Below are 57,671 nucleotides of genomic sequence, written 5' to 3' on the forward strand. Positions count from 1 at the left end.
TCCCAGCCTATTGTACTGCGCCAGGGCTCGCAATCCTCTCGGGGCTGCCCCGAACGGAAGCGCAGCGCATCCTCGAGCAATCCAATCGCATCGCCTACACGCCCCATACAACGACGGAGCTACCAGTGCTCATCGCCAAGCTGGAAGAGAGCACGCACCAAGGCTTCGCGCTCGTGCAGGACCAGATTTATCTGAACGACGTTTCGATTGCCGTACCGATCTTCGGACCCCGTCAGCGCGCAGTCGCCGCGATCAATATCGCCGTCAACAAGCTGACCTATTCAGCTGCCGAGGCGGTGGAGAAATTCGTCCCTCTCCTCGTCTCGGTTGCCAAGACCCTATCCCATTCCAATCCGATGCCGCTGGCTAGCCGATGACGTGAAGGATTGCGCCGGACATGACCGAACGCTTGCAAAGCCAAGACACTGATCTCATCGTATTCGGGACCGGCCAGTTCGCCGCCCGTATCGTCTTCGATCTTGCGGCGACCACGCGAGAGCCTGTTCGCACCCTCATTGTTGGACGCAACGGCGACCGTCTCGACTGGCTGGTCACGGCAGCGAATGCACGCGCGTCCATGTTCGGCAGCCCGTCACGCTTCGCGGGCGCGAAGCGCGACGTCACAGACAGCACAGAAGTCACCAGGCTTCTCGCGCAGTGTCAGCCTCGGCTTGCCGTTCAGACGGCCTCCTCGCAGCCCTCGGCCGTGATCGGCGAGCAGGGTAACGCCTGGTCTGCGTTGGTTGCCGCAGGCGGGCTGAGTGTCACCGCGGTCGCCCAATCCATGCTCTCGCTGAAGGTCGGCGAGGCCATCCAGGCCGCCGGCGTCGCCTGCGCATTGATCAACTGCTGCTTTCCGGATGTCGTGAACGCGATGCTCGAGGCACGCGGCATCGAGGTCCTCTGCGGAACCGGTAATGTGGCCATCCTCTCCAATGCCTTCAACGGCACATTGGCGGATCCGCGGCAGACTGTACGCGTGCTTGCGCATTACCAGCAGCTCTCGGCGTGGCGGCAGCCCGCGACGGAGCGTGGAGGCGTGCCGCCACGGGTCTGGATCGACGGAGAGGAACTGCCCGACGTATACGCGCGGTTCGCGGCGCTGAAGCTCACCCGCGAACCGGCAATCGAGATATCCGGCGCAAGCGGCGTCACCTTGATGCAGGCCTATCTCGCCGACCGCGAATGGCACGGCCACGCGCCGGGGCCGAACGGGCTTCCCGGCGGCTATCCGGTTCGCCTGTCCGGCCGCCGGTTGTCCCTCGACCTTCCGGAAGGCCTTCGTGCAGCGGAGGCCATCGCCTGGAATGCAGCCTTCGAGCAGAAAAGCGGCCTCGTCGTGGAGGGGACGCGCGCGCATTGTACGGGCCGGCTACAGGCGTTGCTTGCAGCAGAGGGCTTCGCCCATGCTGACGGTTTCGACGTCATGGACCTCGAACGCGTCGGTGCCGACCTCGACGCGCTGCGCGCGCGGCTTGAGGCCCAACCCGCACCGTCAGTTCGCTGACACGGGAGCGGCCGTGCGGTCACGCTTCGTCATCGTCACGGAGAAAGGCCGCACGGATAAAAGCCGTTCGGGCGCACATGCGGATCGGTCGCGGCGTCTGGCGACCGCCGCGGCGATGCCGTCGCCGGGGATCACCGCGATCTGCAACCTGTTGCCCGCCATCCCCGGTTCCTCCCGAAGGCCACGCCGCGTGAAGGCAAGTCCAGCGGTCGTGGAACCTGCCCACGTCAAGGTTTGACGAAAATATCCGCAGACTTCGCCCGTATCAGGCCAATCCGTGCAAACCGGATCGAGTCTGGTCGGATCTGCTCTCGTCGGATCAACCTCCGTCGGAGACGACGCCGGTCGCGAGGACCTCGGTGGCGCGCCCGCGCGCGATGGCGACACAATCCGGTGGAAAGGCCTGTTCGAAGGCAAAGCCGCGATCCTTCAGCGTGCCGAGGAAGCGGTCGAGATGGCGCATGGCGGCGGCGTGGACATCATGCAGGACGACCAGCGGCCAGGCGAGCGGTTCGACCTGCGCGAGTGCGGTGGCGGGCCAGCCGTCGTAATCCTTGAAGTCGCCGGGCACTGCATTCCAGAGGACGCAGGTGAAGCCGCCCTTCTCGAGATGCGCAGCCGCATTTGTGGTGAGCGCACCGTCGAGACGCCCCTGCCCGCCGTAGGGCCGGAAGAGCCGGTCCGGATGGGCGAGATCACCGATGACCGCCTGCGTATCGTCGATCTCCGCGCGCACGAAGGCGTCGTCGCTCCTCTCGCGGAAGGGCAGGGAATGGCTCCAGGTGTGGTTGCCGATCCAGTGCCCCTCATCATGAGCGCGCGCGCTGACGGCGCGCGCGCTGGCCAGGCGATTGCCGACGACGAAGAATGTCGTCCGGATGCCGTGCCGGCCGAGCGTATCCAGCACGCCTGGGGTTACCTCGGGATCGGGACCGTTGTCGAACGTCAGTGTTATCGGGCGCATGATCCCAGCCTAATCATCGGCGTTGCTGAAGACGACCTTGCGGGTGCTCAGGAGCGAGGGCACGAAGGTGAGCAGGGCGAGCACGACGACCGACAGCATGAGCACCGCGCTGATCGGCCGTTCGAAGAATACGCCGAGGTTTCCCTCGGAAATGAGCATCGCCCGCCGGAAATGCTCCTCAACCATAGGGCCCAAGACGAAGCCGAGAAGAAACGGCGCAGCATCGCAGCCGATGCGCGTGAAGATATAGCCGGCGAGACCCGCAGCGGCGAGAATATAGAGCTCCATTGTGCTGCCGTTGGCGCTGAAGGTGCCGATGCAGGAAAAAGCCAGGATCCCGGGGAAGAGGATGCCGTAGGGGATGCGGAGCATGCTCACCCAGGCTCCGACGAGCGGCAGGTTCAGCACTACCAGCATGGCATTGCCGATCCACATGGAAGCGACCAGCCCCCAGAACAGCTCGGGCTGGGTGACGATGACGCGCGGCCCCGGCTGGATGCCCTGCACGACCATCGCACCGATCATCAGCGCCATCACGGCGTTGGAGGGTACGCCAAGGGTCAGCATGGGGATGAACGAGGTCTGCGCACCGGCGTTGTTCGCACTCTCGGGCCCCGCGACGCCTTCGATCGCGCCCTTGCCGAACTCTTCGGGATGCCGCGAGAACCGCTTTTCCACCGCATAGGACGCGAATGACGACAGGAAAGCCCCGCCGCCCGGCAGGACGCCGAGCAGTGAGCCGAGAAACGTGCCGCGCAGGATCGGCCCGACACTGCGGCGGAAGTCCTCGCGCGTCGGCATGAGACGATTGATCTTGTGCAGTGCGCGCGGGATGGTGGAATCCTGTTCCAGGTTACGCAGGATCTCGGCGATGCCGAAGACGCCCACGGACACGGCGATGAAGCTGACGCCGCTGCGCAAGTCGTCGAGCCCGAAGGTGAAGCGCGTATCGGAGGTGAAGACGTCCGTGCCGACCTGGCCGAGCAGCAGGCCGAAGGTAGCCATCGCCAGCCCCTTGAGGAGAGAGCCGCGCGACAGCACCACGACGAGGACGATGCCGAGCAGGGTCAGCGCGAAATACTCGGGAGCTCCGAATTTGAGCGCCACCTGGCTCAGCGCGGGCGATGCAACCGCCAGGACAACGGTGGCGATCGTGCCGGCGACGAAAGAGCCTATCGCAGAGATGGCGAGGGCTGAGCCGGCACGACCCTGGCGCGCCATCTGATAGCCGTCGATGGCGGTGACCGCCGTCGAGGGCTCCCCCGGCAGGTTGACGAGGATCGCCGTGATCGACCCGCCATACTGGGCACCGTAATAGATGCCGGCGAGCATGATGAGCGCGGTCAGCGGGTCGAGCCCGAGGGTGATCGGCAGGAGCATGGCGATGGTCGCGCTCGGTCCGATACCGGGCAGCACGCCAATCAGCGTGCCGAGGAGGACGCCGATGAGGCAGAACAGGAGCGCCGTTGGGGTCGCGGCTTGGGAGAAGCCAAGCAGAATACCGTCCAGGATACCCATATCGCCTGCCTTTCAGGAGAAGAGGCCGGAATTCACGAGCTCCACCGGCACGCGCAATCCGTAATAGAAGACGGCCACGCAGAAGGCCGTCATGCCGGCGACGATCGCAGCGCCTTTCAACAAGCCGATGGTGCGGCTCGCCGTGACAGCGAGCGTCATGGCGATGACGAGCGAGGGCACGAGGCCGAGGCTGCGCAGCGTCATCCCGAAAGCGATCGGCGCCGCCATGACGAAGATCACCGCGCGCCAGTTGACCGGCGCGGCCGGCTCGGCCTCGTCATTGCGGGCACCGAAGAGGATGCCGGCCCCCAGCACGACGAGGATGACGCAAAGCGCGAGCGGAAAGAACCCCGGCCCCATCGCGGCGGCCGAGCCGATCTCCAGCGTCGCCAGCGCATAGGCGGCCAGAACACTTCCGATGCCCAGAAAGATCAGCCCCGCGGCGACGTCCGCCCTGTTCCACGTCATGATCTCCTCCGTACCCGGCACTTGCCGTTTTTTTAATGATCGCGCTCACGCAATCTGCGCCCATGCCATGAACGGTATTTCGCACGGATCACTCAAGGCCTGTTTCGCTGCATGTCATCGCGCGGAACGGGCCCCATTTCGCATCGAAAGATGCTTTAGCCGGCGGCCTTTATGCCGCCCGGCCCGTAGAGTTCTTCAAGCACTTCGCGGGTGTGCTGGCCGAGACCGGGCGGGTCCCGCTGGATTCGGGGGGCTGCGACATCCCGCCATGGCATGCCCGGAATGACGACGCGTGTCCCGGAACCCGGCGGATATTCGATCTCCATGAGCGAGCCGCGTTCCTTGATATGCGGGTGCGACACGACCTCCGGCAAGGTCAGGATGGGCTCTGACGGAATGCCGCGCTTGTCGAGTTCCGCAAGCCAGTATTCAGCCGGCTTTGCCCTGAAGACGCGATAGATCTCTTCAAGCATCTTCACCCGGTTGATATTGCGGTCGACCTGCGCCTTGAACTCCGGGACTTCGTCGAGATGCGCGAATTCCGGAATGGAGATGAAGGCCTTCCAGGCCTTCTCGTTGGTCACGGCCATGACGAATTCGCGGTCGGACGCCGGGAAGCTCTCGTAAGGCGCCATCAGCGGATGGGCGTTGCCGACGCGGGCATAGGGTTTGCCGGTCGCCGTATAGGTCACGATCTGCTGATTGAGCACCATCATCAAGGCATCCAGCATCGCGATGTCGATATAGCGCCCGCGTCCCGTCTCGCGGCGCTCCATCAGCGACGCCATGATCGAGACCACGGCCGAAAATCCGCCGACAATATCGGCGATCGGACCGCCCGCCTTCATGGCGCGGCCGTCCGGCTCGCCCGTCTGCGACATCAGTCCGCTGACGGCCTGGACCATCAGGTCGATGCCCGGGCGGTGCGACATGGGGCCCGTCTGCCCGTAGGCGCTGATCGAGCAATAGATCAGGTCGGGCTTGATCTTCGCAACCGTCTCGTAGTCGAGCTTGAAACGCCTCATCGTCCCCGGGCGGAAGTTCTCGACAAGCACATCGGCATTGCGAATGAGGTCGAGGCAGATGTTTCGGCCCTCGTCGGTATGCAGGTCGACTTCCGCCGAACGCTTGTTGCGGTTCGACGACATGTAGGTGGCGAAGGGAGGCCCCCAATAGCGCGATTCGTCACCCGTGCCGGGCATTTCAAGCTTGATGACGTCGGCACCCAGATCGCCCATCAGCATCGTGGTGAAGGGTCCGGCGAGCGCACGCGAGACATCGACCACGCGGATGCCGTTGAGCGCACCTTTCTTCAGCGCGCCCGAACCGTCGATCGTATTGGAAGAGACCATACTCACGTTTCCTGTGCTGTGGCAGGCAGCCGAGCGGCGCTTGCGCCCCAGACGGCTCGAACCCTGTTTGTGATATGCCCGATCCCGTCGATGCCGGCCTCGATGACGTCGCCGTCCTTCAGCCAGATCTGCGGGTCGAGCCCGAGGCCGACACCGGACGGCGTGCCCGTCGTGATGATGTCGCCGGCCTCGACGGTCATCCCGGCCGAGAGACTTTCGAGGATGCGTGCGCAGTCGAAGATCATGTCGGACGTGACAGAGTCCTGGCGCAGCTCGCCGTTGACGGTCAGCCAGAGGCGATGGCCCGCCCGAAGGTCGAACTCGTCCGTGGTGACGATCCACGGTCCGATCGGACAGGACGTATCAAGCCCCTTGCCCTTGAACCATTGGCCGTGGCTGCGCTGCAGATCACGCGCCGTCACGTCGTTGAGAACGGTGACGCCGAAGATATGATCGAGCGCGTCCTCGGCGCGGATGTTGCGGGCCGTGCGCCCGACGACAAAGGCGAGTTCGACCTCGTAGTCGAGCTTGGCCGTTATGCCGGGCAGCTCGATGTCGGCTCCGGTGCCGATCACAGCCGTCGGCGGCTTGGTGAAAAACTCGGGAACCTTGGGGTAGTCGACAGGCACGCCGCGGGCGCGCGCGCCCTCCTCCACATGGAGCTTGTAGTTGCGTCCGACGCAGACCACGTTCTTCGCGGGGCGGGGAATGGGTGCCAGCAGGCGGACATTGTCGAGCGGCTGCCAGGCGCCCGCGTCCGCCCTCTCGATCTGTTGCTGCAGAAGCGCCAAAGCGGGCTGTCCGCGAGCGATGACGTCCAGCACGGAGTGCGGAGGCGGGCTATCAGCGTGCCAATCCGCCGCGATGTCGAGCACGCGCTCGCCGACGACGGCGGCCGGTCGCGGGCCGGCCTCGGTTGCAATGGTTGCCAGTCTCATCTTTTTTGGATCCTTGCGGGGCGCCGGTTGCCCGGAGCTGCGCCAATTCATGCGGGCGCGAATTCATGAGGGCTCGAACAACGGCAAGGTGATGTCGTCCGACGCCTTCTCGTATCGAACGCGCACGGGCATCCCGATATGCACGCTCTCCGGCGCATTGGTGATGATATTGCTGACCATCATCGCGCCTTCGTCGAGCTCGACGAGGGCGACCACCAGCGGCCCCGCGATGTCGAAGCTCGAACGGGCCGCGACCGTGAATGTGTGGATGGTCCCCGCGCCACTGACCTTCGTCCAGGTCAGGGCGCGCGAGGCGCATTCAGGGCAGACGTAAACGGGGTAGTAAGCGTAGGTGCCGCAATCGTCGCACCGCTGGAGCTGCATGCGCTCGGCTTTGCAGGAATCCCAGAAGGGCTGCGAGATCTTGGAGGGAACAGGCAGTGAGCGAGACATGGCAAACCCCTCAGTCGCGGCCGAGAATGGCGATGGAATGGTTGGACGCGACCGCGCTGACATTGGTCGCCAAAGCGAGCTGCGCATTGGGTACCTGGCGCTCGCCACCTTCTCCGCGCATCTGTCGCGCCGCCTCGATGATATGATTGATGCCGCCGCTCGAGCCGAAGGAGAGCAGTCCGCCGTGCGTATTCACCGGCAGCTCCCCGCCGAGTTCGAGCCGCCCGCCGGCCGCGAAGGCGCCGCCCTCGCCCTTGGCGCAATAGCCGAGGTCCTCGAGCTGCAGCAGCACTGTAATCGTGAAGGAATCGTAGAGCTCGGCGACGTCGATGTCGCTCGGCTTGACGCCGGCGCGGCCGAAAGCCTGTTCGGCCGCCACCGACTGAACGGTCCGCGTCAGGCCGAAGCGCGCCTTGTCCTCGGCGCGTGCGCCGGTCGCCCGCGCGAGATGGGCGAGGTGGTAGTAGGATTGCGCCTGGCCGGTGCCCAGGATACGCACCGGCTTCGTCTTGAGGTCGCGCGCCCGCTCGAGCGAGGTGATCAGGAGCGCACCTGCGCCGTCGCAGATCGGGCTGCAATCGAGAAGGCGCAGCGGCGTACTGACCATGGGCGATTCCAGCACATCCGCAATGGTGATCGGCTCGCGCTTGAACGCCTTGGGGTTCATGGACGCGTGCTTGCGGCAGGCGACCGCGATGGCGGCGAGTTGCTCGGAGGTCGTGCCGAATTCATGCATATGGCGCTGCGCCACCATGGCGTAGACGCCCGGTACGGTGATACCGAAGGGGACTTCGAACTCCAGGGGATGCGCGCCATAGTCGATATAAGCCTTGAGCCCGGTACCCTTCGGAACGCCGGTCAGAATATTGTCGCCGCGCAGGAGCAGAACAGCCTTGCATTGGCCAGTCTCAACGGCCCATTTCGCGATCTGCACGCCGTTGAGATAGGACTGCCCGCCGGTCCGCAAGGTATCGCAAAAGGTCTTGCAGTGCAGTCCAAGATGTTCACCGATGATCATGTGATGACGAATATTGTCGTTCAGGAAGGTTCCTGACGTCATCAATCCATCGATATCGTGCTTGTCGATGCCGGAATCCTCGATTGCAAGCATCGCTGCTTCCACATGCAGCTCCGTCGGATTGGAGCCGGTGAGGCGTCCGACAGGCGGCTCGCCGAGGCCGGCAATCACGGCTTCTGCGCCGGGGTGGGGCATTGAAACGCTCCGGAAGGTGAGAGTGGCTTCTCTGCCGGGGCAAGCCCGCGGCAAGACGGGTAGCGCCTGGAGGCGCGCGCCGCAGCATCTGCGGAAGTCGGGAGATGCGCGCGGCGGTTGTTGTCGAATTATTTCTTCGGAATGCCCGCCGCGGCGATGAGCTCGCCATAGCGCTTACGCTCGGCATCGGTGAACTTCTGAAATTCGGCCGGCGACGCGCTCGCATAGACCTCAGTGCCGGTCTTTTCGAGCGCCTCGATCACGGCCGGCTCGGTGAGCGCCTTGTTGACGGCGGCGGCCATCTTTTCAATCGCTTCCGAGGGCGTACCCGTCGGCGCGTAGAGGCCGTACCAGGAATTGATCACGACGTCGTAGCCAAGCTCGCGCAAAGTCGGCAGGTCGGACTTGAACTTGGTGCGCGTCTCGCCGGCGTTGCCGAGCAGGATCAGTTCTCCCGACTGCAGGCCGGGCTGGAACTGGGCGAGCGAGTAGAACATGGCGTCCGTTTCGCCCCGCATCAGATCGAGGACCGATTGCGAACCGCCCTGATAGGGGATGTGGCGCAGCGGAATCCCCGTGCGAAGTTTGAGCAACTCCGCGGAAAGATGAGCCGAGGTGCCGATGCCGGCCGATGCGTAGCTCATGTTCCCGGACTTCTTCGCCTTGGCAACGAATTCATCGATTGTTTTGACGCCGCTCACTTTCGGCACCGCCATCACGAGGCTCTGGCCGGCGACCCGCGCGACAGCCGTGAAGTCCTTGGACGGATCGTAGGGCAACTTGTTGAAAATGTTCGGGTTCGAAGCCTGTGTCGCGACCGTGCCGAACAGAAAGGTGTAGCCATCGGGCTTCGCCTTGGCGGCGCGTGCCGTGCCGGGTATGGAGGCCGCCCCTCCCTCGTTCTCGATGATGATCGGCTGGCCCAGCAATTTCTCGGCCGCGGGCATGACGATCCGGGCCACGCCATCGGCCGCCGAGCCTGCGGGCAGCGGCACGATCACATGGATCGCCCTGTTGGGATAGGCCTCCTGGGCCTGGGCAGCCTCTTGGACCTGGGCAGCAGATCCCATCCCGATGGCCAGCGACAGGCCAACCAGTCTCATGAACATTTGGCGCTCCTCCCGTGTTTCCGTATAGCGAAAATCTTTCCGTTATTCGAAGACTGCGCCGGTTGAGGGGGAGTGTCAAGCTTCCCGCCTGAGTTTTTTGGGCGGTTGCGCGAGCCGGATTGACAGGTCGCTCCGACACCAGCTACGCATTATTTCGGATAGAGGATAATTATCCGCATAGCGGAGGATGACTTTGGCCATGCAAACTTTGGCGCGCGACGTGCTGGCCCAATTGCTGGAGCGCCTTGATCTTCCCTTGGGCGATGCCGAAGGAGCCGTGGCGATCCACGGTGCCGATCCCGTCCTGCCGAGCCGCTATCGGCCGGGGCTCGCCAGCGCCGTGGCGCTCGCCGCCCATGCGATCGGCGTTCGCGGGATCTGGATGGCGCGGGGCGGAGATCACCAATCGATCAGTATCGATCTGCGACGTGCCGCCGTGCCCGGGCTGAGAACGCTCTCCTATGTCAAGCGCGACGGCCACAAGCTGCAGCTGATGCGCCCGGCCTCGGAGGACAAGGTCTTCTTCGAGACCGCCGATGGGCGTCTCATGTATGTGCTGCGGCATGCCTTCTACCACGAGCATTTCAGCCGCCTGCTCGCCTTTCTCGATTGCTCCCCCGCCACGGCATCCCTGGAGAAGGCGATCGGCCGCTGGAAGGCCGAGGAGCTCGAAGATGCAATGGCCGACGCCAAGGTGATCGGCGCGATGGTCCGCACGCGCGACGAATGGCTCGCAAGCCCCCAGGGCCGGCACCTCGCGCCCCGCGTCCCCGTCGAGATCGAACGGATCGGCGATGGGCCGCCTGTGCCGCTCCCGCCGGCCGAGCGCCCGCTCTCGGGCATCCGGGTGGTCGACATGGGCCATGTACTCGCGGGGCCCGTCACCTCGCGGCAGCTCGCCGAGCAGGGCGCGGAGGTGCTGCACGTCTCGGCACCCTACCAGCCCGATCCCCCGCATATCCAGATCGACACCGGCTTCGGCAAGCGGTCGGCCTTCGTCGATCTCAACCGCGCGGGCGATACCGAAAGCCTCCGCAGTCTCATTGCCGGCGCGGACGTCTTCGCCCATTCGTGGCGGCCCGGCTCGCTCGACGCGCGGGGGCTGTCGCCGGAGGCGCTTGCGGACCTGCAGCCGGGCCTCATCTACGTCTCCGTCAGTTGCTACGGCTATGATGGGCCTTGGGCGACGCGGGCCGGCTACGACCCCCTCGGCCAGGTCGTCAGCGGGCTTGTCGCCGGTGAAGGCTCGCTCACAGCACCGCTTATGGCGCCGACCTTCACGCTCAACGACTATCTCGCCGGCTATCTCGCCGCCGCAGGCGTGACCAGCGCACTGCTGAAGCGCGCGCGCGTCGGAGGCAGCTACCACGTCAAGGTGTCGCTCACCGCCTGCTCGATGTGGCTGCAGGATCTCGGCCGCCTGCCCGCAGCGCAGTGGCCGGATGGCCCGCAAGGCGTCAGCGAGCTGCCCGTGCCGCGCCCGGACGAACTGACCGTCACCGCAACGCCGTTCGGCGCCGTCGAACATCCTCTGCCGATCGTGTGCTATTCAGGCACCCCAAGCCGCTGGGACTTGCCACCCGAGCCGGCCGGGACCTCGCCTTTGCGCTGGAGAACGGCGCTCGATAATGACAGTCTCGACGTTGCGAGGCCTTCACTTGTATCTTGACGGGCGTTCCATGCTTTCGGATGAAAATCGCTGTCGCGACTGAATGAGGTTGGGTGTGTCGAAGCATATGTCCGAAGGCGAAGATCCCGATTTCATCAAGTCCTTGGCGAAGGGCCTAGCCGTCATAGAAGCGTTCGGACCGGATGCGCCGTCCATGACCTTGAGCGCCGTGGCCCAGAAAGTGGGGCTCAGTCCCGGTTCCACGCGGCGCGTGCTGGTGACGCTCTCGAAGCTCGGCTATATGACCTACGACGAGAGAGACCGACGCTTTCACCTTTCGGCCCGCACGCTCCAGCTCGGCTATTCCTATCTTGCCTCGCTACCGGCCTTCAGCCTGATCCAGCCGCGTCTTGCCGAACTGTCGGACCGGCTCGACGAGAGCTGCTCGGTAATGACGCGCGACGGGCGCGAGGTCGTCTGCATTGCACGCGCGACGGCAAAGCGTCTGCAGCGCGACTACATGTCGGTCGGAACGCGCTTTCCCGCGCATGCCTCCTCCTCCGGGAAACTTCTCCTCGGCGATCTCCCGCCGGAGGAGTTCGAGGCGCTTTATGACGGGACGAAGCCGCTTGCGGCGGTCACCCCGTTCACGGTCGCCGATCGGCCTCGGCTCAAGACCCAGATGGAGGAGGCGCGCCGGCAGGGTTGGATCTACACCTGTCAGGAGACCGCGCTCGGCATGGCCTCGCTCGCGGTTCCGATCCGTGTCGGCGGGCGCGTGCGCTACGGGCTCTCGACCAGCGCCACCCTGACCTACGACGGCCCGACGATCATCGATCGCTATCTGCCCGATCTCCTGAAAGCGGCCGAGGCGATGGAGCGCTTCCTGGAGACACGGAACTAGGGCAGCCCGCAACCGACAGCCTCGCCCTAGAGCATTTTCGAGCGAAGTGGACACCGGTTCGCGTGAAGAAAATGCGCTAAAACAAAAACATGGAGCATTTTCGCGATTCGGAGAAACGCGAAAATGCCCTAGAAGGTTTGCCGGATCTGCAGGGCGAACCCGACATCGACAATCTTGCTGGTAGGCGGCTCGCCTGCCAGCGTCTGCTCGATCAGCCGGCCGGCCTCTCGCCCCATGAGAAGCCGCGGAATGCGCACCGTGCTGAGCGGTGGGACGCATTGGGACGAAGCCTCATGATCGTCGAAACCGGCGATCGCGATGGTATCCGGAACCGCGATGCCGCGACGCTGCAGCTCATAGAGCGCACCGAGCGCGATGATATCGTTCGAGCAGCACAAGGCATCGATCGGACGCCCCTGCGCCAGAAGCTGCCCCAAGCCCACAGCGCCCCCGCGATAGCTGAATTCCACTTCTGTCGTCAGCCGGTCATCACAGGCGATGCCACGCTCCGTGAGCGCAGCGCGATAGCCGTTGTAACGGTCGCGGCTGCGCTCGTTCTGGGCGGAGCCGTCGTGCAGGAGATAGCCGATATGGCGGCGGCCGGCGTCGATCATCGCCGTTGTAAGTTGCTTCTGCGCTTCCCTGTTGGAGAAACCGACAACCATATCTATGGGCTGATCGCTGAGATTGCCGACCTCGACGACGGGAATGCCGGCCGCACCCAGCATGGCCCGCGTCCGGTCGGTATGCGTCAGCCCGGTCAGTATGATCGCGTCCGGCCGGCGCGACAGAAAGGCGTGGACGACATCCTCCTCCTCCTCCGGCCGGAAATCGCTCGTCGCCAGCATCAGCTGGAAGCCCTGCGGGCGCAGCACCTCGGACGCGCCGCGCACGACATCCGCGATGAAGGAGTGCTCGACGCTCGGGACAACGCAGGCGACAAGGCGCGACCGTTCGGATTTGAGGCTGGACGCGACGAGATTCGGCACATAGCCGGTCGAAGCAATCGCCGTCTCGACCTTGAGACGCGTCGGCTCGGCCACGCGATGGGGCTCGCGGATCACCCGCGAGACCGTCGACAGCGATACGCCCGTCAGCCGTGCGACATCCTCCATCTTGCGCCGGCCCTCGGCGTTCGTCCTTACTCGTTTACCCATCCCGGTCGTGTATCCCCCACCCCTGCGGCTCAAGATATTCTTATCGTCTGAAGTCCGTTGACCCTGCATGATGACAACGTTAGCATTCAAACAAAAATATGGATCTCTGGCGATTCATAGACAGGGAGGTTTTCATGATCTTCAAGCATCTTACAGCCTGCCTTGGCATCGGCGCGCGCGGTGTCATAGGAGCGTTAATGGTCGGCGCCGCCTTGCTGCCCGGCGTGGCGCAGGCCGCAGACCCCGTCACGCTCACCTTCCGCTTCAACGATCCCGAGCAGAAGGAGATGCGCGCAGCGCTCGATGCCTTCGAGAAGGCCAACCCCGGCATCAAGGTCAATCTCGAGCGCATGGCCTGGAAGGACGCCCGCGACCAGTTCCTGCGCGAAGCGGCGGTCGGCGAAACGCCCGACGTCGTCCATATCGCCTTTGTGTGGGCCAAGGAGATGGGCGAGGCCGGCGCGCTGGCCCCGCTCGATGCGCTGATCAAGGCCAAGCCGCCCGGCAAGGGCCTCAGTGATTTCATCGCCATGGACCTGGCGACGGGCAAGAATGGCAAGGTCTATGCCCTGCCCTGGACCACCGACACCTGGGCCATGGTCTACCGCACGGATCTTCTCGATCAGGCCGGCGTCAAGACCCTGCCCACGACCTGGGACGACCTGCGCCAGGCCAGCCGCGACGTCCATGCGAAAACGGGCAAGACCGGCTTCGGCTTTCCCGCCGGCAGCGCCTCCTCCGGCAGCCTGTGGTTCCTCGCCAACTACAACTGGTGGTCCAATGGCAAGGCATTGATCGTCGAGAAGGACAAGACGTTCTCGGTCGGCGTCGACAAGGCCGACGTCGTCGGCACCATGAATTACTTCAAGAGCTATCTCGACAACGGCGACACGCCCAAGTCAATGCTCGGCGTGAGCGACTGGGCGGACCCCGTGATCATCCGCGGCCTCGCGGACGGCACCATCGCGATCGGCATCATGCCGCCCGCTTCATTCCGCGAGGCCATCAACGCCTATACCGCGGCGAACCCCGGCAAGGCCGCCCCGTTCAAGTCCGGCCCCGTGCCGAAAGGAACGACCGTGGGGACCTCGCATCTGGGCGGCCGCATGCTGGGGATCAGCGCCACCTCCAAGCATCCCGAAGAAGCCTGGAAGCTCGTTCAGTTCCTGAACGATCCCTCCATCTTCACCGGCGCCTACAAGTCCCAGTTTCCGGCACAGCGCAGCCTGCTGCAAAGCGTCGACTTCGGTCCGGAGCTGAAAGGCTTTGCCGAGCAGCTCACCCATGCCCGCACCTGGGGGCCCTATGCGGAAGGGCCCTACGCCATGGGGTCCATGTGGAACCTGACGGGCCGCGCCTTCGGTGCCGCCTTGTCGGGTCAGACGTCGGTGGATGCCGCGGCAGGCGATCTCCTTACCCAAATCGGCAAGTTGAACGCGGGCCGCTGAGCCTCGAGGCAGGAGCATGACGCCATGCGGGGTGACCGCCTGTTCATCACCGTGATGCTGGGCCCGGCGCTCATCATCCTGGCCTTGTTCTATCTCTGGCCGATGGTGGAGAACCTGCGGGTCAGCTTCACGGACCTGACCTTGCTACGTCTGCGGGTCGGCGGACAGTGGATCGGTCTTGCCAACTACGAGGAATTCATCACGAGCCCCGAAACCGGGCGTCTCATGATGAATACCTTCATCTGGCTCACCGCGATTTCGGTTGCGGTGCGCCTTCTGCTGGGCCTCGCCATCGCCCTCATCGTCAACACGCCGCTCGTGCGCCATCTCCGGCTCGCGACGCTCGCGCGGATCGCGATCCTCGTGCCCTGGGCGACGCCGCCGGTCGTCGCGATCATCATCTGGCGCTGGCTGCTCGAGGCGCCCAACGGGGCCTTGAACTCCGTCCTCCTCGCCCTCGGCCTCATCGACACGCCGATCGCTTTTCTGGCCGACCTCAGGACGGTCTGGCCTTCCGTCATCGCCATCGTTGTCTGGAACACGGTGCCGCTCATCGCCCTGTCGCTGCTCGCCTCGCTGCAGGCCGTTCCGGCTGACCTCTATGAGGCCGCCGAACTTGACGGGGCAACCCGCTCGGCCAAGTTCTGGCATATCACCCTGCCCTTCCTGAAGCCGACGATCGTCGTCCTCGGCCTGACGTCCGTATTCTGGACCTTCAACAACTTCGTCTACGTCTGGCTCGCGACGGGCGCCGGCCCCGGGACCTTCACCAATGTCCTGGCAACGGAGATCTATATCCGCTCCTTCGTAGACTTCCGGCTCGGCTATGGCGCGGCCATCGGCATCGTCATGGCGCTGATCATGGCCGTCTTCGGCTATTTCTATTTCCGCATGATCGGCCGCCGGCAGATCGAGGAGGTTCTATGACGCTGACCTCTGCGCCGCTGAACCGCGATCCGGATGTCACGTCCCACTGGCACCGTCGCATGTTCGGGCGCCCCGGCCGCCTCTTCGAGCCGCTCCTCATCCTCGCCGGCCTCCTGGCGATCCTCTTCGCCCTCGTCTACCCGATGGTCTTTATCCTGCTCGGTTCATTCAAGACGCAGGGCGGATTGCTGGCGAGTGCCACCGCCTTTACCTGGGCCAACTACATCACCTTGTTCACGGGCGGATTTGGCCGCTTCCTCGTGAACAGCCTCGTGATCTGCGTCGCAGCCACAGCCCTGTCGACCCTGGTTTCGGTCAATGCGGCCTATGTGTTCTCGCGCTTCCGCTTCCGCGGCAAGGGGCTGATCTTCGGCAGCGTCCTCTTCGGACAGATGTTCCCGTGGATCGTCCTGGTCAATCCGCTGTTCATCCTGCTGACCCAGGCCGGCTTTACGAACAGCTATACGGGCATGATCTTCTGCTACACGGCGATCAGCATCCCGTTCTCGGTCTATATGTTGACCGGCTATCTCGCGACGGTCCCGCGGGAACTCGACGAAGCGGCACTCATCGACGGCGCATCCCGCTATCAGGTCGTCTGGCGGATCGTCTTTCCGGTTCTCATGCCGGGTATCGTCTCGACGGCGACCTATGCCTTCATGCTGTGCTGGACGGAATATCTCTTCGCGCTCGCCTTTCTGACCAAGCCCGCGGTGCAGACCCTGCCCATCGGGCTCTACCAGCTTTTTGGCGACGATCGCGCCGACTGGGGGGCGGTGATGGCCGCCTCGGTCGTCACCACCATTCCGACGCTCCTGCTCTTTCTGCCGCTGCAGGCACGGCTGAGTTCCGGGCTGACAGCGGGTGCCGTGAAATAGCCGCTGTCCGTCTGATCAAATCCCGATCGCATTGAAGAGATCTTCCAGATGAACCGTCGCGCGCCCAATATCGTCGTCCTCATCGCCGACGACCATCGTTATGAGTCGCTGGGCTGCAACGGCAACAGCGAGGTCGAGACACCCAATCTCGACGCTCTCGCGCGCCGTGGTGTCGCCTTTGACGGAGCCCACTGCCAGGGCGGCATGCATCCGGCCGTCTGCGTGCCGAGCCGGGCCTCGTTCCTGACCGGGCGCAATATCTTTGCATCGGCGGTCGATCCCACCGGTGATGACTATGAGGCATCAGCCTTCGCAATCCCGGCTTCGTTGGAGACCTTCCCCGAGCGCTTGCGTGCGCAGGGCTACGTGACCCATGCGATCGGCAAATGGCATAATGACAAGGAGGCCTTCGCGCGCTCGTTCACATCGGGCGACCGGCTGATGTTCGGCGGCATGAGCGACCATGATCGTGTGCCCCTGCGCCGCCACGACCCCGCAGGACAATTTCCCGATGCGGACATCTATTTCGAGGGGGGGCTGTCAACCGACCTCTTCCGGGACTCGGCCCTGGATTTCCTGCGCAAGCGCTCGCCCGACCAGCCCTACTGTCTCTATGTCGCGTTCACCGCGCCGCATGATCCGCGAACGCCGCCGGACGCCTATGCGCGGACAGGCGACTCCGTCTCACTGCCCGCGAATTTTCTGCCCATCCATCCCTTCGACAACGGCGAAATGCTGGTCAGGGACGAATTGCTTGAGGCCTTTCCCCGCCCGCCCGACGCGGTGCGGCAACATATCGCCGATTACTACGGCATGATCGCTCATCTTGACGCGGCGGTGGGCGACATCCTGAAGGCCCTTGGCGACAACGGCGATGAGGGCAACACCATTGTCGTCTACACGGCGGATCACGGCCTGGCACTTGGCCAACACGGGCTGATGGGCAAGCAGAACCTCTATGAGCACAGCCTCCATATCCCGCTGATCATCGCCGGTCCCGGCCTGCCCCATGGACAACGCCTGCCGCATCTCGTCTGGCATGCCGACACCAGCGCGACGCTCATTGACCTCGCCGGCTGCGCGCCGGATCCGTTGGCTGAGGGATGTAGCCTCCTGCCGATCATGAACGACGCCGAAGCCGGCTGGCGCGACAGCTTCGCAGCCGCCTATCGCTTCAGCCAGCGCATGATACGCGACAGCCGCTACAAACTGGTCCGCTACATCGATCAGGACGCGCTGGGGCGTGGGCCCTATCGGGCGGACAATACACCCTCGCGCGGCTCGCAGACGGAGCAGCTTTTCGACCTCGCAGCGGACCCGGGAGAGACTATCAATCTCGCCGCCCTGCCCGCCTATGCCGCCCATCGGGACCGGCTCTCACGGGCGCTCGACGCATGGCAGCGAAGTGTCGGCGATCCGTTGCTTGCAGCAGAGGAACAGGCTGCGCGTTGACGATGTTCCCGACAACATTCACGCTGCAGATATCATCGATCAGGACCGATCGCCTTTCCTGAAAACAACCTGGACGCCGGTACAGATGTTCCGGTCGAACGACTAGCCGCGTTGGCCAACCTGCTCGACGGCCAAATGCCTCAACGCGAGATCGTCGAGCCCATGCTTATCATTGAGGGAGCGGGTCTCGCGGATGCTTGCCTCGCTGACATCTATGCTAACAACGACCTGTTGACCGGTCGTTTTACACCTATCAAATGATAGATGGCCAGCTGATCGTGCATGAATAGAATACCGCAAGGTCAAGCAGTAAAATTCACCTGCAACCGATAGCAATGGCGTCGCGAGGAGTGCACTACGTGTCGAAGATCGATCTGAGGACGCATAGCTTTGATACCAGGATGCCACCCTTGTCGGCCCGCATAGCGACCTCGACGGAGGTGACACTCCCATCGATTGCGATCAGCGGTCGCTTGTCGCGCTGGAGCAAATCCGGCGTCGATGGAATCGTCTGGCACCATCTAAGCCAGTGAATTTGCTCGTCGCATTTTTAAGCGGAGCAAGTCCGCGACAGACGGACTTGCTCTCGTTCGCCGGGGGGCCATTGTCATTGCTCGGAGAGAGCGGATCGACAATAATGGACGTCCCAATGCATTGAGGTCCAGAATTGTCGGCGCGAACTGCTTTCAGCGATGTCGTAAAGAGTATTTATGACGCAACATTGGATGTTGATCTATGGAACTCGGCTCTTGACGCGGTGGCGGGCCTTTCAGGGTCGACGGGCGCGGTACTCTACGTAAAAGGGCGGGACGGCTGGACCTTCCCGATGCATTCCGCGCAGATCAGCTCGGCATTGCACGACTACGTTGCCGAGGGCTGGTCACTACGGAACCCCTGGCTCGAAGGACGCATGGAAGCGGGATACCGGGTGGGCGACGTCTATCGCGATCTCGATATCGTCACGCCGCGGGAAATGAGGACCAATCCGTTTTACACGGAGTTTCTGCACAAATTTGGTCTTGGCCGGCAGATGGTTGCCATCATCTATTCGGATATAGGGAACCCGACCTGCCTCGTCTCACACAGGGGCATGGCAAAGGGACCTTTCAGAAAGAACGAACTACAGACTCATCTTCTGGTGGCGAGGCATGTGGAACAAGCCCTCCGCATCACCTCAAAATTCGTCAAGAAGGAAGCCGAGAACCGCTCTTACGCCGAGATATTCGATGCCGTCGATTATGCCATGATTGTACTGGACGGCGATCAACGTCTCGTCAAATTGAACCGGGAGGCAGAGGCCCTCATCGGGAATTACTTCAATCATGAGAAGGAGCGTCTGGCACCGGCGTCTCGCGAAGACGCCCATGCCTTTACATCTGCCATCCAGGCCGCTCACAAAATCCAGCCCGGTGTACAGGATGCCCCTCACCCCATCACGATCGGTGACAGGCACGGGGAGGAACGCATTGTGGTCTGGATATCTCCGCTCGTCGGCGCTGCAGCCGACAAGCTGGGATTTATGTCGGGCAAGAACAACGTTCTGGTTTTGGCCCAGCCGCTCAAACGTAATCGCGTGATTGAACCGACCATCATTCGCAGCATATACGGCCTATCCACCGGCGAGGCCCGGTTGGCGTCGCTGCTGGTCAGCGGTCGCACCGTCAAGGACGCAGCAAAAGAGCTTGATTTGACCGAAGGGACGGCCCGCTTCGTCCTAAACCAGGTCTTTAGAAAAGTCGGAGTTCATCGTCAGTCCGAGCTTGTCGCGCAGATGCAAGAACTCGGCCGCTATGTGCGCGCTCGTGGGACATGAAATCCACGCTGTAGGCATAACTCGGGAATATCTTCTTCCCTAGACACTATAATTATGCTTGATATAATATAACATGGCTCACTTCTTTGATCTTCCGCGTCCGTTCAGTGGTCATAAGCGGGTAGATGAACACGCTCACGCGTATAAGAAAAATATCTTCTTTTTCATCTTATTAACCATACCATAATCACCGAGGAATAAGCCGTGCCACGAGAGAAAGCAAGCACAAGAATCCGCAACGAACTTCTCGATGACGTTTATTCGTCTGAAGATTTGTCCTTGCGCCTACCGAAGTCCGGTTTCCCCGCGGTGGAGCGGGAGCCGCAGCACGTCTTCGCAGCAGTGCGCGATGAACTGATGCTCGATGGCAATTCCCGTCAGAATCTCGCCACCTTCTGCCAAACCTGGGTCGACGACGAGATCCGCGACCTGATGGCGCTGTCGATCGACAAGAATATGATCGACAAGGACGAGTATCCGCAGACGGCCGAGATCGAGGCGCGCTGCGTCGCGATGATCGCCGACCTGTGGAACTCACCCGATCCGGTCGGCACGCTCGGCTGTTCGACCGTCGGCTCATCGGAAGCGGCCATGCTCGGCGGCCTGGCGCTCAAATGGCAGTGGCGGAAGAAGCGGCTTGCCGCTGGCAAGCCCGCCGATCAACCAAATCTCATCTGTGGTCCCGTCCAGATCTGCTGGCACAAATTCGCCCGCTACTTCGATGTCGAACTGCGCGAGATCCCGCTCGAGGGCGACCGGCTCATCATGAATGCCGAGGAGGTGCTGAAGCGCGTCGATGAAAACACCATCGGCGTGGTCCCGACCATGGGCGTCACCTTCACCTGCCAGTTCGAGCCAGTGAAGGCGGTCAACGAGGCGCTCGACAAGCTGCAGGCTGAGACCGGGCTGGACATCCCGATCCATGTCGACGGCGCATCGGGCGGTTTCCTGGCGCCCTTCTGCGCCCCGGACATCGCCTGGGACTTCCGGCTGCCGCGTGTGAAGTCCATCAACGCCTCCGGCCACAAGTTCGGCCTCGCCCCCTTGGGTGTGGGTTGGGTCGTCTGGCGTGAGAAGACCGACCTCCCCGAGGATCTGATCTTCAACGTCAACTATCTCGGCGGCAACATGCCCACCTTCGCGCTGAACTTCTCCCGCCCTGGCGGCCAGGTGATTGCGCAGTACTACAACTTCATCCGCCTCGGCCGCGAAGGCTACGCCAAAGTCCAGAACGCGTGTTATGCAACGGCCGGGTACCTTGCCCGCGAGATCGCGGCGATGGGACCGTTCGAGGTGCTCTTCGACGGCGACAAGACCGCTGGCATTCCGGCGCTCTGCTGGAAGCTGAAGGAAACGAACGGTATTGGCGGTTACACGCTGTATGACCTCGCCGATCGCCTGCGCAGCCGCGGCTGGCAGGTTCCTGCCTATTCAATGCCGGCCAACCGTGAGGATCTGGTGATTCAGCGCATCCTCGTGCGTCACGGCGTCAGCCTCGACCTCGGTTCGCTACTGCTCGACGACATGCGCCGCGCCATCGACTTCTTCGCCAAGCATCCGGTCGTCAAGCCGCTGACGAAAGAAGAGGCCAGCGGCTTCAACCACAACTGACCCGAAGATGTCCTCAGCATAATCCCGGCGGCACGGCGCGCGTGCCGCCTGGCCCGGACGTACCGTTGGGCGCTTCCGTTTTCCTTGAGGATCACGGAACCAATTTGGGGGTATCATCTTGGCGCAATCCAATCCCGCCTCACCGACACAGCAATTGACGCTCCTCGGCTTCTTCGCCATCACCGCCTCCATGGTCATGGCGGTCTACGAGTATCCGACCTTTGCAACGTCGGGATTCAGCCTCGTCTTCTTCCTTCTCCTCGGCGGCATTCTTTGGTTCATTCCGGTCGCGCTGTGCGCTGCCGAGATGGCCACGGTGGAAGGCTGGGAAGAGGGCGGCGTCTTCGCATGGGTCACCAACACGCTTGGCGAACGATGGGGCTTCGCCGCCATCTCATTCACCTATCTCGAGATAGCCTTCGGCTTCCTGCCGATGATCTATTTCGTGCTGGGCGCCCTGTCCTATATTTTGAACTGGCCGGCCCTCAACAACGACCCGGTCACAAAAACGATCGGCAGCATCGTCATCCTGTGGGTTCTCGCCTTCACGCAATTCGGCGGCACAAAATACACGGCGCAGATCGCCAAAGTCGGCTTCTTCGCAGGTATTCTTCTGCCGGCGCTGTTGCTGGTGGTGCTGGCGATCTGGCATCTTGCCAGCGGCGACAAGCTCGAGATCGCGATGAACGCATCGACCTTCTTCCCCGATTTCACCAAGATCGGGACTTTGGTGGTCTTCGTGGCTTTCATCCTGAGCTATATGGGCGTCGAAGCTTCCGCGACCCACGTCAACGAGATGAAGAATCCAGGGCGCGACTATCCGATTGCGATGTTCCTGCTGATGGTCGCGGCCATCGCGCTGAGCTCGATTGGCGGTCTGTCGGTCGCCTCGGTCGTGCCGCTCGACCAGATCAACCTGTCCGCGGGCGTGGTGCAGACCTTCCAGGCGCTGATCTCCAGCCACGGACCCGGCTTTGAATGGGCGGTGCGCATTGTCGCCACGCTGCTGGTGCTCGGCGTGCTCGCCGAGATCGCGGCATGGATCGTCGGCCCTTCGCGCGGCATGTACGTGACAGCACAGCACGGCATTCTGCCTGCGATCGCGGCCAAGGTGAACAAGAACGGCGTGCCGGTTCCGCTCGTGATCTTCCAGCTTTGCATCACCACCGTGGCGCTGATCGTCTTTACGAACATGTCGGGCGGAAACTTGTCGTTCCTGATCGCCATGTCGCTCACGGTCGTACTCTATCTGATCACCTACTTCCTGCTGTTCCTCGCCTATATCAACCTGACACTGAAGCATCCGGAAAAGAAGCGCAGCTACCGCGTTCCTGGCAGCCTCGGCTTCAAGCTGACGCTGGCCGGTGTCGGCTTCGCGATCTCGGCACTGGCCTTCGTGATCTCGTTCGTCCCACCGAGCGGCCTGCCGGGCGGCGAGAGCAACGACATCTATGTCGGCTTGCTGGTGGTGAGCTTCCTGATCGTGCTTGTCATACCGTTCATCGTCTATGCCCTGCACGACAAGCGCGGCAAGGCCGTGAATGCCAAACTCACGCATATCAAATGGCACAATGCCCCGGCCGGCCATTTCGTGATCAATCCCCGCGCCCGGCCGACCCATATCATCGTCCCGAACGACAACTGAGCACGGCGCCGCCCCATACGGAACGATTGCCGTCGGACGGATGCCACGCATCCGCCCGGTGGCATTAGCAACCGGAGAACGACACGTGTCACACATCGACATCGAAGCCGCAGTCAACGTCGGGTATCAGGCCGCCAAGGCCACGTCTGGCGGGCAGAATGCGAACTATATTCCATTCCTCGCCTCCGTCCCCTCCGATCTCCTCGGCGTCGCCGTTGTAACGACCTCTGGCGAGGTGTTTAAGGTCGGCGACGCCGACTATCAGTTCGCCATCGAGTCCATCTCGAAGGTGTTCACGCTGGCGCTCGTCATGGAGGCGATCGGCCCCGTGGCGGTGCGCGAGAAGATTGGCGCCGATCCCACCGGCCTCCCGTTTAACTCGGTCATCGCGCTTGAGCTGCACAACGGAAAGCCGCTGTCGCCACTCGTCAATGCCGGAGCGATCGCCACGGCAAGCCTCGTGCCCGGCAATGACGCGGATGCGATCTGGGCAGCCATCAAGGATGCGCAGAGCCGCTTCGCGGGACGCACAATTGCGCTCAGCCCTGACGTCAACAGCTCGGAACAGGCGACGAATTTTCATAATCGCGCCATCGCGTGGCTGCTATATAGCGCCGGCGCCTGCTACAGCGACCCGATGCAGGCGGTCGATGTCTACACCCGCCAGTGCTCGACCCTCGTCTCCACCATCGATCTTGCAATGATGGGCGCGACGCTGGCCTCGGGCGGTGTCAATCCCGTCACCGGCACCAGGGTCATCAAGGCCGCCAATGTGGCGCCGATCCTCGCGGAAATGATGATGGAGGGTCTGTACACCGCGTCCGGCGACTGGGCCTATACGGTCGGCCTTCCCGGCAAGAGCGGTGTCGGCGGCGGCATCCTGGCGGTCGTGCCCGGCAAGCTGGCGATCGCGGCATTCTCCCCTCCGCTCGATCCTGTCGGCAACAGCGTTCGTGGCCAGGTCGCGGTGGCAAAAGTCGCCGAACAGCTCGGGCTCAATCTCTTCCGACCCGCCTGACTCAAAACGCGTGACTTCGCCCCCGCAAATTTCCGCCGATCGTGAGAGCGGCGGACTTCACTCTTATCGATGGGCGCGCCTTTTTGATGCCCGCGGATGGACCGCCGTGACGGCGCTCGCGCTCCCCGAACAATGACGGCGCTCACGCCGCACGCAAAACGACGCGTGGATCAAGCGTGAGGATTGAGGTTAATCAGACTGAGACGCACGCCCGCTCCGGGCTATAAGGTCTATCGGTCGAGGCCCAGTAGGGAAGAAGAGACGAATGTGCACATCGCTGAGTTACCGTGACGCCGCCGGGAACGTCTATTTCGGACGGACTTTGGAACTGACGGTCGACTTGCCCTATCAGATCACTTGGTTCCCGACCGGCTTTTCCACTGTCTCGCAGGTCGACGGCGCAGCTCGGATGAGTTTCGAGGGGCGCCACGGTGTACTTGCCGTCACCATGCCATGCCGCGTGCCCACCCCGGACAAGCCTGCCGGCATCGCCGACCTGAAGGTTCTCGAGGGGATGAACGACGCGGGCCTCACCTTCAGCCTGCTCTCCTACCCGGCCGCCGGCGGCGGGCACCATCCTGCCGCGACGACGATGAGCGTCCTCGGCGCCTCCGATCTCGGCGCCTGGGTGCTTGGCCAGTTCACCAGCGTGGCCGATGTGAAGGCGGCGCTCGCCACGCAGCCGGTCATGGTGCAGCCGCTCGCCATTCTCGGCGGCGTGGAATCGCCCTTCCACTATGTCGTGCACGATACGACGGGGGCGGCGCTTGTGATCGAGTTCAACCGGGGCAAGATGTCGGTCTATGACAATCCGGTCGGGGTGATGACCAACGGGCCAGACTTCCCCTGGCACCTCACCAACCTCAACAACTACAGCTTCCTCACCAATGTGGACAAGCCGACGGGGATTTTCGGCAGCTACAAGGCGATCCAGCCGGATTCCGGAATTGCCACGGCCGGCCTGCCGGCCTCCAACACCTCGGTCGGGCGCTTCGTACGCGCTGCCTACTATGCGCAGTATGCCGAGAAGGCCGCAACGCCCGATGCCGCCGTGGGCGCGCTCGCGCACATCCTCAACACCTTCGACCGCGCGCGCGGCGTGACCATCGACTATCCGGACGAAGGCGGCAGCCATCTCGAAGTCGAAGGCCTCAAAGACGAAACAGCCGCGTCCTATGCAACCGAGTTCACCTGCTGGACGAGCCTGTCGGATCTCGACAGGCAGCTGTTCTTCATCCGCGATTATGCGGGCCTCAACTTCACGCGCTTCGACCTCGCCGCGCTCGCCGGCCTTAAACAGCCGCGTGTGATCCCGCTCAAGGCGCTGAACAGCGCGGTGCCGGACGCCACCGCCGTGTTGACGGGCGCACACGGCTGATCGCAGACTTCCCAACAGTTCATTGGCGCCGGAGCGCAAAAGCAATGAGCCCGGCCGCGATAGGCGCCCACCGCCAATACAAAACCCGCTTGGATAGCATCAGAAGATGCCATCCAAGCCGGCTAGTTTGCTCGTCGATCCTAGAGAAGGCTGTTCAACTGCCTGGTGATCGGCACGACGATCACGCTGGCCCCCTGGGCAGCGACGGCGTTCTTGAAGGCGGCCGTCACGTCGGCGGCCGTTTTCGCCAATGTCGTCCTGGCGCCGTAGCCCTTGGCCAGGGACACGATGTCGAGGCCCGGCAGATCAAGCCCAGGCACGTGCGGAGTCTCTTCCAGCACGGCGAATTCCTTCAGGATGCCGTATTCCTCATTCTGCAGAACGACGTAGATCACGTGCGCCTTTTCCTGGACCGCCGTGTAGAGGCTCTGGACGGAGTATTGAAACGACCCGTCACCCATCAGGCAAAGGACCGGCCGGTTGCGGCCGCTCTCCTTTTCGGCCAGCGCCAACCCCACGGCCGCCGGCATGGTCCAGCCGAGGCCGCCTGAGGCAAAGGTATAAAACGCGTCTGGCTTGTCGATGCGGAAGTGGTCTTGCATCTGCGGCACGTTGGATGGGGATTCCTCGGCCAGGATGAAGTCTTCGGGACAGCACGCGCGCAATGTGGCGAACAGCGCCGCGGGCGTCAGCGGCGAGGCAGCCATGTCCGGCACCGTCACGGGTGGGCGCAGCGGCGCGCCCCCGCGCGGCGGACGCCGGGTCAAGAGCGGCAGGGCGGCTGTGAGGAACAAGCCCGCATCGGCGACGAGACTGTCGCCGACCGGCGCCTTGGCAGTCATGCCAGGGTCATCCGACACCTGGATGAGCGCTGCGCCGTCCGGCAGATAGCGGCCTGGCACATAGGGATAGTAGCGGAACACGGGAGCGCCGACGACCGTCAGCAGATCATGGCCCGCAAGTTTCTCGCTCAGGGGCCCGATCGCCGCCGGAAGAGCGCCCGCGAACAGCGGATGATCTTCCGGGAAGGGTGTGCGCTCGCAGAAGGGCGCCGCCCAGACCGGCGCTTGAAGCTGCTCCGCCAGCGCGATTCCGGCATCCCATGCACCCGCGCGGGCGATGTCGGCTCCGTAAACGAGCACCGGATTGCGGCTGGCATCAAGGCGCGCCGCAAACTCCGCGAGGCGGACGGGATCGGGGCCCTGCCGGGTGGCAATGGTGCGGTAGGGATCGGTCTCCGGCATCTCCTTATCCCAGTCGTCGAGCGGCAGGGAAAGGAAGACCGGGCCCGACGGCTGTTGCATCGCCGTCGCATAGGCGCGCATGAACGCACCGGGTACGTCTTCCGCACGGGCCGGTTCATACGACCACTTCACCCACGGCCGCGGCATGTTGACAGCCTCGATATTGGTGAGGAGCGGTTCGAGCAGCAGCATCTCGCGCGTTTGTTGACCCGCAGTGAGAATGAGCGGAGTCTTGTTCTGATAGGCCGTGAGAATCGTACCCATGGCATTGCCCAACCCGGCGCCCGTGTGCACGTTGACGATGACGGGCTTGCGCAGCCCCTGCGACAGTCCGTCGGCGACGCCGACGACGCTCGCCTCCTGCAGCGCCATCACATAGCGGAAATCGGCGGGAAAATTCTTGAGAAAAGTCTCTTCCGTCGAGCCTGGATTGCCGACAATAGTCGTTAGCCCGAGCTTGCGCAGCAGAGCGAAGGTGACGTCTTTGACTGTCGGCATGACGCGCTGATCCTCTTCGAAGGGCTGTGCATCGACGGGAGTTGGATATTTCGCTCTTTTCATTGTGCCATCGGATAGATCCGGAGCAAACCACCAATGCAACGCGCAAGCCAAGCGCTGCTATTTTCTTCGAAATTAGTTAAAGTTCGAGTATAGACGCCGCTTCGCCATCCCCGATGGATGTTAGACAGCGCGACCTTCCTTCACGAACACAGCGCTTCTGAGGAGATGTTGGCCGGCATGGTTCATCCGTCGAACGGCCTGAAAGGGAGCCGCGCCCGAAACCGTCTGGCTACAAGGAAGAAGCCCATAACGCGCGGCCACTGTCTGCCATCACGGCGATCCATTATGCTGCCTGGCCCACTGACAGACAGCGCGTTATACGATCGCCCAGCGTGGCGGCGACCCGCCACAGGTCAGACGGTGTGACCAGCGGCGCAACCTGCTAGATTGACAATATGGCCTCTTCGACCATACCCGTACTCTGGCTAGCAGTTCTCCGCCATCATGATTTGCGTCTCCTCTGACATAGCGATCAATCCGGGGCATACGCACGCGTGGCCGTGTCTACCGAGAGGATAACTGCGCGTGATCCGCGGCGTTTATCTTGCTCTTGGCCTCTTCTTTATGGTCCTCGGCTTCGTCGGCGCATTCCTGCCGGTGCTCCCGACCACACCCTTTCTCATTCTGGCCGCCTCGTGCTTTGCCCGGTCGTCCCGCCGGCTGGAACGCTGGCTGATCGAGCATCCCTGGTTCGGCCCCATGCTGCAAGAGTGGCGCCTGCGCGGCGCCATACCCCGGAGGGCGAAGTTCATGGCGCTCGCCGGGATGACAGCAGGCTTCCTGCTGTTCTTGACGGGCAGCGAGCCGAGTCCGGTTCTCACCGCCGCGGTGGCGATCCTGATGCTCTGCGGGCTTGCCTACGTCTTCTCCCGTCCCTCCTAGAGCATTTTCGCGTTTCTCCGAATCGCGAAAATGCTCCATGTCTTTGTTTTAGCGCATTTTCTTCACGCGAACCGGTGTCCACTTCGCTCGAAAATGTTCTAGAGCAAGTCCGTGTTTTGCGGACTTGCTCCGCTCAACAATAGACGAGCACATTCACCCACTTGGATGGTATCAGACGATTCCATCCAAGTGGGATTTGCTCTAGAATAAGAGGACCTCGCCTGATCGCCCTCCTCTGATTTGCCAGTCGGGCACGAAAGCCCCGGTCCTCGCGCCCCCGGCACCGCAGCGGCCATGCAATGGCCGCATGGGCCATCCTACGGGTATCCTTTTTGAACGGGCATTTCATGATCAACGGGGATATGGTGCGGCGCCGATTCAGTGCGCGATGACTGTGATGCTCCGCAATTTCTTCTCCTACTACAGGCCTCACAAGGGTCTGTTCGCCCTTGATTTCTCATGCGCGGTCGCATCCGGGCTGCTTGAGCTCGGCTTTCCGCTGGCCGTGAAGGTCTTCGTGGACAGCCTCCTGCCGAGCGGCGACTGGATGCTGATCCTGCTCGCATCGGCCGGGCTTTTCGTGGTCTATCTCGCCAATACCGGCTTGATGGCGGTGGTCGTCTATTTCGGCCACATGCTGGGCATCAACATCGAAACGGAGATGCGCCGGCGCAGTTTCGATCATCTGCAGAAGTTGTCCTTCGGCTTCTTCGACAACCAGAAGACCGGCCATATCGTGGGGCGCCTCACCAAGGATCTCGAGGAGATCGGCGAGATCGCCCATCACGGGCCGGAAGACCTCTTCATCGCCATCATGACGCTGATCGGCGCCTTCGTGCTGATGTTCATGGTCAATCCGCAGCTTGCATTGATCACCGCGACCATCGTGCCGCTGATCGTCTGGGTGACAACCCGCTACGGCGGCCGCATGAGCCGCAACTGGCGGCAGCTCTACGATCGTGTCGGCAGCTTCAATGCCCGCATCGAGGATAATGTGGGCGGCATCCGCGTGGTCCAGGCCTTCGCCAACGAGGACCACGAGCGCAAACTCTTTGCATCCGACAATCAGAACTACCGGCGGACCAAGCTTGCCGCCTACCGTCTCATGGCCGTCACCACCTCTCTGAGCTATTTCAGCATGCGGCTGACGCAGATGGTGGTCATGATCGCCGGCAGCTATTTCGTGCTCCGCGGCGAATTGAGCAACGGCGGCTTCGTCGGCTTTCTCCTGCTCGTGGGTGTGTTCTTCCGCCCGATCGAGAAGATCAACTCGGTCATCGAAACCTACCCGAAGGGCATCGCCGGCTTTCGCCGCTATATGGAGTTCCTGGCGATCGAGCCGGATATCGCCGACAAGCCGGATGCACGGGCCGTCTCGGGCCTTGAGGGCCATATCCGCTACCGCGACGTCACCTTCGGCTATACGCCGAACCGCCCCGTCCTGCGCGGGATCAACCTGGAGATCCGGCCGGGTGAAATGGTTGCTTTCGTCGGCCCTTCCGGCGCTGGGAAGACGACGCTCTGCTCGCTCCTGCCGCGGTTCTACGAAATCGACCGCGGCGCGATCAGCATCGACGGCATCGACATCCGGTCGATGACGCTCGCGTCCCTGCGTGGACAGATCGGCATCGTGCAGCAAGACGTCTTCCTGTTCGCAGGGACGATCCGCGAGAACATCGCCTATGGACGTCTGGATGCCAGTGACGCGGATATCGAGGAGGCCGCGCGCCGCAGCCAGCTCGACAAGGTCATTGCCGACTTGCCGAACGGCTACGACACCATCATCGGCGAGCGCGGCATAAAGCTGTCGGGCGGACAGAAGCAGCGGCTGGCGATCGCCCGCGTCTTCCTGAAGAACCCGCCTATCCTCATTCTCGACGAGGCAACCTCGGCGCTCGACACGGAGACGGAGCGGGCCATACAGCGTTCCCTCGCCGACCTGTCGAAGGGACGCACGACGCTCGTCGTTGCCCACCGCCTGGCCACAATCCAGAACGCCGACCGGATCATCGTGGTTGATGACAGCGGCATTGCTGAGGAAGGTCGTCACGCCGAGCTTCTCAACGTCGGCGGCGCCTATCGGCGATTGTATGAGGCGCAGTACGGGCTCTCGTTCCAACGGGCGGGCGAGTGACCCTCCGGAGGATCAATCGTTAACCGCCGATATGCGCTTTTTTGGCTCGTTACCGGCCGGGCTCGCATGTATAAAACGCAGCTATCTCGTTGCGGCAGTGCGGTTCCCCCAAGCGGCTTTTCATCCGGGGGGTTATTGCCTTAGTCATACCATGCCGTTATTGGCCATTTGCAGGATGGTAGCCGAACCTGTCCGGAGGATTTGTTCATGCCGCATGAGACCACGCTCATCGCGACCGTCGCAGTGGGTTTCGTGCTGGCCTTCATCTTCGGCTTCCTGGCCGATCGCTTCCGATTGCCTCCGCTCGTCGGCTATCTCATCGCGGGCATTTTCCTCGGACCCTTTACCCCCGGCTTCGTCGCCGACCCCAGCCTATCCGGCCAGTTGGCCGAAGTGGGCGTCATCCTGTTGATGTTCGGTGTCGGGCTCCATTTCTCCATTTCCGATCTGATGGCGGTCAAATGGATCGCCATTCCCGGCGCGATCGGCCAGATCGTCCTGGCGACGCTTCTCGGCGTCGGGGTTGGTACGATCTGGGGTTGGAGCCTGGGTGGCAGCCTCGTTTTTGGCCTGTCCCTGTCCGTGGCAAGCACGGTGGTGCTGCTGAAAGCTCTCGAAGAGCGCAACATGCTGCCGACGGCCAACGGCCGCATCGCCGTCGGCTGGCTTATCGTCGAAGACCTCGCCATGGTGGTCGCCCTTGTCCTGTTGCCGGCCTTCGCCGAAACGCTCGGAGGCCATGCCGCGAGCGGCCACGGCGCCGAGGCTGCGGCAGACGGCAGCCTGGCGATAACCCTTGGCATCACGCTCGCGAAGGTCGTCGGCTTCGTCGTTTTGGCCATCGCGCTTGGTCCGCGTGTGGTGCCCTGGATTCTCGGGCAGGTTGCCCGCACCGGCTCGCGCGAGCTGTTCACATTGTCGGTGCTCGCGGTTGCGCTCGGCATCGCCTATGGCTCAGCCGTCATTTTCGGCGTGTCCTTCGCACTTGGTGCGTTCTTCGCCGGCGTCGTGCTGTCTGAATCGCGATTCAGCCATCGTGCCGCCCATGATTCGCTTCCCTTGCAGGATGCCTTCGCGGTTCTCTTTTTCGTCTCGGTCGGCATGCTGTTCGACCCATCGATCCTCGTCCGCGAGCCATTGGCCGTGCTCGCGGTGCTCGCGATCATCATGGTCGGCAAATCGCTGGCCGCAATGCTGATCGTGCTCGTCCTCGGCTATCCCCTGACGACAGCCGTCACGGTCGCGGCCAGCCTTGCGCAGGTCGGCGAGTTCTCCTTCATCCTCGCGGGGCTCGGTGCGGCGCTCGGGCTCCTGCCGAAGGAAGGCAGCGATCTCATTCTTGCGGGCGCCTTGCTGTCAATCACGCTCAATCCGCTTGCCTTCGTGGTGGTGCCAGGTCTGATCCGACGGCTCAGTGCCTGGAGCGCCCTCGCCCGTCACGGGGAACATCGCTACCGCGCGCTCGAGGCGGACCTCGAGGCGGCGCAGGCCCGCGCGCAGGAGCGCGAGCATGCCCATGTCCTCGAAGTGCAGCAGGTGGTGCAGCGCTTCCCGATCTTCGCGGACATCGATCCCGAACAGCGCCAGGAATTCCTGCTGCTGTTCAAGCCGCGAAGCGCCAATCCCGGCGAGCGCATCATCCAAAAGGGCGACAAGCCAGACGGAATGTACTTCATTTCGTCCGGAAAAGCGGCCGTGGACACGGACGCTGGTGAAGTCGCGCTCGGGCCCGGCGACTTTTTCGGCGAGATGGCGCTTTTGTCAGGCAGCCGTCGCACAGCCGATGTGACAGCGCTCGACTACTGCGAGCTTCTGACAATGAGCCGGCGTGACTTCCTGCAATTCCTGGCGCGAAATCCGGGGCTCCGGCAGCGCTTTACCGAGACGGCTTCCCAGCGGAGCGAAGTCAACCGTCGCGGCCACGCCGAACCGTCGCCGACCGGCATGGCCTGATCACCCCGCGGCGGCCGCCGCCGAGAAGCGGCGGGGCCGGATGCGCCGGCGTTCCCCCTCCCCTACCAGCGGTCCGCCCTATGGCACATAGGGGCGGCCGCGATCCGGGCTTGATGCGGGGCAAGACTATAGAGCATTTTCGAGCGAAGTGGACACCGGTTCGCGTGAAGAAAATGCGCTAAAACAAAGACATGGAGCATTTCCGCGATTCGGAGAAACGCGAAAATGCTCTATCAGGCGAGGTCGAAGGGCTGATAGGCGATGCCGTACTGGGTATAGGGTCCCTGCAGGGCGAAGCGCTCCGCGGAACTCGCGAACTCGACCAGCAGTTGCGCCTGACTCATGCCATTGTCGAGCGCATTGACCCAGTAGTCGAGGCCGGCCTGGTCCGGGGCGCGGTTCAGGCCATAGTCATACAGACGCGTCACGAAGTCGGTGTTGCTCTCGCCGGGCGTGTAGTTGGCCTGGAATTCGGACGTGCCCATCATGTTTTCGGCGACGCTGAGAAGGCTCGTGGCCTCCTCCACCGCCATCCAGTAGCCCATGCCGGCCGAATCGGGCTGGCGGTCCACGGCCAGCTGATAAAGCCCGTAGAGCTCGCCGGCCACACCCGTCACGTCGCCGGTCGTCAGCACGCCCGTGCCCTTGGCCTGCACGAAATCGATCTGGTAGACGAGATCGTTGAAATCGCGGTCGCCACCGCCATAGGTCGCTTCGAACCCCCAGGTATTGGCGCCGTAGTTCCAGAGATGGTTGACACTATTCCCGTTCACGCTCTCATTGGCCTGGTCGAAGGCATAGAAGGCATTGCCGTCGGTCGTCAGAACCGCCGCGACGATATCGCCGCTGCCGACACCGGTGATGAGCGCCTCCGCATAGCCGCCATAGCCCGGACCGTCGATGCTCGTCAGGCCGGTGGTCGTCGCATAAAGGCGGGAGGCAACAGCCTCCGCATAGCCGGCGGCCCCGACGGCGATGCCGTTGATGCTGCCGTCGAGGTCGTCAACCCGGTAGAAGGAGATCGACACGTCATCCTGCGTCACCTGACGCAGCCGCACGAGGGCCTGCCCGTCGTCGACGGAAGACTGGGCGATGGCGACGGGCCGGGCGAGCACTGCCTCGGTATCCTCTCCCGTGCCGCCGTAATTCACGAAGCCATACGGCGACGTCAGCGTCGCGCCTGCCGTATCAAGGGAGGTTCCCCCCTCCATGACATCGACTGCCGCGCCTGCAGCCACCGACACGCCGATGCTGCTGCCCTGGCTCTGGCCATCAAAGCCGATGATGATGTCGCTATCGAAGGCGGGCTTCAGGAACGCCTGCGCCAGGTAGCTGTCCCAGGCGAACGCGGCCTGCGCCTCACCCGATGTCGCGGTGACGGTGCCGCCCACGTCGATCGACAGCACCGACGAGGTCTGCGCCTGCAGGATGAGGCGGCCGGTACTGCCGGCCGACCAGTCGCCGCCATCGGCGACGAGCACCTCCGGCAGGGACTTCGACGCGAGCTGGTTGGTCGCGATCATCGCCAGCGCCTGCGTCAGGATCGGCCCGTTTGGCGTACCAAGACCGGTGGTGAGGTCATAGCCGTCGCCGGCGGAATAGCCAACGCCGGTGGCATAGCCGTCGACATATTGCTGCGGGCCGCCCGCGGATTCCTCGCTGAACTCCAGGGGCCCGTTGCGGTCCTCCACGAAGGAGGAGGCGTTGTTGCCGAGCACGACATCGTTGAAGGCAGCAGGCGCAATGAGCGATGCCGTATAAAGGAGATCGTTGTAATAGCCGAGCCGGGGTAGATCGAGCGCAGCAAAGACGCCGTTCAGCTGCGCCGTGAATGCCGCCCACAGCGGCGTCGAGGCGCTTGTGCCGCCGTTGCCGATGGTCGTGCTGTAGTCGCCGGTCGGCACAGTGTAGAAGAGATTGCCGCCCGCATTGGCGCTGACGTCCGGGGAGCCGCGGCCGGAGACGCCGTCGGCCGTGACGATGACCCCGCCGAGCCCGGCATCCGTCTGGTAACCGGGCATCGCCTGTCCGGTGTCGACGCCGCCGGTCGAGATCCCGTTGGTGACGTAGCTCGTCATCGTCGTGCCGGTCAGGGTCGCCTCGTTCCACACGGTCTCCAGCCAGGTGCTGGAGGATAAGCCCTGGTAGCCCGAGCGAATGGCCGTCACCAGTGTGGTAAGGTCGCCGTTGCCGAGCGACTGCACGTAATTGTCGAGCGTCGTATCGTGCGGTGCGCTGTTGGCGTCGCTCGACGAGGTGCCGCCGACGACCGTGAGATAGGGGCTGACGCTGACGTTTTTGATATTGGCGATGCCGTTGCCGGTATGGGCGTTGGTGCCGCGGTCGCCGGAGCTCTGGAAGCCGGAGATGCCGTGCAGTGCCAGATCCTCGAACAGCGACGTATAGGCATTGGCGAAAATCGAGCCGGCCACCGGCGGCGTGCCCAGCTCATAGGACGCGGATATGGCTTCCGGCGAGGCCGTATCGTCCCAGACCGCCGACAGCCAGGCCTGAAACACCGCATTCTGCGCGTAGAGCGCGACCGCGCTGGTCGGCGTGACGGCCGAGACGATGCCGATGTCGAGGTCGCGTTCGCCGTGGCCGGTGCCGTAAGTGCCCTGGTCGGCATAATAGACGGTCGGCGTGGCATTCACGCCGATGGAAGCGAGATAGCTGGCCAATGCCGTCGGCAGATCGCTTGCCCCGGCCGGCATCGCCCCACCGATACCCGGCTCGATCAGGCCGATCGTGCCTGTGGCGGTACCGGGCGGCAAAATGCCACTCTGGGAGGGCGCACCATAGCCGGCCGCGATCACGTTAGGCGTATAGTCGTTATGCGCCGACGAAGCGTTGCCGGGGCTCTGCGGCCCCTGCGCCGGGGTTTCCGCCGTGGTGTTGACCGGCACAACCGGCGGCGTCGCCCCGAGAGTCGCGTCGGCGTTGCTCGTGATCGGGGCGAGATAGAGGCCGGCGATGCTGCCAGCCAGTTCGTCGGCGACCGAAAGTTCGCCGTCCCAATACACCAGCCCCTCGTATTTGCCGGCGTTCGCCAGCATCAGCGTGACATTGAACAGGGCGTTGAACTGGTCGACCGTCAGGGTCAGCCAGACGGTGCGGCTCTCCTGGCCCGTCACATAGTCGGCGCTATTCTCCATCGGCGTGATGCCGGCGCCCGCGAGCACGGCCGTCACGGCCGCCCAGGTCTCGTCGCTGGCACCATAGGTCTTGAACAAGGTACCGTCGGCCAGCCCCTGGAGAATGGCCGTCTGGCGCGTTCCCCAATCGGCACCGAGGAGACCGGAGGCATCGTTGGCGCGGTTGAGTACCAGCGCCAAAGTAATCGTCGTATCGCCGGCCAGGGCCGTCGTGCTCGTCAGGCCGAAGGCGCTCTCGGGCGTACCCGTCGCACCGGTATTGTCGCCGATGAAATCAAGGAAAGTGCTACCTGCCAGGGCCGTCGTCACGGTGCTCTCCACGGGATAGGTCTCTCGACGCAGTTCCCCCAGAGATCCATCCCAGCCCCCAGAGAATCTACAGAGAAACTCTCCGAAGTTTTACGCAACTCAGCAAGGTAGAATCGGTGATCTCGGAAGTTGCGGCGTGCGAAAACATAGGCAGAGTTAATAGGCGTGGCTCGCATCACATTGATTGGCCCGCCCGCGCTCGCATTGCGTGCCCGCTGGCAAACCGTCGCAATTGACGACGACGTCCCGGCGAGATCATGCTCGGCCCCAGAGATCCTGCGGACATGCCGGCGCCCGCAAGCGAACCGCCGGCCCTATCCGTTTCTCAGTATCCCACCGTAAAACGCTGGCGGATATGGGCGGGCTTTTCCAACTCGTCGACAAGCGCGATGGCGTAGTCCTCGAATGAGATCGAGCTTCCCTTGTCGTTCGTGAGCAGATCATCCTTGCCCAGGCGGAACTGGCCCGTGCGCTCGCCGGGTATGAACAGTGCAGAAGGTGACAGGAAGGTCCAGTCGAGATCAACGATGCCGCGGAGCTTCTTGAGAAAATCGAAGCCTTTGGTGGCTTCTTCCTTGTAGATCTGGGGGAAGTCCGGCGTGGTGACCAAGGCCACGCCTGGCGCGACGTCCAGGCTGCCGGCGCCACCGACGACAAGATAGCGTCTGACACCGGATGCGCGAACCGCCGCGATCAGAATGTCGGGGTCGCTCGCCGTAAAGTGGACGGAGCTGATGATCGCGTCATGCCCTTTTAAAAGGTCCGCTAGTCCTTTGCCGTCGAATACGTCCCCTTGTCGGGCCGTGACGTTTGGCCCCGCGGGGATCTTTTCCGGATGACGGGCGATAGCCGTCACATGATGACCGCGGCGGGTGAGTTCCGCCAGAATGCGCGAGCCGGCGTTGCCGCTTGCACCGATGAGAGCGACTTTCATGATCTGCGTCCTTTTTGATGGGGGATGGTGATTGTCAGGCTATATTGACGTGGCGAAGCAGGGTCTCGCGATCACCGTAGAGATATTGGCTCGGAAGGATGCGGTGCTCCTCACCTGCCGTTAGAATCAACGTCGGCACGCCGCGCGCGCCGTGGGCGGCCATCAGTCGCCGGCCATGGGCGATCTGGCACTGGGCGTACGCCAGGACTTCAGGATCGGCGGCACGCATCCTCTTCGCGGGCGCAGATAGTCCCGCACCGTCGAGAACCGCCGCCACCTCCTCCCGGACGGATGTATCGCGTCCATCGACATAACGCGCGTGCTGGATCGCCTTATAGGCGTCGAAGACGCGCTGCGGCGCATCGAGGCCAACGGCAGCCAGCGCAAGCGCTGCAGCGGTGGAATCGAATGCGATCCCCGGCTGGAGGATCCGCTCGCGATAGACGTGTGAGAAGGGCTGTCCGGTCAGGGCCTCGATCCGCCGGTCATTGTCCCAGGCATAGGCGGCAAAACCTGCGTCCATGGTCCGCGCTCCCTCCCCGGCGAACATGCCGGTTGCGAGGAAGGTGATCGTGGTCCTCGCCTGCAAGGTCTCCAAGGCAGGGGTGGCTCCGTAGCACCAACCGCAAAGGGGGTCATAGAGATAGGTCAGAGTTCCGATAGCAGGGTCTCTGGTCGACGGACGCGCGCGGTGGTTCATTTTCAGACCAAGTTCAGATAAGAGAGTTAGTTCGCATGATTGGGCGCTAACATAGGCGGTCCGAAATTCGTGACAAGAAGTCATCGGAAGGATCCTCGGTCAGCGCGGTCTTACCGCCCTGTCCAACGCGGCCATCGGTGACGCGGACCTCCGATGTGAATCGAGGAGAAACTCAGGCGTGGTTGCAAGGCAGACAGAGATCAAGCCGTCGGTTGCGGATGATGAATTTTCATTCTCGCCCTGCCCTATCCGGAATGTTCTGGATCGCATCGGCGATCAGTGGAGCCTTCTGGTGCTGGAGGCGCTGGAGCCCCAAACACTGCGGTTTAACGCGTTGCGGCGCTCAATCGGCGATGTCTCGCAGCACATGCTGGCCCGCACCCTAAAGCGCTTGGAGCAGGACGGCTTCGTCTCGCGGACGCTCTATCCCGTCATCCCGCCACGAGTGGATTATGCGCTTACGCCGCTGGGGCGCTCGCTTATGGTGCCGCTGCGCGATTTGATGACCTGGGCGGACCGGAATCATGACGCCGTATGTGCTGCACGCCGCGCTTATCGCCATACGGCGAGCTGAGATGCAGCTGTTGAAAAGGGGGACAATTCCGGCTCGGTCGATCTCAGCAACGAGCGCGCCTTATTTCAGCACCATGCTGGGATCGTTCGTTTAACGGGAAATAACCTCCCCAGCGTTGAAATGGTGATTGATGACTACTTTCAGGATTACGGTTCGTCCCGGAAACCGTTGGCTCTTCGGCGCGATGGCTGGATTCCTTTCACTCTCTGCAGGTGCTTTCTCGGTACAAGCCGGAACGCTTTGCACAGTGATTGCGGATGCAGCGACAGGAAAGATTATTCGCCAGGAGGGCAATTGCGACAGCCGTGTCACGCCTGCCTCTACCTTCAAGATTCCGCTCAGCCTGATGGGTTTTGATGCAGGCTTTCTCGCAAACGAACATAGTCCGTCGCGGCCTTTCAAAAAGGGCTACGCAGCCTGGATCGAATCCTGGAAACAGACCACAGATCCAACCAGCTGGATGAAGAACTCGGTCGTCTGGTATTCCCGGCTGATCACCGAGGCGCTCGGGGAAGCGCGCTTTCGCGATTATGTCCGGCGTTTCGGCTACGGCAATCAGGACGTTTCGGGGAACCCCGGCAAGAATGACGGCCTGACCAATTCCTGGTTGAGTTCGTCGCTGAAAATATCCCCACTCGAGCAAATTGCCTTTCTGCGTAAGCTCGTTCGGCAGGAGCTCTCAGTCAGCCAGCAGTCTTATGCCATGACGGGTAAGCTCACTGCGCTGCAGGACGTCGCAGGTTGGACCATTCACGGCAAAACAGGCGCTGGTCCGGTCCGGCGCGCGGACGGATCGCCTGAACCAGGCCACAGCTATGGTTGGTTCGTCGGTTGGATGACGAAGGGTGACCGGACGCTGCTCTTCGCCCGTTTGATTGAGGACGAGAAACGTGAGGCGGTGAGCCCGGGGATACGGACGCGTGAAAACTTTTTGCGTGAATTCCCCGAGATTGTCAGGTCTTCAGCACTATAGATAGTCCTATTAACGGGAGAGGAATCCGGGGTTCGAAGGCGGCGCAGGCCGATCTTCAATGACCTTCCGAGGCGTGGGCGCACTCGTTGCGTCCATCCTTCAAGTCTTTGACGTAACAAATCTATTTCGTCCGACGGAAGCCAATCGACGGATTTGTTCCGTGACTGCGACCGGACTATATGAGCGATTCTCCTCATATAGTCTTCAATCATACTATATTGGCGCATTCGGTATAATCGTCCTTTCTAAAGAAATTCTGATGCTTTGCACGAGTCTCCGATTTGATGGGGTTGGACGGTGCAATGGGACTGTTCTGGCCTTTGATGAGTGCGGCCAGCATCGGCCCGACGGAAAACGCGCCGATTGTCGCTCTGGCTGCAAGATTGCGCAGATAACCACCGGGATTGGCAATTACATCTGATCGCTCGAGTATGCAGGCGACGACGATCGCAGCGTCTATCTCTCCCATGGCGCTGCGTGCGCTATCCCACGCACTTGGGCTTATGCCGAGGAAGGGGCGCACGAGGGCGACAGCGTCGAAGAGATCACCCCAGCTGGTGATATCATGCCGGCTATAGCGGCTCAGCTCCCGGCACAGCCCTTTGATGAAGCTGGGCGAATATCGTGTTTCAGCGGCGTGCCCGACGCGGAAGAGGGACATGCCGGTATCCAGGAGCGTGCGCGATTGCGCGCTGGTTTTCCGGTCAAGCTGGCACGCGGCAGGAGGGGCTTTTGGCCGGTGAAATGCTTGTGATGGCAGGGGATCGGAATGCTGTCGATGGTTGATGCTGCCGCGCGAAGGCATTTCCCGGCTGCATGTCGCGGAGACGGCGACCAGCGGGGGTGACGTATGGCATGGCTTCTTCTCGGATGCGGTTTCAGATTCAGAATAGAAGTCTGATTCTGAATTCTGTTTGTGCCGCTCAAAATGGGACTCATTGGCGCTTAAGCATGCTGATTGTGCGTGCTCTTCCAGGATGATAGCCAATTCGTGCGCTAAGGTGCCAAGTTCATCGGCCAGCGGCTTGAGGGTTTGGCTGGTCGCGGTGCGCGGGATCCGGGTGAGAATGCAGCGGAAGAGCGCGTGAACGGCGTTCCAGTCGCAAGCGGGGGCTTGTGACGAAGGGAGTGGAATGCCCTGTTCCTGGCCATGTGCGATCATCTTCGCGATATCGCGGCGAGTGAGGGTGATGCGTTCACGCAGTTGCTTCGTGGCGCGGGCCTCGCCCCGAATTTCATCGGCCCAGGCTGCGAATTGCGGTGCGCGGACGACGAGCGGCGAGAGATCAAAGCCGTATGCGACTTCGATGCCACCGCGCGCGTCCTTGCGAGCGTAGCGTTTGCCGTTGGGGCTATCCCGCCGGGCGATCAGGCCGGCCTCGACCAGAACGGCGAGGTGTCGGCGGAGTGTCGCAGGTGCCATCCCGTGCGCGCGCAGCGAGAGCTGCTGGTTTGATGGAAAGACGACGAGATCATTCCCCGTGAGCGCGGTCTCTGGGTGGAAACTCAGAAGGGCGTCGAGCACCGCCAGCGCCCGTTCCGACACGTGGAGCCGGGGGCGGGCGGCACAAATATCCCGAAAGACCGCCCATTTATGAACGGCGATATCCGGGTTTCGGCTCCGGGCGGTGGCTTGTCCATTGAGTTGGGCATAGGTCAGCGTTCGCCGCCCAAAGGGCGTCGTTGAAACATGCGTCGACATTCTCTTTCACCTGTGAATAGGCAAAAGAAATTGGCGCACCGAAACGGTGTTGAGCCTCAACGGCTCTTGACGATGATTCGGGGAAGTGCGATTCTCACAGTCGCCAAACTAGGAGAAGGGCTTCCGGAATGTGTTTCGGGGGCCTTTTTCTTTTTGCCCGTTGTCTCGATCAGGGCCGAAGCGGCGGAACTGCCGGATTCTCCTTCATCGATCGAACGTCAAAATCTGTCAGTCAGCGCCTCCATCGTGGGTGTCTCGGAATTCGCGATAGAGATCGTCCAGCCGATCGGAGACGAAGCTCGCAAAGTCTGGGACAATCTTCTCGTCAAAAACGAGGGCGGTGCGTCCGGGCTGGCGCTCGATGCGTCCGGCTTTTCTGCCAGTCGGTGTCGTCCATACCTGACGGTCGCGCGATGGCTTCGCTGTCTCCCCGGTCAAGCCTTTCAGAACCTGAACGAAGCGGGCGTCGCTCTGGGCGCTTTGAAAGACGGAGCTGGCGAAAAGCGGTTCCAGCGATTTTTGTGCCCTGCCCGCCTCGATCTTTTCGGCAAGCAAGGCCCAGCGTGCCCGCCCCGCTTTCGGCGCTGGGCCGATCCGCTGAATAAGCGTCTCGGGGACCTTGCGCGCAATGGCGATGTATCGGCTGAGGTCCGCCTTGTCCGTGCCGAGCGCGGCGATGATGGTCGCGCGGTCATACCCTGAATCTTCCAAGCGGCGCGCGAAAAGCGCCTTCTCGATAAAGGAAAGATCTTCCCGGTCGAGGTTCTCGCGACCCTGGGCGACGACGAGTTCGTCGTCGTTCAGCTTGCGTATGATGGCTTTGACCTGCCGCCCCAATTGGGCGGCTGCCCGCAGACGCCGGCGGCCATAGGCGACCTGGAAGCGGCCGGTGATGCTCGGGTGGGGTCTGACGAGAATGGGGATCTGCTGTCCGAACTCGGCAATGCTGGCGACAAGCTGGTCAAAGCCTGGATCGACATCCATCGGGAGCCGATCGGCGATGGGAGACCCGTCGATGCTCGTCGGGTCGATGGATACGACGGCCTCTCCTTCGGCGAGCTGCTGCTGCAGACGCGCCGCGGTTTTGGCGTTCTCAGCCATTTCCTGGAGGGACGAGCCCATGGCTGCGACCGCGCCGCTGCGCACGCGCTCAGGCTTGACCGGCGCGGCAGGGGCAGCCGGACGCTGCAGGAAGAGGGAGTTGATGGCGTCCTTGCGGCTCATGGCATTTCTCGGCAAGGGCTATGGACAGGACAGAGCGCGCGTTGGGAGCTCCCAACGCAAGAGGCAAAGCTAAGACAGCAGCTGTACGCGCCTCCATCCGGGACGTGGATAGGAGACGTGACGCTGTTGGGAGCTCCCAACAGCGTCAGAGCGAAATGCCGTCCGGCGTGGGGAGGGTGATCAGAGGCTGTCATGTCCGTCCCCATGCGGCGCGGATAAGTCCCTCGATCTCCCGGTTGACGGCGTCGAGCGCCTCCATGGCGCGGTCGTAAGTCGAGCGCGTCAAATTCTCCCGGCCGATCTCGTAGAGTGTCTGCTTCGTCAGCCCGGCATCCGACACGGCCGCCGACTTGACCATCGTATTGGTCAGGACATAGTCCCCGAACAGATTGCGAAGGAGCGCGGTGACCTTCGTCTGCGGCGCATCCTGCGGTTCGTAGCGTGTGAAGAGATAGCGGAGGAAGTCGTAACGCAATTCACCGCCGGCATCACGGACGACGCCGAGAAGGTCGCGCGTCATCAGCAGGAACTGGCTCATCGACGCGATGTCGAGCATCTGTGGATGCACCGTGACGATCATCGCGGTCGCCGCACATAGCCCGCTGAGCGTGAGAAACCCGAGTTGGGGAGGGCAGTCGATGACGACGATGTCGTAACGGTCAGCCACATCGTCGAAGGCCTGCGCTATGCGGGTGAAGAAAAGCCCCTCGCCTGTGCGGTTGGCGCTGGTCAGTGCCTTCGGCGTCGTGTGCTCGAACTCCATCAGTTCGAGATTTCCGGGTACGAGGTCCAGCCCGTCAAAATAGGTCGGACGGACAACCTCCGACAGGGGGCGCTTGGCGTCATCATAACGAATGGCCGCATAGAGCGTTTCATTCGCCATGACCTCGGTTTCGGGCAGCAAGCCGAGCAATGCGGAGAGGCTGGCCTGCGGATCGAGATCGACCGCCAGGACACGATAACCCTGCAATGCAAGATACTGTGCGAGATGCGCCGACGTCGTCGTCTTGCCGGAGCCGCCCTTGAAATTCGTGACCGCGAGGACCTGGAGATGTTCTCCCGCGCGACGGTGCGGCACGAAATCGATGCTCTCGCGCCCGCGGGTGCTCACGGCAAGCAGGCGACGGATGTCGTTGATCTGGCCGAGCGTGTAAAGCCGGCGGCCGTTCGCGCCGACTTCAGGCTGAGGTCCTTCGCCGGCTAAATTAATTTTGCGCAGCGTCGAATCGGAGATGCCCATCAGGCGTGCCGCCTCGCCTGAGGTGAAACGACGTAGGGTTTTCCGCGATGTTGGAGGAAACAACGCGTCGCTCATCGCCTGCAGCTGTGAGCTGAGTAGCTCCGCCTGCTCGCCGATCGTGTCATCCACGGCTGGAAGGGCCTGCCGTGACGTCTGTGCTGCGCTGCTCACGTTTTTAATCTCTCGTCACGGAAAAAGGGCCATGCCGGACCTTTTTCCGTGACGATAGCGATGAACCGTCATATTGCAACAAAGGAGTGGTTAACAGCCCTGGCGAGCCCGCGCGGCTATCACCCAAACACAAACTGATCCTGTTCGATTCTTCTCATGAATTCAAGATCTTGGCACCATTCTGCGATTGCGCCGCGCGCGGCGACCCAGCGTGGCGTGCTTCGCTGTCAAGATCAGGATAGCGCGCTGGACCTCGACGTCCCCGGGCCGATAGCGTCGAATCGCTGCAATCATTGAAGAATCAACGCCGGATTGCCCGGCCCCACCCGCGGTCGATGATCCGTGTCGGGCTCGGTCCGGGAGAGGCGCCACGGCTATCGCCGGCGATGGTCCCGATCCGGGGAGGCCACGATGGCAAAGGCTGGCCGCGCAGGGGAGGGCATAGCGACGTTTCGACATTCCTGAGAAGCGGAGCGCAGACTACTTGTAATAAATATTGACGACATGTTGCCGGCGCCGGTACAAGGCGCCTAACACGGACGGCCCGATCTCTGCGAGCGGCCGTGAAATGTTGTGGGAAGAAGCGCGATGGCCACAAAACGTATCGTCACTCTAGGAAATGCTTTTCTGGATACGATCGTCTATCTGCCGCGCCTTCCGACAGAGCCCTGTAAATTCCGGGCCAACAACGTCTTGCGCACCGGCGGTGGCATCGCTGCGACGGCCGCCTATGCGACGGCACGGCTTGGGGCCGATACCCAATACTGGGGACGTCTCGGACGGGATGCGGCAGGCGATGATATTCTCGCGCGCCTTGGCGTCGTGGGGGTCCGTACCGACCATGTTCGCCGTATTGAAGGTGGCGTGAGCCCCATCGGCACCGTCCTCGTGTCACCGGACGGGGAGCGGATGGCCTTTGGCTTTATCGGCCGGGACCTTTCCGATGACGCCGGCTGGCTGCCCCTCGACGACCTTGCCGGCGTCGATGCCATTATGGCCGACTACAGTTGGTGGCAGGGGGCGGCCGCGGTGTTCCAGGAGGCGCGCGAACGCGGGATCACGACGGTCCTCGATGCCGATGTGGGCGACATGGACGCGGTCATGCAACTGCTTGCCCTGCCGGATCATATCGTCTTCTCGGCTGCCTGCCTGGAGCGGCTGTCCGGAAGCGGTGATATCGAACAGGGGCTTCGCCATGCGTCGCAGCTTTGCCGCGGCGTGGTCGCGGTGACGATTGGCGAGAAGGGTTTCTGGTGGTTCGATGGCGAACGCCCGCGTCACGTCCCGGCCTTTCCGGTGAAGGCCGTCGATACAAATGGGGCAGGGGACATTTTCCACGGCGCCTACGCGCTTGGCCTGGCCGAGGGGCTCGATGTTGAAGGCGCCGCACGGCTGGCCAGTGCCACCGCGGCGCTCAAATGCGCGCGCGGCAGCGGTTGGGAGAGCATTCCCGATCGTGCGGCGGTCGATGCCCTCTTGATGAAAGGTGTGCCATGAAGATCTCGCCCGGCAAGCTTTGGGGCCTCCGGCGCCTCGCCGATGACAGCGGCCGCTTCAAGATGCTGGCGATGGACCAGACCGGTCCCATCGTCAATCCGATCAAGGACAAGCGCGGTCTCGATCACGCCCCCTATGCCGATGTCGCAAGGGTGAAGGCCAGCCTCGCGCGCTACCTTGCGCCGCACGCCTCGGCGGTGCTGCTTGATCCTCCCTTTGGCTACGCCGCCGCGATCAATGACATTCCCGCGCGGACCGGCCTCGTCATCGGCAGCGAATGGGCGGTGTGGGAGGTGACCGAGACCGGCCGCAAGTCACGCAGCGTTCCCGGCTGGGATCCGGGCGTCATTCGCCGCATCGGCGGCGATGCGGTGAAGGTCAATCTGTGGTTCCGGTCCGATGTCAGCGCCGACGTCCGTGCCCATCAGATCGCTTATCTCGAGGGCGTGAAACGTGCCTGCGCGGCCCATGACATCGCCTTCGTTCTGGAGTTCCTCGTCTACCCCTTCCCGGGGGAAAGCGCTGAAGCCTTTGCCGACCGGCGCGTCGCGCTCGTTCTCGAGGCGCTTGCCGATAGCGACGTGATGGACCCTGCCGGGGTCGATCTCTACAAGCTTGAGCCGCCTGTCGCGGTTCACGACGTCCCCGATCCCGATGGACCCCAGGGCGCCGCGGTGCAGGCAACCTTCGACAGGCTGGCTCGCGGGATCAAGCGGCCATGGGTGCTGCTCAGCGGGGGCGCCAGCCCGGCCGATTTCATGCGCCTGCTCACCTATGCCTATCGCTCGGGCGCGAACGGGTATCTTGCCGGGCGTGCAATCTGGGCCGATGCTTTCCGGCATTTTCCCGATATGAAGGCGATGGACGAAACCCTCGCCCAATCCGATGTCATGGAACGCCTCAATGCGCTGACGGATCGCCTGGCCACGCCTTGGGACAAGCACGCATGCTGGGCGGATGGGGTAGAGATGAGCCCGCACGGTCGCGATTTCGTGGCGGCTTACGGCGGCGACCCGCTCTCGACATGTAATATTTATTGACGACAAGTTGGCTGGACACCTAGAGTGCCAGCCAAGATCAAGGAGCGGGCATCGCGGACCCGCATCCGGGAGGACGAGGAGTGGATTATCTCGATTTCAGCGGTGTCCTGGCCAGAGGCGATCTGCTCGCCAAGGGCCTGCTGCTGACTGCGCAGATTTCGCTGGCCTCCATGGTGATCGGTCTTGTCATCGGCGTGCTATCCGCCTGTTTGACGCTCAGCGGCAATCGGCTGCTGCGCATCGTGGTGCTGGCCTATATCGAGGCGATCCGCAACACGCCGTTCATCGTGCAGGTCTTCCTGATCTATTTTGGTTTGCCGGCTCTCGGTCTGCGGCTCGATCCCATCACCGCGGCGATCACCGCGATGTCTGTCTATGGCGGGGCCTATATCAGCGAGATCGTGCGGGCCGGCATCGAGGGCATCAACACGGGACAGATCGAGGCGGCGAGGGCGTTGGGACTGTCCGGCTATCGCACGTTCCGGCATGTCGTTCTCAAGCCGGCGCTGGCGGCGGTTTTCCCCTCGCTCTCCGCCCAGTTCATTCTCCTGCTGCTGTCATCCAGCGTCGTCTCCGCGATCTCCGTGCCGGAGCTTACGGGCGTCGGCAACGACATCCAGGGCATGACCCTGCGCAACATGGAGATCTATCTCGTCATCGCCGTCATCTATGTGGCGCTCGTTGCTGTTCTGCGGGGCCTGATGCTCGGTATCGAGCGATGGGCTTTCAGCTACAAGTTCATCGGTCGCTGAGATGTTTCAGCCTTACACCTGGAACCATGTGTTCTTCATGCTGGGCGGGCTCGGCACGACCATCTGGCTTGCCGCGATCGCGCTCGTCGGTGGCTCGATCGCCGGATCGATCCTTGCCCTCGTGCGGGTGGCGCATAATCCGCTCCTTCGCAACGCTGCGCGCCTCTACATCTTCGTGGTGCAGGGCACACCGCTCCTCGTCACCTTGTTCATCGCCTATTTCGGGGCACGCTGGATCGGCATCGATGTCGCGCCTGTCGTCGCGATCGCGGTGGCCTTCTCCTTCTACGCGGCGGCCTTTCTCGGCGAAATCTGGCGCGGTGCGATCGAATCTGTGCCGCATGGACAGCGTGAAGGGTCGCATGCGCTTGGCCTCAGCTATGCGGATGCGATGCGCTTCATCATCGTCCCGCAGGCCATCCGCATCGCGACACCGCCGACGGTCGGGTTCTTTGTCCAATTGATCAAGAACACCTCGCTGGCCTCTGTCGTCGGCATCGTCGAACTCACGCGTACGTCGCAGATCGTCAGCAATGCGACCTTTAAGCCGCTCGACGTCTATTTGACGGCGGCGACCTTCTACTTCGTCGTGTGTTTTCCGCTTACCCTTCTCAGCCGCTATCTCGAGCGGCGCCTTGGTACCCAAACAAAGTAATTCCAGGAGGAATGCAATGGGCATGTCTGTGATTGGTGGTTATCTCAAAAAGGCGGCCGCTGTCGGTGCCGTCGCGGTGATGATGACGGGGTTCGCTGCAGGTGTGGCGCAGGCTGCGGACGCGACCGGCAAGGCCTTCGACGACATCATCAAGCGCGGCAAGCTGATCGTCGGCATCTCGCTGTCGACGCCGCCCTATGGCATGACCGATGCCAACCTGAAGCCGGCGGGCTTCGACGTGGCGATTGCCAAGCTGCTGGCGCGCGACCTCGGCGTCGAGCTCGAGATCGTCGACCAGGTGTCGCAGGCGCGCATTCCCAACCTGACGAGCGGCAAGGTGGACATCCTCGTCTCGTCCTTCGGCATCACGGCCGAGCGTGCGAAGGCGGTGATGTATTCCAACGCCATCTATGTCGACGAGCAGATGGTCATCGCCCCGGCGAAGTCCAACATCACCAAGCTCGAGGACCTCGTCGGCAAGCGGGTCGGTGTGACGCGCTCGACGACGAACGACACGATCATCACCGAGAAGGCCGTCAAGGGCACCAATATCCAGCGCTTCGATGATGATGCCGCGACCAACCAGGCGCTCTTCTCCGGCCAGGTCGATGCCATCGTCTCCGGCGTCGCGGCCGCCAATGCCATCAACAAGCAGACGCAGGACTTCCAGCGCAAGTTCGCCGTGCGCCAGTCACCCATGGGCATCGGCGTGCGCCGTGGCGAATTCGATCTGCTGCAGTGGCTCAATACCGAGGTGATGCTGCTCTGGAACGCGGGTGAGATCCAGGCCGCGCAGAAGGAATGGCTCGGTATCGTCAACGAGAACCTGCCGCGCTTCTGATTGATTCCTGCGGCGGAGATGGCTCCGCCGCTCCTCTCGAAAGGTTTCTTCCCATGTCCCGCATCACGCTCCGCCAATTGCTTGATCACGCCGCAGAGCATCACTACGGCGTACCTGCCTTCAGCGTGACCAATATGGAGCAGATGCTGGCCGTGATGGCGGCGGCCGATGCCGTCGACGCGCCCGTCATTCTGCAGGTCGGCACCAAGGCCCGCGCCTATGCCGGTGACATCATGATCGAGCATCTGTTCGAGGCGCTCATCAAGATGTACCCGCATGTGCCGCTCTGCATCCACCAGGATCACGGCAACAGCGAAGCGACCTGCGCGACGGCTTTGCAGCGCAAATTCACCTCCGTGATGATGGACGGCTCGCTGCAGGAGGACGGCAAGACAGCCTCCGATTTCGACTACAACGTCCGCGTCACCGCCTCGGTCTCGCGCTTCGCCCATTTCATGGGCGCTTCGGTGGAGGGTGAAATCGGTGTGCTCGGCAAGCTCGAGAATGGCCGCGACGAGCGGCTGCTGACGGATCCCGACCAGGCGGTCGCCTTCGTGAAGGCAACCAAGGTTGATGCGCTCGCCATCGCCATGGGCACCTCCCACGGTGCCTACAAGTTCTCGCGCAAGCCGGATGGCGAGGTGTTGGCCATGGATCGTCTGGAGGAGATCCATCGCCGCCTGCCGGATACGCATCTCGTCATGCACGGGTCCTCATCGGTTCCGCAGGAATTGCAGGACATCATGAACAAATACGGCGCGAATATCCCGCAGACCTGGGGCGTGCCGATCGAGGAGATCCAGCGCGGCATTCGCCACGGGGTGCGCAAGGTCAATATCGACACCGACAACCGCATGGCGCTGATCGGCCAGATCCGCCGCGTTATGCAGGAGGATCCGGGCGAGTTCGACATTCGCAACATGATGAAGCCCGGCATGGATGCCATCAGCAAGCTGTGCCGCCAGCGGCTGGAGGAGTTCAATACGGCGGGGCAGGGATCGAAGATCAAGGTCGTTCCGATGGCCGATATGGCGCGCCGCTACGCGTCGGGCGCGCTGGACCCGAAGATCAACTAACGGCGTATTCGCAGAGCATTGCATGACCGAGATGATGATCGAGGCCGCCGGCCTCAACAAATACTTCTCCGATTTTCACGTTTTGCGGAACATCGATCTGCAGGTGAAGAGCGGCGAACGGGTCGTGCTGTGCGGGCCATCCGGATCGGGGAAATCCACCCTGATCCGTTGCCTCAACGGCCTTGAGCTCCACCAGGGCGGCAAGCTCGCGGTGTGCGGGATCGCCCTGACGAATACCCGCAGGTCGATCGATCTCGTGCGTCGCCGTACGGGCATGGTCTTTCAGAATTTCAACCTTTTCCCCCATATGACGGCCGTCGAGAACTGCATGATCGCGCCGATGCGCGTCAGGGGGCTGACGCGCGAGGAAGCGCGCGCGGTGGCCGAGACCTATCTCCGGCGCGTCCATGTCGAGGATCAGATCAACAAATATCCCGCGCAGCTCTCGGGCGGGCAGCAGCAGCGTGTCGCGATTGCCCGGGCGCTCGCGATGAGCCCGGACGTGATGTTGTTCGATGAGCCGACCTCGGCGCTTGATCCCGAGATGGTCGGCGAGGTGCTGGACACGATGACCGAGATTGCCAGTGAGGGCACCACGATGATCTGCGTGACCCATGAAATGGGCTTTGCCCGGAAGATCGCGGATCGCGTCGTCTTCATGGATGCCGGAGCGATCGTCGAGACCGCACCGCCGGAAGAATTCTTCACACAGTCACGGACGCCGCGTGCGCGCGAGTTTCTCTCCTGGGTGATGCACTGAGCCGTCACCAGCCTCATCCAGCGGATGGTTGGGGGCATTGAACGGCTCCCGCTCCAGGTGATGCACGTCCGTCACGGCCGCGCGCGCCTGATAGAGATGGTGGCGCATATAGGCGGCGGCGCATTCGCCGTCCTGGGCGAGAACGGCATCAAAAACCTTGCCATGCTCTTCGACGACCCGATTGCGCCGGGCCGGGGAGCGCTCGCGGGCGAGTTCGAGGCCGATCGCCATGGTGCTGACGACGGGGCGGCGCAGATCGTTCAGCAGCGACGGAAAATAGTCGTTGCCGGTCGCCTCGGCGATGACCTCATGGAAGGCGATATCCTCTTCCGTCCCCAGATGGCCGCCCTGGATTGCCGCGCGCAGGGCCTCGATCGTGTCGCGCATGCGCTTGAGCTGGTGGTTCGTCCGCCGGCTGGCAGCAAGACGCGCGGCTTCCGCCTCCAGCACGATGCGCGGCTCGAAGGTTCTGAGGTAGCCGGAGAGCTCGGTGGCGCTGACGAGTTCCGGCAGGCGGCTGGATGGACGATGGGACACGAAGGTGCCGATCCCCCGGCGGGCCTGGACAAGCCCATCCGCCTGCAGACGCATCAAGGCCTCGCGGATCACCGGCCGCGATACTTCGAAAGCCAAAGACAGCTCGGCTTCCGATGGCAGCTTGTCGCCCTCGCCATAATTGTCGGCGAGAATCTGTTCAAGAATCTGCCCGTAGATGATTTCGCCCAGGCGCTCCTTGCGCGCGGGCCGAATCGTGGAAGCTTTCATAGCGAACAACGCGGCCAATCTGTTTAATCTGCTCCATGATACGATAACAGGCGCAGGAGGTCCAAGCGCTCGATGATGTTGCTTGACCCTGTCTGCGACCGATGCGGCCGCCTGATTTATCTGATGAAGACTGATCGTTGACGGGCTGGATGGGGCCTGCCCCGCCCAGGGATTGAAGGTCGGTCCGACGACCTCATTCCGCCTGCGCCTCTGCCAACCGTCAGTTGCGAGCGGTGCGAACCAAGATCCCGTCTTGGTCAAGGCGACGAAGCGTTCGGCCTTCTCATGGATTATTTATACGACGCTCGATCTCGAAGTTGCCGCCCGGCAACATGGCGGTGATTGGCAGGAACCTGATCGCCTTTGCAATGGGACAGGGCGACGACCGCGTCGTCATCGATCTGGCGAGCGCCAGCGCGACCATGGCCGATATCCGCAACGCCCGCGCCACGGGGGTTGAGTTGCCGGCCGGCAACGCCCTCGATCGTGCAGGACGCCCGACGACCGTGGCGGCTGATGTCGCGGCGCTCCTGCCGCGCGATGGCAATGTCGGCTCTCTGCTCGGGCTCATCGTGGAACTTTTAGCCGGGGTTGCCGGGCTGGCACGGCTCGGGGGCGGGGCACTGGCAGCGGCTCTGGCTGGAGCGCGAGCCGGACGCCGTGGTCGTCGAACAGGACGACTGGACGAACCCCGATCGGGACAGCTGGCTGACGCGTCTCGACGAGGCCTTGTCCGGCGTGGACGAGGCGATGCTGATCGCCCACAGTCTCGGGGGTGATCCTGGTCGCGCATCACGCGGCGACGCGACCCTATTCGCCGGTGCGCGCCGCGCTGCTGGTCGCCCCCGGTGATGCGGATCTGCATGCGCCGACCAACCCGCCGATAACGAGCTTCGCACCCGTTCCGCGCACGCGCTTGCCCTATCCGTCCACGATGGTGGTGAGCCGCACGTCCCGATCAGCTTTTTGCCGTTGGCCTTGCCTTCTTCGATTCAACGGGGTTTCGCGAAGATGGCACGCCGTTTCCGCGGCAGGGACGCGCGACAGTGTCGTTCGTTCGTGCCAAGGTGGGTGACGCCTTCGTGGCCAACCACAGCCACATGTCGCTGATGCGCGGCACGCCCGCCTCGTCCCACGGAAACAGGGAAGCCTGATGGACTACGCCCTTCCATATCCCTCGCAACGCACGCCGGTCCTCGGCCGCAATGTCGTCGCCACGTCGCAGCCGCTGGCGGCACAGGCCGGCCTCCAGATGCTGGCGCGCGGGGGCAATGCCGTCGACGCCGCCATCGCCGCGGCGATGGTGCTGACGGTCGTCGAGCCGACCGGTTGCGGCATCGGCAGCGATGCCTTCGCCATCCTGTGGGACGGCCAGGATTTGCACGGCCTCAACGCGTCCGGCCGGGCGCCGGCGGCCTGGACGCAGGAGCGCTTCGCGCATCTCAAGCAGATGCCGGAACAGGGCTGGGACAGTGTGACCGTGCCGGGCGCCGTCTCGGCCTGGATCGCGCTCTGGGAACGGTTTGGAAGCCTGCCGCTCGCGGATATCGCGGCGCCGGCCATCGGCTATGCGCGCGACGGCTTTCCGCTCAGCCCCATCATTGCCGTGCAATGGGGGCTGGGCGCGCGCCGGCTCGGCAAGGAGCCCGGCTTTGCGGAAGCCTTCATGCCCGGGGGCGGTGTCCCCAAGGCCGGAGAGATCGTGCGCCTGCCCGACCATGCGCGCACGCTTGAGGCCATTGTGGCGAGCAAGGGCGAGGACTTCTATCGCGGCGAGCTGGCCGGGCGCATGGTGGCGCATGGCGCGGCGCACGGCGGCGCGATGACCCTGGATGATCTCGCCGCCCACAAGGTCGACTGGGTCGGCACGGTGTCGCAGCGCTTCGGCGACGCGACGGTGCATGAAATCCCGCCGAACGGGCAGGGCATCGCGACGCTCATCGGGCTGGCGATTCTTGACGTGCTCGGCATCGGCGACAAGCCGGTCGACGACATCGAGACGCTGCATCTGGCGATCGAGGCGACCAAATCCGCGCTCGTCGATATTGCCGCCCATGTCTCCGATATCGAGACGATGCGGGCGCGGCCCGCGGACCTGCTCGATCCGGCCTATATCGCCGCGCGGGCTAGCCTGATCGACCGGAATCGCGCCGGCGATCCCGGACATGGCACCCCGCGTCCCGGCGGCACGGTCTATCTCGCGACGGCCGATGCCGCCGGTCGCATGGTGTCGTTCATCCAGTCCAATTTTGCCGGCTTCGGTTCGGGCGTTGTCGTGCCCGGAACGGGGATCAGCCTGCAGAACCGCGGCAAGGGGTTCAGCCTCAAGCCGGATCATCCCAATGTGGTTGCACCGCGCAAGCGTCCCTTCCACACCATCATCCCGGGCTTCGTCACCGATCACGGGGGCAACCCGCTGATGGCCTTCGGCGTGATGGGCGGCCCCATGCAGGCGCAGGGGCATCTGCAGATGGCGCTGCGTATCCTGCGCTATGGCCAGAACCCGCAAGCGGCGGCCGACGCGCCGCGCTGGCGCGTCATGCACGGGCGTTCGGTGTCCGTCGAAGCGAGCTTCGACCCCGCGCTCGTCGAGGGTCTGCGTCAGCGTGGTCACGAGGTCGTGGTCGAGACGCCGGATGCGGTCTTCGGCTTTGGCGGTGCACAGGCGATCCTGCGTAACGGGCCGTTGTCCTATGTCGCCGGCTCCGATCCGCGTAAGGACGGCCAGGCGGTCGCGTTCTAGAGCATGCTGATTTTATCCGGAACCACCATGTCATTTCCGGGCTCCTCGCTGATGCGAGGCCCCGGAATGACGGCGGGATTCCATATCAACACCGCATCCTCTAGGTCTCCTCGCCTTGACCCCTCGTCATCGTCCGGGACATGCGTATGTCTGCTCCAGTCCTCACCGTCACGCCCGCGGATGGCCTGATCGACCTTCCGCGCCGGATCGTCGTCGCCGGGCTCAAGCCTGACGAACTCGTGTCCATCACCGCGCACACCCGGCGGCGCGGCGTGCTCGATTTCCTGGCATCCTGCGCGAAGGCCTGAGCGGCGCCGGCGTTACGCGGTCGACCGCGACGGGTTAGGCGCGGTTCGGACCACCGATCCCGGACTGCGCCCGGTTCATGTAGATCATCGCGTAGCCTTCGCGGATGGCACGTGTGATCTCATCGAGGCGACCGTCGATATGGGCCTGCAGCATCGTCCGCGCGAGCGCGGGATTTCTGGCAGCGACCGCATCGAGGATTGCACTGTGCTCGCTCTGCGTCTGCGTGCGGCGGCCGTGCTCCATGTTGACCCAGCGTATGAAGCGGATCCGCGCATTGATGGCCCGCAGGGTGTGCTGCATCTCGGCATTGCCCGAGAGCGCCGCCATCCGCTCGTGGAAGGCCTCATCGAGCGCAACGAGATCATTGACCGTCCGCGCCGGATCCTCCTTCCGGCTGACGGCGAGGAAGTCGCGGATCTCTTGCAGTTGCTCTTCGGTGGCGCGCTCCACGGCCAGTTCTGCCAACGCGATCTCGAGCTTTTGGCGCATCTCGTAGAGGTCGAACACCTCCTTGACGTCGAGGGACCGCCGAAAAAAGCCCTTGCCGGCCACAAAGACGAGAAAGCCGTCGGAAACGAGCCTGTTGAGGGCTTCCCGGAGAGGCGTGCGGCTTACGCCGAAACGGCGCGCAAGCTCGACCTCATTGACCCGGTCCCCCGGCAACAGCTCGAAGCGGATGGCGAGTTCCCTGAGCTGCGCATAAACGCGCTCGACGATGCTCGTCTGGTCCTCATCGGCCATCGCGACCTCGCTCAATGGTCTGTTGTTCATCGCCATGGCATCAAACGGTCGCCATCATGAAGTCGCGCGGCAAGCTCGTCAGCTTGTCATGCCCGGTCTCCGTGATGACGAAGCATTCCTCCACCTGAAAGCCTCCCAAACCCTTTACATAGAGCGGGGTCTCCAGGGCAATGACCATGCCGGGCTCCAGCACGCGTGTTTCGACGGGGGAAAGATAGGGCGCCTGTTCGCCGAGCCCCAACCCCATGGCGTGGCCGATGTGGCCGCGTGTGTACCAATCGAGCCCCGATTGGCGCACCGCATTCTGTCCCGCATGGAAGATGTCGCACATCGCGACGCCCGGGCGCATGAGGGTGATGGCGGCATCCATGCCGGCGCAGATCGCATCCATGATGCGGCGCATCTCGTCCGTGGGTGGCGCGAAGAGCAAGGTCCGCCCGGTGTCGGAACCGTATCCCTGGATCGAGACGCCGCAGTCGAAGAAAACGGCCTCATTCCCGGTGATGCGCGGCCCGGCGGCGATCGTCGGCGAAATGTCGGCGCCGATGGAGGCGGTCACGCGCGTCCCCATGAAGCCGAGATCCGGAAACGCCGCGGCGCGCCGGGCGCAGGCGCTATCGTAGATCATCTTCAGACCGGTGGTATCGAGCCCGCCGAGCGGCGTCGCCACCACCGTGCGCAGGCCGTCCTCGGCGAAGGTCGTCGCCTCCCTGATGCAATCGATCTCGAAGGGCGATTTGATCGCGCGCAGATCGGTGAACACGCTGGAACATTCGACGAAGGTCGCGTTCGGCAGTTTGGCTTGCAACATGGCAAATGCCGCCGCCGACACGAGGTTCATCTCGATGCCGATGCGCCCGCTAGCCAGTCCCCGCTCGATGGCGGCATCGGCCAGCGTCGCCATATTGCGGGCAAGATCGAAACGCGGGCTCGGTTTGGGCTCACGTGCCGCGGTGCCGGCGCGGATGTCTGCGATGTCACCGATTTCGAGCCAGAGCGGGAACGACCGGATATCGGGGATGGCGCTGTTGGCGCGCGCCGCATCCTCCACCCAGCTTGCGACGATGATCATGCTGGTCCGCGCGGGATCCGCGGGGATCAGCGCGAGCGATGCGCCGGGATTGTCGAAATAGTTCTGGAAGCTCGTGACATAGTGGAAATTGGCGCCGCCCCAGGCAATGACCGCGTCGAGCCGGGCTGCCTCCATCAAGCTGCGGAACCGTGCCATGTCGCAGGGTCTGGACTGGGGCTGTGCGTTCATCACTGGATTGCCTCATGCGTCATGTCTGCGATCATGGCATCGATCTCCGCGCGGCCGCAGATCTCGCCGGCGCGCAGGCTGGCCTGGATGCGGGCTTCAAGGGGGGCACGCACCGCATCCCGCACAGCGGAGGGCAGGGCGAGAAGCGCCATGATCAGGTCATGCTGCACCGTCTCCGGCCACTGGCGCTCGAAGTCCGCCCGGGCGTCGCCCTTATTGGTGCCGGACGTGGGCCGATGCGCGCTGCGCAGAGCCCCGGTCGCGGCCGCGTCGACGACATTGCCGTCGATCGCCACGCCGTAGCCCGACCGGGCGGCGTCCGCGCTGATATGGGCGTCCAGCACATCGTCAAGGACATGCTGGGGGTCGCGCAGGAAGGGATCGCCATAGCCGCCGCCGGTGGGCGAGACGAATTCCACGACGTCGTTGCGCCCGAGCTCCACCAGATCGATCTGGCCGAGCGGTTTTGCCTCCCCGCCGGGGTTGAGCGTCACGCGCGTGTTGGCACCGGGCGCCCCGCCGAGCGCCCCCCACGCATTGAAGCGAAAACGTTCCAGGCCCCGGGCCGTCAGGACGGTGCCGGCCTGGAGGTTGCGCATGCGGAAGCGGATGCCCGCGCCGCCGCGCCGTTGGCCGGGCGCGGCGCTGTCGGTCGCATAGCCGTATTCCTCGACCAGAACCGGCATTTCCGCCTCCAGCACTTCGTTGGGCACATTGCGCAGCCAACCGCCGGTGAAGCTCGTCCCGTCGATACCATCCTGGACCGGCCGGCCGCCGGAGCCGCCCGACAGCGGCTGGGCGACCGTGATGCGCCGCTGGCCGGTGCCCGGATCGACGTTGGAGACGAGGATGATTGCGATCGCCCCCGCGCTGTTGGCGGGCGTCACCGCGGGAAGCGCCTGGCCGAGGCAGGCCATGATGCAGTCCATGACCCGGATGAAGGTCGCCGCGCGCACGCCATAGGCCCGGCCGGGATCCGGATTGACGATGGTGCCGCGCGGCAGCACCATCGAGAGCGGCCGCGTGAGGCCCGAGTTGTAGGGGATTTCCGGATCGAGCGTGCGGAAGTAGTTCAGGATGGCGAGGCTCAGCATGTAGTGACCGGGCTGGCCATAGGTCGGCAGGTTGAAGGCCGCTTTCACCTGGATGTCGGATCCCGTGAAGTCGAGCGCGATTTCGTCACCGCGGACCTCCATGGTGAGCGCGATGCGGATGGGCCGGGCGTTGCCGTCGCCGATCTCCATATAGTCGGACGCACTGTAGCGGCCGTCCGGAATGCTGGCGATGATCTTGCGGGCGCGCGCTTCCGCGCTGGCCAGCAAGTCCTCGATGCCATGACGCACCGCATCACGGCCATAGCGCTTCGCGAGTTCCTTGACGCGACGGTCGGCCGTCGCCAGCGAGGCGAGTTCCGCTTTGATGTCGCCCCAGTTCTGGTCGGGAATCCGGCAATTGGTCAGGATGAGCTTGACGATATCGTCGTTGATGCGGCCGGCGCGCACGAGCTTCAGGGGAGGAATACGCAATCCCTCCTGCCAGACATCGGTTGCGACCGGCGTGATGGAGCCGGGCACGCGCCCGCCGACATCCGAGGAATGGATGAAGTTGAAGGCGAAGGCGATGATTTCGCCATCGACGAAGATCGGCCGCCAGACCCATATGTCGGGCAGATGGGTGGACAGCCCCCGGGTGGTGTCGGGGTCATTGGCGATGCACACATCGCCGTCCTCGTAGTCGTCGAAGGCGCCGATCGCCTCCCAGCCGGGCAGGCCGACCATCAGGCTCACCGAGGTCTCGGTCGGTGCGGCAAGAACCTCGCCGGACGGCGCGACGAGACAGGCCCCGAAGTCGGATGTCTCCTTCACGAAGACGGTGAAGCCGGTGCGCAGCGTCACCGACGCCATTTCCTCGACGATCGCCTGGAAGCGGTTGCGGAAGATCTCGAGTTGGACCGGGCTCGTTTTCATGCCTCGTCTCCCGGAGCGCGCAGCCGCCCGATCAGATTGCCGAATGCATCGATCTCCGCAGTGAAATCGCCCGGCAGGTAGATCGTTGTGTCCGGCGCCTCGATGACCGCGGGGCCGTCGATGCGATGTCCGGCGGCCAATGTCGC

At 63.2% G+C, this 57,671-nt stretch carries 51 protein-coding genes and 1 pseudogene (2 of these 52 running past the window's edge); 30 read left to right on the forward strand and 22 right to left on the reverse strand.

Features of this window, described 5'->3' with window-relative positions:
* Together C7450_RS06905 and C7450_RS06910 are read left to right on the forward strand one after the other, a co-directional pair.
* Positions 1 to 377, forward strand: the final stretch of a protein-coding gene (locus C7450_RS06905; RefSeq protein ID WP_170147128.1) for an IclR family transcriptional regulator. The gene continues 388 nt to the left of window position 1, outside the view; the window shows 377 of its 765 coding nt (coding positions 389-765); its start codon lies off the left edge, out of view; it ends in the stop codon at positions 375 to 377.
* Positions 378 to 397: 20 nt separating this feature from the next.
* Positions 398 to 1,507 carry a hypothetical protein gene (locus C7450_RS06910; protein ID WP_110373664.1) on the forward strand — a complete coding sequence of 370 codons (1,110 nt, stop codon included), beginning with the start codon at positions 398 to 400 and terminating at the stop codon, positions 1,505 to 1,507.
* Between the two features lie 319 nt (positions 1,508 to 1,826).
* Here the strand turns inward: C7450_RS06910 and C7450_RS06915 are convergent, their stop codons facing one another.
* The 8 genes from C7450_RS06915 to C7450_RS06950 form a co-directional block, all read right to left on the reverse strand.
* Positions 1,827 to 2,471: a polysaccharide deacetylase family protein gene (locus tag C7450_RS06915; RefSeq protein ID WP_110373665.1), complete on the reverse strand. Its 645-nt coding sequence runs from the start codon at positions 2,469 to 2,471 to the stop codon at positions 1,827 to 1,829.
* A 9-nt stretch (positions 2,472 to 2,480) separates the two neighbouring features.
* The gene (locus C7450_RS06920) at positions 2,481 to 3,989 is read right to left on the reverse strand and encodes a tripartite tricarboxylate transporter permease (RefSeq protein ID WP_110373666.1); all 1,509 of its coding nucleotides are present in this window, start codon (positions 3,987 to 3,989) and stop codon (positions 2,481 to 2,483) included.
* A 12-nt stretch (positions 3,990 to 4,001) separates the two neighbouring features.
* Positions 4,002 to 4,457, reverse strand: a complete 456-nt coding sequence (locus C7450_RS06925) for a tripartite tricarboxylate transporter TctB family protein (protein WP_110373667.1) — start codon at positions 4,455 to 4,457, stop codon at positions 4,002 to 4,004.
* A 155-nt stretch (positions 4,458 to 4,612) separates the two neighbouring features.
* The gene (locus C7450_RS06930; protein WP_110373668.1) at positions 4,613 to 5,809 is read right to left on the reverse strand and encodes a CaiB/BaiF CoA transferase family protein; all 1,197 of its coding nucleotides are present in this window, start codon (positions 5,807 to 5,809) and stop codon (positions 4,613 to 4,615) included.
* Positions 5,810 to 5,811: 2 nt separating this feature from the next.
* Positions 5,812 to 6,747: a fumarylacetoacetate hydrolase family protein gene (locus C7450_RS06935; RefSeq protein ID WP_110373787.1), complete on the reverse strand. Its 936-nt coding sequence runs from the start codon at positions 6,745 to 6,747 to the stop codon at positions 5,812 to 5,814.
* 63 nt (positions 6,748 to 6,810) lie between these two features.
* Positions 6,811 to 7,200 (reverse strand): Zn-ribbon domain-containing OB-fold protein, encoded by a 390-nt coding sequence (locus C7450_RS06940; RefSeq protein WP_170147107.1) that lies wholly within the window; start codon positions 7,198 to 7,200, stop codon positions 6,811 to 6,813.
* 10 nt (positions 7,201 to 7,210) lie between these two features.
* Positions 7,211 to 8,413 carry a thiolase family protein gene (locus tag C7450_RS06945; protein WP_110373670.1) on the reverse strand — a complete coding sequence of 401 codons (1,203 nt, stop codon included), beginning with the start codon at positions 8,411 to 8,413 and terminating at the stop codon, positions 7,211 to 7,213.
* A 128-nt stretch (positions 8,414 to 8,541) separates the two neighbouring features.
* Positions 8,542 to 9,522: a Bug family tripartite tricarboxylate transporter substrate binding protein gene (locus C7450_RS06950; protein WP_110373671.1), complete on the reverse strand. Its 981-nt coding sequence runs from the start codon at positions 9,520 to 9,522 to the stop codon at positions 8,542 to 8,544.
* Between the two features lie 199 nt (positions 9,523 to 9,721).
* Between C7450_RS06950 and C7450_RS06955 the strand changes: the two genes are divergently transcribed.
* Positions 9,722 to 11,191, forward strand: coding sequence for a CoA transferase (locus tag C7450_RS06955; protein WP_170147108.1), 1,470 nt, complete (start codon positions 9,722 to 9,724; stop codon positions 11,189 to 11,191).
* A 55-nt stretch (positions 11,192 to 11,246) separates the two neighbouring features.
* Positions 11,247 to 12,035 (forward strand): IclR family transcriptional regulator domain-containing protein, encoded by a 789-nt coding sequence (locus C7450_RS06960; RefSeq protein ID WP_170147109.1) that lies wholly within the window; start codon positions 11,247 to 11,249, stop codon positions 12,033 to 12,035.
* A gap of 128 nt (positions 12,036 to 12,163) precedes the next feature.
* Here C7450_RS06960 and C7450_RS06965 read toward each other — a convergent pair whose 3' ends face one another.
* A complete protein-coding gene (locus C7450_RS06965; RefSeq protein WP_170147110.1) occupies positions 12,164 to 13,192 on the reverse strand; it encodes a LacI family DNA-binding transcriptional regulator in 1,029 nt (342 codons plus the stop codon).
* 134 nt (positions 13,193 to 13,326) lie between these two features.
* On the opposite strand from C7450_RS06965, the gene C7450_RS06970 reads away from it, so the two are divergent.
* From C7450_RS06970 to C7450_RS07010, 9 genes are all read left to right on the forward strand, one after another.
* Entirely contained in the window at positions 13,327 to 14,640 is a 1,314-nt protein-coding gene (locus C7450_RS06970) for an ABC transporter substrate-binding protein (RefSeq protein WP_170147111.1), read from the forward strand.
* 24 nt (positions 14,641 to 14,664) lie between these two features.
* Positions 14,665 to 15,567 carry a carbohydrate ABC transporter permease gene (locus C7450_RS06975; protein WP_110373676.1) on the forward strand — a complete coding sequence of 301 codons (903 nt, stop codon included), beginning with the start codon at positions 14,665 to 14,667 and terminating at the stop codon, positions 15,565 to 15,567.
* Positions 15,564 to 16,445 (forward strand): carbohydrate ABC transporter permease, encoded by an 882-nt coding sequence (locus tag C7450_RS06980; RefSeq protein WP_110373677.1) that lies wholly within the window; start codon positions 15,564 to 15,566, stop codon positions 16,443 to 16,445. The genes C7450_RS06975 and C7450_RS06980 overlap by 4 nt, the downstream gene beginning before the upstream one ends.
* Before the next feature lie 48 nt (positions 16,446 to 16,493).
* Positions 16,494 to 17,897, forward strand: coding sequence for a sulfatase family protein (locus C7450_RS06985; RefSeq protein ID WP_110373678.1), 1,404 nt, complete (start codon positions 16,494 to 16,496; stop codon positions 17,895 to 17,897).
* A 667-nt stretch (positions 17,898 to 18,564) separates the two neighbouring features.
* Complete coding sequence (locus C7450_RS06990; protein WP_110373679.1) at positions 18,565 to 19,710, forward strand: helix-turn-helix transcriptional regulator; 1,146 nt, start codon at positions 18,565 to 18,567, stop codon at positions 19,708 to 19,710.
* Positions 19,711 to 19,941: 231 nt separating this feature from the next.
* Positions 19,942 to 21,321, forward strand: a complete 1,380-nt coding sequence (gad, locus tag C7450_RS06995; RefSeq protein WP_110373788.1) for a glutamate decarboxylase — start codon at positions 19,942 to 19,944, stop codon at positions 21,319 to 21,321.
* Positions 21,322 to 21,439: 118 nt separating this feature from the next.
* Positions 21,440 to 22,966: a glutamate/gamma-aminobutyrate antiporter gene (gene gadC / locus C7450_RS07000; RefSeq protein WP_110373680.1), complete on the forward strand. Its 1,527-nt coding sequence runs from the start codon at positions 21,440 to 21,442 to the stop codon at positions 22,964 to 22,966.
* A gap of 94 nt (positions 22,967 to 23,060) precedes the next feature.
* The gene (glsA, locus tag C7450_RS07005; protein ID WP_410369547.1) at positions 23,061 to 23,984 is read left to right on the forward strand and encodes a glutaminase A; all 924 of its coding nucleotides are present in this window, start codon (positions 23,061 to 23,063) and stop codon (positions 23,982 to 23,984) included.
* A gap of 265 nt (positions 23,985 to 24,249) precedes the next feature.
* Positions 24,250 to 25,362 (forward strand): linear amide C-N hydrolase, encoded by a 1,113-nt coding sequence (locus C7450_RS07010; RefSeq protein WP_110373682.1) that lies wholly within the window; start codon positions 24,250 to 24,252, stop codon positions 25,360 to 25,362.
* Positions 25,363 to 25,502: 140 nt separating this feature from the next.
* Here C7450_RS07010 and mdlC read toward each other — a convergent pair whose 3' ends face one another.
* Entirely contained in the window at positions 25,503 to 27,104 is a 1,602-nt protein-coding gene (mdlC, locus tag C7450_RS07015) for a benzoylformate decarboxylase (protein ID WP_110373789.1), read from the reverse strand.
* Between the two features lie 591 nt (positions 27,105 to 27,695).
* Between mdlC and C7450_RS07020 the strand changes: the two genes are divergently transcribed.
* The 3 genes from C7450_RS07020 (at position 27,696) to C7450_RS07030 (ending at position 32,136) form a co-directional block, all read left to right on the forward strand.
* Positions 27,696 to 28,049: a YbaN family protein gene (locus C7450_RS07020; RefSeq protein ID WP_110373790.1), complete on the forward strand. Its 354-nt coding sequence runs from the start codon at positions 27,696 to 27,698 to the stop codon at positions 28,047 to 28,049.
* A gap of 397 nt (positions 28,050 to 28,446) precedes the next feature.
* Entirely contained in the window at positions 28,447 to 30,183 is a 1,737-nt protein-coding gene (locus C7450_RS07025; RefSeq protein ID WP_110373791.1) for an ABC transporter ATP-binding protein, read from the forward strand.
* Between the two features lie 207 nt (positions 30,184 to 30,390).
* Entirely contained in the window at positions 30,391 to 32,136 is a 1,746-nt protein-coding gene (locus C7450_RS07030; RefSeq protein WP_110373792.1) for a cation:proton antiporter domain-containing protein, read from the forward strand.
* A 233-nt stretch (positions 32,137 to 32,369) separates the two neighbouring features.
* On the opposite strand, the gene C7450_RS07035 is transcribed toward C7450_RS07030, so the two are convergent.
* The 3 genes from C7450_RS07035 to C7450_RS07045 all read right to left on the reverse strand — a co-directional run bounded on the left by C7450_RS07035 (position 32,370) and on the right by C7450_RS07045 (position 37,057).
* Positions 32,370 to 35,600, reverse strand: coding sequence for a DUF4214 domain-containing protein (locus tag C7450_RS07035; protein WP_146227278.1), 3,231 nt, complete (start codon positions 35,598 to 35,600; stop codon positions 32,370 to 32,372).
* Positions 35,601 to 35,925: 325 nt separating this feature from the next.
* Positions 35,926 to 36,537, reverse strand: coding sequence for an NAD(P)-dependent oxidoreductase (locus C7450_RS07040; RefSeq protein ID WP_110373684.1), 612 nt, complete (start codon positions 36,535 to 36,537; stop codon positions 35,926 to 35,928).
* Between the two features lie 31 nt (positions 36,538 to 36,568).
* A complete protein-coding gene (locus C7450_RS07045) occupies positions 36,569 to 37,057 on the reverse strand; it encodes a DsbA family protein (protein WP_245449509.1) in 489 nt (162 codons plus the stop codon).
* Positions 37,058 to 37,412: 355 nt separating this feature from the next.
* Between C7450_RS07045 and C7450_RS07050 the strand changes: the two genes are divergently transcribed.
* The gene (locus C7450_RS07050) at positions 37,413 to 37,808 is read left to right on the forward strand and encodes a winged helix-turn-helix transcriptional regulator (RefSeq protein WP_245449510.1); all 396 of its coding nucleotides are present in this window, start codon (positions 37,413 to 37,415) and stop codon (positions 37,806 to 37,808) included.
* Positions 37,809 to 37,992: 184 nt separating this feature from the next.
* Positions 37,993 to 38,781: a class D beta-lactamase gene (gene blaOXA / locus C7450_RS07055; protein ID WP_110373686.1), complete on the forward strand. Its 789-nt coding sequence runs from the start codon at positions 37,993 to 37,995 to the stop codon at positions 38,779 to 38,781.
* A gap of 208 nt (positions 38,782 to 38,989) precedes the next feature.
* On the opposite strand, the gene repC is transcribed toward blaOXA, so the two are convergent.
* The 3 genes from repC to repA form a co-directional block, all read right to left on the reverse strand.
* Complete coding sequence (gene repC, locus C7450_RS07060) at positions 38,990 to 40,483, reverse strand: plasmid replication protein RepC (RefSeq protein ID WP_110373687.1); 1,494 nt, start codon at positions 40,481 to 40,483, stop codon at positions 38,990 to 38,992.
* Positions 40,484 to 40,711: 228 nt separating this feature from the next.
* Entirely contained in the window at positions 40,712 to 41,707 is a 996-nt protein-coding gene (repB, locus tag C7450_RS07065; protein WP_110373688.1) for a plasmid partitioning protein RepB, read from the reverse strand.
* 190 nt (positions 41,708 to 41,897) lie between these two features.
* Entirely contained in the window at positions 41,898 to 43,118 is a 1,221-nt protein-coding gene (repA, locus tag C7450_RS07070; protein ID WP_110373689.1) for a plasmid partitioning protein RepA, read from the reverse strand.
* A 588-nt stretch (positions 43,119 to 43,706) separates the two neighbouring features.
* On the opposite strand from repA, the gene C7450_RS07075 reads away from it, so the two are divergent.
* The 7 genes from C7450_RS07075 (at position 43,707) to C7450_RS07105 (ending at position 49,739) form a co-directional block, all read left to right on the forward strand.
* Entirely contained in the window at positions 43,707 to 44,615 is a 909-nt protein-coding gene (locus C7450_RS07075; RefSeq protein ID WP_110373794.1) for a PfkB family carbohydrate kinase, read from the forward strand.
* Complete coding sequence (locus C7450_RS07080) at positions 44,612 to 45,655, forward strand: tagatose 1,6-diphosphate aldolase (RefSeq protein WP_170147113.1); 1,044 nt, start codon at positions 44,612 to 44,614, stop codon at positions 45,653 to 45,655. Before C7450_RS07075 ends, C7450_RS07080 begins: the two co-directional genes overlap by 4 nt.
* An 80-nt stretch (positions 45,656 to 45,735) precedes the next feature.
* Positions 45,736 to 46,407, forward strand: coding sequence for an amino acid ABC transporter permease (locus C7450_RS07085; protein WP_110373691.1), 672 nt, complete (start codon positions 45,736 to 45,738; stop codon positions 46,405 to 46,407).
* Between the two features lies 1 nt (position 46,408).
* Entirely contained in the window at positions 46,409 to 47,062 is a 654-nt protein-coding gene (locus C7450_RS07090; RefSeq protein ID WP_110373692.1) for an amino acid ABC transporter permease, read from the forward strand.
* 16 nt (positions 47,063 to 47,078) lie between these two features.
* Positions 47,079 to 47,903, forward strand: coding sequence for a transporter substrate-binding domain-containing protein (locus tag C7450_RS07095; RefSeq protein WP_110373693.1), 825 nt, complete (start codon positions 47,079 to 47,081; stop codon positions 47,901 to 47,903).
* Positions 47,904 to 47,956: 53 nt separating this feature from the next.
* Positions 47,957 to 48,979, forward strand: a complete 1,023-nt coding sequence (gene fba / locus C7450_RS07100; protein WP_110373694.1) for a class II fructose-bisphosphate aldolase — start codon at positions 47,957 to 47,959, stop codon at positions 48,977 to 48,979.
* A 22-nt stretch (positions 48,980 to 49,001) separates the two neighbouring features.
* Entirely contained in the window at positions 49,002 to 49,739 is a 738-nt protein-coding gene (locus C7450_RS07105) for an amino acid ABC transporter ATP-binding protein (RefSeq protein ID WP_110373695.1), read from the forward strand.
* Here C7450_RS07105 and C7450_RS07110 read toward each other — a convergent pair.
* Together C7450_RS07110 and C7450_RS34445 are read right to left on the reverse strand one after the other, a co-directional pair.
* A complete protein-coding gene (locus C7450_RS07110; protein WP_110373696.1) occupies positions 49,692 to 50,504 on the reverse strand; it encodes a FadR/GntR family transcriptional regulator in 813 nt (270 codons plus the stop codon). The genes C7450_RS07105 and C7450_RS07110 overlap by 48 nt on opposite strands.
* Before the next feature lie 283 nt (positions 50,505 to 50,787).
* Positions 50,788 to 50,928 (reverse strand): hypothetical protein, encoded by a 141-nt coding sequence (locus C7450_RS34445; protein ID WP_245449523.1) that lies wholly within the window; start codon positions 50,926 to 50,928, stop codon positions 50,788 to 50,790.
* Between C7450_RS34445 and C7450_RS34450 the strand changes: the two are divergent.
* From C7450_RS34450 to C7450_RS33875, 5 genes and pseudogenes are all read left to right on the forward strand, one after another.
* Positions 50,873 to 51,058 (forward strand): annotated as a pseudogene (locus C7450_RS34450) (Ldh family oxidoreductase); the annotation flags it as partial. The gene C7450_RS34445 and the pseudogene C7450_RS34450 sit on opposite strands and share 56 nt — an antisense overlap.
* Before the next feature lie 37 nt (positions 51,059 to 51,095).
* Complete coding sequence (locus C7450_RS34455; RefSeq protein ID WP_245449525.1) at positions 51,096 to 51,356, forward strand: RBBP9/YdeN family alpha/beta hydrolase; 261 nt, start codon at positions 51,096 to 51,098, stop codon at positions 51,354 to 51,356.
* Positions 51,325 to 51,579, forward strand: a complete 255-nt coding sequence (locus C7450_RS35055; protein ID WP_425351156.1) for an alpha/beta hydrolase — start codon at positions 51,325 to 51,327, stop codon at positions 51,577 to 51,579. Before C7450_RS34455 ends, C7450_RS35055 begins: the two co-directional genes overlap by 32 nt.
* 78 nt (positions 51,580 to 51,657) lie before the next feature.
* A complete protein-coding gene (locus C7450_RS07130) occupies positions 51,658 to 53,247 on the forward strand; it encodes a gamma-glutamyltransferase family protein (RefSeq protein WP_110373699.1) in 1,590 nt (529 codons plus the stop codon).
* Positions 53,248 to 53,393: 146 nt separating this feature from the next.
* Positions 53,394 to 53,555, forward strand: coding sequence for a hypothetical protein (locus C7450_RS33875; RefSeq protein ID WP_170147114.1), 162 nt, complete (start codon positions 53,394 to 53,396; stop codon positions 53,553 to 53,555).
* Between the two features lie 34 nt (positions 53,556 to 53,589).
* Here C7450_RS33875 and C7450_RS07135 read toward each other — a convergent pair whose 3' ends face one another.
* The 4 genes in view from C7450_RS07135 to C7450_RS07150 are tightly spaced (at most 10 nt apart) and all read right to left on the reverse strand, a layout consistent with a single transcriptional unit that may run on beyond the window.
* Positions 53,590 to 54,327, reverse strand: coding sequence for a GntR family transcriptional regulator (locus C7450_RS07135; RefSeq protein WP_210206387.1), 738 nt, complete (start codon positions 54,325 to 54,327; stop codon positions 53,590 to 53,592).
* Positions 54,328 to 54,337: 10 nt separating this feature from the next.
* Positions 54,338 to 55,558, reverse strand: coding sequence for a M24 family metallopeptidase (locus C7450_RS07140; RefSeq protein ID WP_110373700.1), 1,221 nt, complete (start codon positions 55,556 to 55,558; stop codon positions 54,338 to 54,340).
* Positions 55,558 to 57,525, reverse strand: coding sequence for a hydantoinase B/oxoprolinase family protein (locus tag C7450_RS07145; RefSeq protein WP_110373701.1), 1,968 nt, complete (start codon positions 57,523 to 57,525; stop codon positions 55,558 to 55,560). Before C7450_RS07145 ends, C7450_RS07140 begins: the two co-directional genes overlap by 1 nt.
* Positions 57,522 to 57,671, reverse strand: partial view of a hydantoinase/oxoprolinase family protein gene (locus C7450_RS07150; RefSeq protein ID WP_110373702.1) — the 3' end only. It continues 1,920 nt past the right edge of the window; only the last 150 of its 2,070 coding nucleotides appear in the window; its start codon lies off the right edge, out of view; its stop codon occupies positions 57,522 to 57,524. Before C7450_RS07150 ends, C7450_RS07145 begins: the two co-directional genes overlap by 4 nt.

This window comes from Chelatococcus asaccharovorans, assembly GCF_003201475.1.
Lineage (GTDB): Bacteria > Pseudomonadota > Alphaproteobacteria > Rhizobiales > Beijerinckiaceae > Chelatococcus > Chelatococcus asaccharovorans.

Excerpts from the sequence above, each read along its gene's own strand:
- C7450_RS06910 (WP_110373664.1), top strand. The coding sequence starts at position 398 with ATGACCGAACGCTTGCAAAGCCAAGACACTGATCTCATCGTATTCGGG.
- C7450_RS06915 (WP_110373665.1), bottom strand. The coding sequence starts at position 2,471 with ATGCGCCCGATAACACTGACGTTCGACAACGGTCCCGATCCCGAGGTA.
- C7450_RS06920 (WP_110373666.1), bottom strand. The coding sequence starts at position 3,989 with ATGGGTATCCTGGACGGTATTCTGCTTGGCTTCTCCCAAGCCGCGACC.
- C7450_RS06925 (WP_110373667.1), bottom strand. The coding sequence starts at position 4,457 with ATGACGTGGAACAGGGCGGACGTCGCCGCGGGGCTGATCTTTCTGGGC.
- C7450_RS06930 (WP_110373668.1), bottom strand. The coding sequence starts at position 5,809 with ATGGTCTCTTCCAATACGATCGACGGTTCGGGCGCGCTGAAGAAAGGT.
- C7450_RS06935 (WP_110373787.1), bottom strand. The coding sequence starts at position 6,747 with ATGAGACTGGCAACCATTGCAACCGAGGCCGGCCCGCGACCGGCCGCC.
- C7450_RS06940 (WP_170147107.1), bottom strand. The coding sequence starts at position 7,200 with ATGTCTCGCTCACTGCCTGTTCCCTCCAAGATCTCGCAGCCCTTCTGG.
- C7450_RS06945 (WP_110373670.1), bottom strand. The coding sequence starts at position 8,413 with ATGCCCCACCCCGGCGCAGAAGCCGTGATTGCCGGCCTCGGCGAGCCG.
- C7450_RS06950 (WP_110373671.1), bottom strand. The coding sequence starts at position 9,522 with ATGTTCATGAGACTGGTTGGCCTGTCGCTGGCCATCGGGATGGGATCT.
- C7450_RS06955 (WP_170147108.1), top strand. The coding sequence starts at position 9,722 with ATGCAAACTTTGGCGCGCGACGTGCTGGCCCAATTGCTGGAGCGCCTT.
- C7450_RS06965 (WP_170147110.1), bottom strand. The coding sequence starts at position 13,192 with ATGGGTAAACGAGTAAGGACGAACGCCGAGGGCCGGCGCAAGATGGAG.
- C7450_RS06970 (WP_170147111.1), top strand. The coding sequence starts at position 13,327 with ATGATCTTCAAGCATCTTACAGCCTGCCTTGGCATCGGCGCGCGCGGT.
- C7450_RS06975 (WP_110373676.1), top strand. The coding sequence starts at position 14,665 with ATGCGGGGTGACCGCCTGTTCATCACCGTGATGCTGGGCCCGGCGCTC.
- C7450_RS06980 (WP_110373677.1), top strand. The coding sequence starts at position 15,564 with ATGACGCTGACCTCTGCGCCGCTGAACCGCGATCCGGATGTCACGTCC.
- C7450_RS06985 (WP_110373678.1), top strand. The coding sequence starts at position 16,494 with ATGAACCGTCGCGCGCCCAATATCGTCGTCCTCATCGCCGACGACCAT.
- C7450_RS07010 (WP_110373682.1), top strand. The coding sequence starts at position 24,250 with ATGTGCACATCGCTGAGTTACCGTGACGCCGCCGGGAACGTCTATTTC.
- mdlC (WP_110373789.1), bottom strand. The coding sequence starts at position 27,104 with ATGCCGACAGTCAAAGACGTCACCTTCGCTCTGCTGCGCAAGCTCGGG.
- C7450_RS07025 (WP_110373791.1), top strand. The coding sequence starts at position 28,447 with ATGCTCCGCAATTTCTTCTCCTACTACAGGCCTCACAAGGGTCTGTTC.
- C7450_RS07030 (WP_110373792.1), top strand. The coding sequence starts at position 30,391 with ATGCCGCATGAGACCACGCTCATCGCGACCGTCGCAGTGGGTTTCGTG.
- C7450_RS07045 (WP_245449509.1), bottom strand. The coding sequence starts at position 37,057 with ATGGACGCAGGTTTTGCCGCCTATGCCTGGGACAATGACCGGCGGATC.
- blaOXA (WP_110373686.1), top strand. The coding sequence starts at position 37,993 with ATGGCTGGATTCCTTTCACTCTCTGCAGGTGCTTTCTCGGTACAAGCC.
- repC (WP_110373687.1), bottom strand. The coding sequence starts at position 40,483 with ATGTCGACGCATGTTTCAACGACGCCCTTTGGGCGGCGAACGCTGACC.
- repB (WP_110373688.1), bottom strand. The coding sequence starts at position 41,707 with ATGAGCCGCAAGGACGCCATCAACTCCCTCTTCCTGCAGCGTCCGGCT.
- C7450_RS07075 (WP_110373794.1), top strand. The coding sequence starts at position 43,707 with ATGGCCACAAAACGTATCGTCACTCTAGGAAATGCTTTTCTGGATACG.
- C7450_RS07080 (WP_170147113.1), top strand. The coding sequence starts at position 44,612 with ATGAAGATCTCGCCCGGCAAGCTTTGGGGCCTCCGGCGCCTCGCCGAT.
- C7450_RS07090 (WP_110373692.1), top strand. The coding sequence starts at position 46,409 with ATGTTTCAGCCTTACACCTGGAACCATGTGTTCTTCATGCTGGGCGGG.
- C7450_RS07095 (WP_110373693.1), top strand. The coding sequence starts at position 47,079 with ATGGGCATGTCTGTGATTGGTGGTTATCTCAAAAAGGCGGCCGCTGTC.
- fba (WP_110373694.1), top strand. The coding sequence starts at position 47,957 with ATGTCCCGCATCACGCTCCGCCAATTGCTTGATCACGCCGCAGAGCAT.
- C7450_RS07105 (WP_110373695.1), top strand. The coding sequence starts at position 49,002 with ATGACCGAGATGATGATCGAGGCCGCCGGCCTCAACAAATACTTCTCC.
- C7450_RS07110 (WP_110373696.1), bottom strand. The coding sequence starts at position 50,504 with ATGAAAGCTTCCACGATTCGGCCCGCGCGCAAGGAGCGCCTGGGCGAA.
- C7450_RS34445 (WP_245449523.1), bottom strand. The coding sequence starts at position 50,928 with ATGGTCGCGCTGGCGCTCGCCAGATCGATGACGACGCGGTCGTCGCCC.
- C7450_RS07130 (WP_110373699.1), top strand. The coding sequence starts at position 51,658 with ATGGACTACGCCCTTCCATATCCCTCGCAACGCACGCCGGTCCTCGGC.
- C7450_RS33875 (WP_170147114.1), top strand. The coding sequence starts at position 53,394 with ATGTCTGCTCCAGTCCTCACCGTCACGCCCGCGGATGGCCTGATCGAC.
- C7450_RS07135 (WP_210206387.1), bottom strand. The coding sequence starts at position 54,327 with ATGAACAACAGACCATTGAGCGAGGTCGCGATGGCCGATGAGGACCAG.
- C7450_RS07140 (WP_110373700.1), bottom strand. The coding sequence starts at position 55,558 with ATGAACGCACAGCCCCAGTCCAGACCCTGCGACATGGCACGGTTCCGC.
- C7450_RS07145 (WP_110373701.1), bottom strand. The coding sequence starts at position 57,525 with ATGAAAACGAGCCCGGTCCAACTCGAGATCTTCCGCAACCGCTTCCAG.